At 39.5% G+C, this 57,671-nt stretch carries 46 protein-coding genes and 1 pseudogene (2 of these 47 running past the window's edge); 7 read left to right on the forward strand and 40 right to left on the reverse strand.

What is annotated here, in order from left to right:
- The 3 genes in view from H8S40_RS11530 to H8S40_RS11540 are tightly spaced (at most 43 nt apart) and all read right to left on the reverse strand, a layout consistent with a single transcriptional unit that may run on beyond the window.
- On the reverse strand, positions 1-1,389 hold the 5' portion of the coding sequence (locus tag H8S40_RS11530) for a family 78 glycoside hydrolase catalytic domain (protein ID WP_186865270.1). The gene continues 1,185 nt to the left of window position 1, outside the view; the window shows 1,389 of its 2,574 coding nt (coding positions 1-1,389); it begins with the start codon at positions 1,387-1,389; the stop codon falls past the left edge of the window.
- Positions 1,390-1,432: 43 nt separating this feature from the next.
- Positions 1,433-2,959, reverse strand: coding sequence for a tannase/feruloyl esterase family alpha/beta hydrolase (locus tag H8S40_RS11535; protein WP_117990424.1), 1,527 nt, complete (start codon positions 2,957-2,959; stop codon positions 1,433-1,435).
- A gap of 32 nt (positions 2,960-2,991) precedes the next feature.
- Positions 2,992-3,264 (reverse strand): hypothetical protein, encoded by a 273-nt coding sequence (locus tag H8S40_RS11540; protein WP_117990425.1) that lies wholly within the window; start codon positions 3,262-3,264, stop codon positions 2,992-2,994.
- 193 nt (positions 3,265-3,457) lie between these two features.
- Here H8S40_RS11540 and H8S40_RS11545 point away from each other — a divergent pair, with 193 nt between their 5' ends.
- Positions 3,458-4,423, forward strand: a complete 966-nt coding sequence (locus H8S40_RS11545; RefSeq protein WP_117990426.1) for a helix-turn-helix domain-containing protein — start codon at positions 3,458-3,460, stop codon at positions 4,421-4,423.
- Here the strand turns inward: H8S40_RS11545 and H8S40_RS11550 are convergent.
- Positions 4,412-5,941, reverse strand: a complete 1,530-nt coding sequence (locus H8S40_RS11550) for an MFS transporter (protein ID WP_118724221.1) — start codon at positions 5,939-5,941, stop codon at positions 4,412-4,414. The genes H8S40_RS11545 and H8S40_RS11550 overlap by 12 nt on opposite strands.
- Positions 5,942-6,182: 241 nt before the next feature.
- On the opposite strand from H8S40_RS11550, the gene H8S40_RS11555 reads away from it, so the two are divergent.
- On the forward strand, positions 6,183-7,235 hold the full coding sequence (locus H8S40_RS11555; RefSeq protein WP_118724222.1) for a family 43 glycosylhydrolase: 1,053 nt from the start codon (positions 6,183-6,185) through the stop codon (positions 7,233-7,235).
- An 81-nt stretch (positions 7,236-7,316) separates the two neighbouring features.
- Here H8S40_RS11555 and H8S40_RS11560 read toward each other — a convergent pair whose 3' ends face one another.
- Positions 7,317-9,722 carry a glycoside hydrolase family 2 TIM barrel-domain containing protein gene (locus H8S40_RS11560; protein ID WP_186865271.1) on the reverse strand — a complete coding sequence of 802 codons (2,406 nt, stop codon included), beginning with the start codon at positions 9,720-9,722 and terminating at the stop codon, positions 7,317-7,319.
- A gap of 299 nt (positions 9,723-10,021) precedes the next feature.
- Here H8S40_RS11560 and H8S40_RS11565 point away from each other — a divergent pair, with 299 nt between their 5' ends.
- Entirely contained in the window at positions 10,022-10,963 is a 942-nt protein-coding gene (locus H8S40_RS11565) for a helix-turn-helix domain-containing protein (protein ID WP_186865272.1), read from the forward strand.
- Between the two features lie 192 nt (positions 10,964-11,155).
- Here H8S40_RS11565 and H8S40_RS11570 read toward each other — a convergent pair whose 3' ends face one another.
- The 5 genes from H8S40_RS11570 to H8S40_RS11590 all read right to left on the reverse strand — a co-directional run bounded on the left by H8S40_RS11570 (position 11,156) and on the right by H8S40_RS11590 (position 17,394).
- Positions 11,156-12,070 (reverse strand): alpha/beta hydrolase, encoded by a 915-nt coding sequence (locus H8S40_RS11570; protein ID WP_186865273.1) that lies wholly within the window; start codon positions 12,068-12,070, stop codon positions 11,156-11,158.
- Positions 12,071-12,343: 273 nt separating this feature from the next.
- Complete coding sequence (locus H8S40_RS11575) at positions 12,344-13,309, reverse strand: aldose 1-epimerase family protein (protein WP_117990432.1); 966 nt, start codon at positions 13,307-13,309, stop codon at positions 12,344-12,346.
- A 195-nt stretch (positions 13,310-13,504) separates the two neighbouring features.
- Positions 13,505-14,989, reverse strand: a complete 1,485-nt coding sequence (locus H8S40_RS11580) for an FGGY-family carbohydrate kinase (RefSeq protein ID WP_117990433.1) — start codon at positions 14,987-14,989, stop codon at positions 13,505-13,507.
- Between the two features lie 53 nt (positions 14,990-15,042).
- Positions 15,043-16,455, reverse strand: coding sequence for an L-fucose/L-arabinose isomerase family protein (locus H8S40_RS11585; protein WP_240577659.1), 1,413 nt, complete (start codon positions 16,453-16,455; stop codon positions 15,043-15,045).
- 36 nt (positions 16,456-16,491) lie between these two features.
- The gene (locus H8S40_RS11590; protein WP_436286265.1) at positions 16,492-17,394 is read right to left on the reverse strand and encodes a class II fructose-bisphosphate aldolase; all 903 of its coding nucleotides are present in this window, start codon (positions 17,392-17,394) and stop codon (positions 16,492-16,494) included.
- A gap of 188 nt (positions 17,395-17,582) precedes the next feature.
- On the opposite strand from H8S40_RS11590, the gene H8S40_RS11595 reads away from it, so the two are divergent.
- Positions 17,583-18,419: a PocR ligand-binding domain-containing protein gene (locus tag H8S40_RS11595; RefSeq protein ID WP_117990441.1), complete on the forward strand. Its 837-nt coding sequence runs from the start codon at positions 17,583-17,585 to the stop codon at positions 18,417-18,419.
- 521 nt (positions 18,420-18,940) lie between these two features.
- On the opposite strand, the gene H8S40_RS11600 is transcribed toward H8S40_RS11595, so the two are convergent.
- The 23 genes and pseudogenes from H8S40_RS11600 to pyrE form a co-directional block, all read right to left on the reverse strand.
- Positions 18,941-21,301 carry a glycoside hydrolase family 3 N-terminal domain-containing protein gene (locus tag H8S40_RS11600; protein WP_186865274.1) on the reverse strand — a complete coding sequence of 787 codons (2,361 nt, stop codon included), beginning with the start codon at positions 21,299-21,301 and terminating at the stop codon, positions 18,941-18,943.
- Between the two features lie 100 nt (positions 21,302-21,401).
- Entirely contained in the window at positions 21,402-22,751 is a 1,350-nt protein-coding gene (locus tag H8S40_RS11605) for an MFS transporter (RefSeq protein WP_117990446.1), read from the reverse strand.
- 227 nt (positions 22,752-22,978) lie between these two features.
- Positions 22,979-23,212, reverse strand: a pseudogene (locus tag H8S40_RS11610) (sodium:calcium antiporter); the annotation flags it as partial.
- A gap of 382 nt (positions 23,213-23,594) precedes the next feature.
- On the reverse strand, positions 23,595-25,019 hold the full coding sequence (locus tag H8S40_RS11615) for an ABC transporter permease (RefSeq protein ID WP_186865275.1): 1,425 nt from the start codon (positions 25,017-25,019) through the stop codon (positions 23,595-23,597).
- Positions 24,988-26,568 carry a COG1361 S-layer family protein gene (locus H8S40_RS11620; protein WP_186865276.1) on the reverse strand — a complete coding sequence of 527 codons (1,581 nt, stop codon included), beginning with the start codon at positions 26,566-26,568 and terminating at the stop codon, positions 24,988-24,990. The genes H8S40_RS11615 and H8S40_RS11620 overlap by 32 nt, the downstream gene beginning before the upstream one ends.
- Positions 26,568-27,350 carry an ABC transporter ATP-binding protein gene (locus tag H8S40_RS11625; RefSeq protein WP_186865277.1) on the reverse strand — a complete coding sequence of 261 codons (783 nt, stop codon included), beginning with the start codon at positions 27,348-27,350 and terminating at the stop codon, positions 26,568-26,570. The genes H8S40_RS11620 and H8S40_RS11625 overlap by 1 nt, the downstream gene beginning before the upstream one ends.
- A gap of 136 nt (positions 27,351-27,486) precedes the next feature.
- Positions 27,487-28,155: a uracil-DNA glycosylase gene (locus tag H8S40_RS11630; RefSeq protein WP_117990461.1), complete on the reverse strand. Its 669-nt coding sequence runs from the start codon at positions 28,153-28,155 to the stop codon at positions 27,487-27,489.
- 15 nt (positions 28,156-28,170) lie between these two features.
- Positions 28,171-28,932, reverse strand: a complete 762-nt coding sequence (gene hisF, locus H8S40_RS11635; RefSeq protein ID WP_022076252.1) for an imidazole glycerol phosphate synthase subunit HisF — start codon at positions 28,930-28,932, stop codon at positions 28,171-28,173.
- Positions 28,933-29,547 carry an imidazole glycerol phosphate synthase subunit HisH gene (gene hisH, locus H8S40_RS11640; protein ID WP_117990466.1) on the reverse strand — a complete coding sequence of 205 codons (615 nt, stop codon included), beginning with the start codon at positions 29,545-29,547 and terminating at the stop codon, positions 28,933-28,935. It abuts the gene before it with no gap.
- Complete coding sequence (locus H8S40_RS11645; RefSeq protein ID WP_186865278.1) at positions 29,544-31,046, reverse strand: sensor histidine kinase; 1,503 nt, start codon at positions 31,044-31,046, stop codon at positions 29,544-29,546. The genes hisH and H8S40_RS11645 overlap by 4 nt, the downstream gene beginning before the upstream one ends.
- Complete coding sequence (locus tag H8S40_RS11650; RefSeq protein WP_022076255.1) at positions 31,043-31,723, reverse strand: response regulator transcription factor; 681 nt, start codon at positions 31,721-31,723, stop codon at positions 31,043-31,045. Before H8S40_RS11650 ends, H8S40_RS11645 begins: the two co-directional genes overlap by 4 nt.
- A 20-nt stretch (positions 31,724-31,743) precedes the next feature.
- Positions 31,744-34,305, reverse strand: a complete 2,562-nt coding sequence (locus H8S40_RS11655) for an ABC transporter permease (RefSeq protein ID WP_186865279.1) — start codon at positions 34,303-34,305, stop codon at positions 31,744-31,746.
- A gap of 24 nt (positions 34,306-34,329) precedes the next feature.
- Positions 34,330-35,034, reverse strand: a complete 705-nt coding sequence (locus H8S40_RS11660; protein WP_022076257.1) for an ABC transporter ATP-binding protein — start codon at positions 35,032-35,034, stop codon at positions 34,330-34,332.
- Positions 35,035-35,641: 607 nt separating this feature from the next.
- Positions 35,642-37,315 carry a carbon starvation CstA family protein gene (locus tag H8S40_RS11665; RefSeq protein ID WP_118724231.1) on the reverse strand — a complete coding sequence of 558 codons (1,674 nt, stop codon included), beginning with the start codon at positions 37,313-37,315 and terminating at the stop codon, positions 35,642-35,644.
- Between the two features lie 980 nt (positions 37,316-38,295).
- Positions 38,296-39,567, reverse strand: coding sequence for a phosphoribosylamine--glycine ligase (purD, locus tag H8S40_RS11670; RefSeq protein ID WP_118724232.1), 1,272 nt, complete (start codon positions 39,565-39,567; stop codon positions 38,296-38,298).
- A gap of 9 nt (positions 39,568-39,576) precedes the next feature.
- Positions 39,577-40,203, reverse strand: coding sequence for a phosphoribosylglycinamide formyltransferase (purN, locus tag H8S40_RS11675; RefSeq protein ID WP_022076260.1), 627 nt, complete (start codon positions 40,201-40,203; stop codon positions 39,577-39,579).
- Positions 40,197-41,222 (reverse strand): phosphoribosylformylglycinamidine cyclo-ligase, encoded by a 1,026-nt coding sequence (purM, locus tag H8S40_RS11680; RefSeq protein ID WP_117991829.1) that lies wholly within the window; start codon positions 41,220-41,222, stop codon positions 40,197-40,199. The genes purN and purM overlap by 7 nt, the downstream gene beginning before the upstream one ends.
- Before the next feature lie 14 nt (positions 41,223-41,236).
- Positions 41,237-41,737: a 5-(carboxyamino)imidazole ribonucleotide mutase gene (gene purE, locus H8S40_RS11685; RefSeq protein WP_022076262.1), complete on the reverse strand. Its 501-nt coding sequence runs from the start codon at positions 41,735-41,737 to the stop codon at positions 41,237-41,239.
- A gap of 80 nt (positions 41,738-41,817) precedes the next feature.
- On the reverse strand, positions 41,818-43,902 hold the full coding sequence (locus tag H8S40_RS11690) for an aminopeptidase (RefSeq protein WP_118724234.1): 2,085 nt from the start codon (positions 43,900-43,902) through the stop codon (positions 41,818-41,820).
- Positions 43,903-44,265: a DUF6142 family protein gene (locus H8S40_RS11695; RefSeq protein ID WP_118724235.1), complete on the reverse strand. Its 363-nt coding sequence runs from the start codon at positions 44,263-44,265 to the stop codon at positions 43,903-43,905.
- Positions 44,255-44,716: a VanZ family protein gene (locus H8S40_RS11700; protein ID WP_207723265.1), complete on the reverse strand. Its 462-nt coding sequence runs from the start codon at positions 44,714-44,716 to the stop codon at positions 44,255-44,257. The genes H8S40_RS11695 and H8S40_RS11700 overlap by 11 nt, the downstream gene beginning before the upstream one ends.
- Before the next feature lie 85 nt (positions 44,717-44,801).
- Positions 44,802-44,951, reverse strand: a complete 150-nt coding sequence (locus H8S40_RS11705; RefSeq protein WP_022076266.1) for a hypothetical protein — start codon at positions 44,949-44,951, stop codon at positions 44,802-44,804.
- A 66-nt stretch (positions 44,952-45,017) separates the two neighbouring features.
- A complete protein-coding gene (pyrE, locus tag H8S40_RS11710) occupies positions 45,018-45,698 on the reverse strand; it encodes an orotate phosphoribosyltransferase (RefSeq protein WP_117991834.1) in 681 nt (226 codons plus the stop codon).
- A gap of 348 nt (positions 45,699-46,046) precedes the next feature.
- On the opposite strand from pyrE, the gene H8S40_RS11715 reads away from it, so the two are divergent.
- The gene (locus H8S40_RS11715; RefSeq protein WP_118724236.1) at positions 46,047-47,213 is read left to right on the forward strand and encodes an FprA family A-type flavoprotein; all 1,167 of its coding nucleotides are present in this window, start codon (positions 46,047-46,049) and stop codon (positions 47,211-47,213) included.
- Between the two features lie 745 nt (positions 47,214-47,958).
- On the opposite strand, the gene H8S40_RS11720 is transcribed toward H8S40_RS11715, so the two are convergent.
- Entirely contained in the window at positions 47,959-48,984 is a 1,026-nt protein-coding gene (locus H8S40_RS11720; RefSeq protein WP_022075161.1) for a M42 family metallopeptidase, read from the reverse strand.
- Positions 48,985-49,265: 281 nt separating this feature from the next.
- Positions 49,266-50,303, reverse strand: a complete 1,038-nt coding sequence (locus tag H8S40_RS11725) for a threonine aldolase family protein (protein WP_186865280.1) — start codon at positions 50,301-50,303, stop codon at positions 49,266-49,268.
- A gap of 355 nt (positions 50,304-50,658) precedes the next feature.
- Here H8S40_RS11725 and H8S40_RS11730 point away from each other — a divergent pair, with 355 nt between their 5' ends.
- On the forward strand, positions 50,659-51,519 hold the full coding sequence (locus tag H8S40_RS11730) for a 3-isopropylmalate dehydrogenase (protein ID WP_118725312.1): 861 nt from the start codon (positions 50,659-50,661) through the stop codon (positions 51,517-51,519).
- A 708-nt stretch (positions 51,520-52,227) separates the two neighbouring features.
- Here H8S40_RS11730 and H8S40_RS11735 read toward each other — a convergent pair.
- The 5 genes from H8S40_RS11735 to sdaAB form a co-directional block, all read right to left on the reverse strand.
- Positions 52,228-52,497 carry an acylphosphatase gene (locus H8S40_RS11735; RefSeq protein ID WP_118725314.1) on the reverse strand — a complete coding sequence of 90 codons (270 nt, stop codon included), beginning with the start codon at positions 52,495-52,497 and terminating at the stop codon, positions 52,228-52,230.
- Between the two features lie 40 nt (positions 52,498-52,537).
- Positions 52,538-52,987, reverse strand: a complete 450-nt coding sequence (gene nrdR / locus H8S40_RS11740) for a transcriptional regulator NrdR (RefSeq protein WP_117991853.1) — start codon at positions 52,985-52,987, stop codon at positions 52,538-52,540.
- A gap of 135 nt (positions 52,988-53,122) precedes the next feature.
- The gene (locus tag H8S40_RS11745) at positions 53,123-54,040 is read right to left on the reverse strand and encodes an aldo/keto reductase (protein ID WP_186865281.1); all 918 of its coding nucleotides are present in this window, start codon (positions 54,038-54,040) and stop codon (positions 53,123-53,125) included.
- Positions 54,041-54,066: 26 nt separating this feature from the next.
- Complete coding sequence (gene sdaAA / locus H8S40_RS11750; RefSeq protein ID WP_186865282.1) at positions 54,067-54,936, reverse strand: L-serine ammonia-lyase, iron-sulfur-dependent, subunit alpha; 870 nt, start codon at positions 54,934-54,936, stop codon at positions 54,067-54,069.
- Positions 54,937-54,959: 23 nt separating this feature from the next.
- Entirely contained in the window at positions 54,960-55,628 is a 669-nt protein-coding gene (gene sdaAB, locus H8S40_RS11755; protein ID WP_022075149.1) for an L-serine ammonia-lyase, iron-sulfur-dependent subunit beta, read from the reverse strand.
- A gap of 205 nt (positions 55,629-55,833) precedes the next feature.
- Between sdaAB and feoB the strand changes: the two genes are divergently transcribed.
- Positions 55,834-57,671: the 5' portion of a ferrous iron transport protein B gene (gene feoB / locus H8S40_RS11760; protein WP_186865283.1), read on the forward strand. 499 nt of this gene lie beyond the right edge of the window; the window shows 1,838 of its 2,337 coding nt (coding positions 1-1,838); its start codon is at positions 55,834-55,836; its stop codon lies off the right edge, out of view.

A 57,671-nucleotide genomic window follows, 5' to 3' on the forward strand; every position in this document is an offset into this window, starting at 1 on the left:
CGTCTTAGCATACACGAGAATATCTCCTGTCCATCCTGCTTTCTCACGTGCCGGACAGTCTGTCGGCACAGACATCATATTGTTCCACTGTGACCATCGCACATTCTGATACAGACGATTCACTCTCTCATCGGAACATGTAAAGGAACCATAATCATCCTTTTCCGTTGTCAGAAGTACAGCTGTAAAATTTTCTTTCTTTACTTCTGTCATGCCGGTCACCCGGATATAGCGAAAGCCATGGAATGTAAATTTCACCTCATGTTCCAGCGGTGTTCCATTAGATACAACGATATCCTTCTGTGGGCAGAACATCGTATTAACGTAATTGCCATTTTCATCTAAGATTTCGAAATATTCCAATACAATTTCTGTATCCTTCGGCTCATCGATATGAATACGTGCACGTCCTGCAAGAACCTGTCCGAAATCGACAATCCACTCACCGTTCGGTGACTGGAAAACATCCACAGCCGGAAGTAGTTTGGTTGGCCTAACAGGTGGCATTGGCTGTGCTTCCAACATCTCGTATCCATAATCTTTCACTTCAACCGGATGTTTCTCGTCATAACCGATTCTATAATCCTGTTTTTCCCCCTGGAAAATATCAGAATAGCAGATTGGTCCAAGTGCACATGTTTCATCTCCGTCTGAGATAATCTGCTCTGTTGTTCCATCCTCATATTCTACTTCCAATTGGAATAACACCGATGGTTTCTCATGTTGATTTTCAAAAACAGGGCTTGCCTGCATGCTAAAATACCAACCATCACCAACATACATATCCAGTGTATTCTTTCCCTGTTTCAGAAGCATTGTCACATCATAGGTCTGATAGTATAATACGGTGCTATACGTTGTAAATTCCGGTGCAAATTCACGGTCATCTGCTCTTTTTTTGTTGATCCGAAGCTGATAAACGCCATAGCTGGTTGCATACATTCTCGCCTTTTTCACACGCTTATCCAATGTGAATTCTTTTTCAAAAAATACAGCCGGTGCTGTATTGCCGTATTTATACTCTGTAACCGGAACTCTTGGAATGGTACTTTCTACCCATTTTGCATTCCAAAGAGATTTTTCTAATAATCCAGTCTCAAATTGCGCCTCTGCTTCCGCTGTTTCATTGTAATTATTCCACACAGTCACTTTCCATTTATATTCTGTCCTAGAAGACAATGCAATTCCTTCATACTCCACAAAAGACTGTTTTTCGCTTTCAACTTTTCCTGTATCCCAGAGACATTCTTCATCACAGAGTACCTGAAGCTGATAAGCACACTGAACAGTATCATTTTTGTCGTTTGCAATTTTCCATGAAAAATAAGGATTTTGATCAATCCCAACACACTTTTTCATATGTAATGTTTTTAAATCATATAGTCTCATCTGTTTTCTCTTTTCATTTTGATATATTCTCTCATCTCTCGCACTATGCCCAATCATCAATACAATCTACCGGACGAATCAATGCCTTTTTCAGAATTTCCTTTTTCTTCATGCTAACCTGAACACCTTCGATTTCCTCCGGATAGATTCCATTCTCAACCCAGTCCATCAAAGCTTTCAGTCCATTGCTTTCTGTGATTCCAGGCTGCTCATTCCAGCAGTTTCCGTGTCCGTCTCCAGGCACCAGATACAAGCGGAAGAAGGAATCCACCTTCTCTTTTCCCATACATGCCACAACGTTCTTATAATAATCGATTGTGCCATCTACCGGAATCAGTGGGTCGTTCAATCCATGATCCACGATTAATTTGCCACCATGAGCCTGAAACACAGATAAATCAGCCTGATCCGCACCTGCATCCTTAAATTTTTCGATGCTCTGTTTAAATAGTGCTTCAAATTCCGGAATTGTAATCTTTTCAAATTTCCGCTTTGGCTGTTCTGTCACCCATCTTGCATATAGAGTTGTTAAGAAGAATGGCTTTGGCTGTTTACGGATCAGTGAATAATAGAATCCACCGACTGGAATACCTACATTCCAGAATTTCACACCCGGTCGAAATCCGTACCATAACCGATTTCCATCAGCATCTTTTGGTCCATCCCAGAATGCCTGCATGACTTTCGCATCCTGTTCGGTAATTTTACCACCTTCACTCATTGCTCCAACAAATGTATTTGCATCGAAAACCGGTTTCTTTTCACTTGAAAAATAGATGTCTTTTCCGCCAGATTCTTCCCATACACGCTTCATAAAATACTCAATTTTTGCAGGCTTTAAAATATGATGGTTTGTATTCATAACTGCCAAAAACCACAAACCTTCTAATAGGAATCGATTCCAATGAATCGCCGGACAGGATGCCCAGATTCCATCATAATCCTCCGGATATTCCTGCGCTTCTACCATACACTGGCGTCCACCACCGCTTCCACCATTCATGTAAGCATATTGGACAGGTCGCCCATGAACGATCTCTGCTACCGCTTTTCCCACTACTGTCATGTGATGCGTAGTTCGTGCACGCCAGTTTTCATATAATTCTCGCTTTACTTTTCCCGTCTTTTCATCCAGCATATAGTCGTGAAGTCCGTTGATGTTGCCTGCATTTGCCGTTGCAGCGGTAAAACCTTTCATCACGGCATATGGTACTGTCCATCCTCTTGTAAAATCATCGGGAGCAGTTAAATAGCCCGCTCCCCCTGTCTCTGCGCCACCGCCTACAGTCCCGGCAAATCTGCCATTCCACGTAAGTGGTGACCAGATGATAATCTTTTCTTCGAACTCACCAGTTCGCCATGTAACATTCACTTCACAATATGGCGGAAGATTCTTCACATCCTTACTGACTCCGAAAATCTTATTAAATGAATCTCCTTTTGCCTTACGCTCTCCCGTCATATTGATTTCTGCTGAATCCACCCGAATATCTGCACCTGGAAATCTCGCTTTCAGTTCCTTTTCCAAATATTCCCTTTTGCATCTGTTTTGTATCATATTATTTCCCATCCAGGCATCTTCCTTTTCTTATTTCTATAAATTTATTCTACTGATTCTAACTCATCATTACCAATTGAAACTGGCTCAGCATCTGGTGCTTCTGGTGTCTCAGGTGTTGGCTCCTTAACATCATATGTCACCAGTGGAATTTCACCAAATGTCCCATGAGATACGCTCAAACTTACTGTCATACTTCCACTTGCTGTGTAAGAACCATCTTTGTTCAGTACCATTGTTGCATTTTCACCCTTTTTAATAAAGGATGCTGCCAGGATTCCAACTGCAACAAGAAGTACAGCAAGAACGCCCAACACAATTACTAAAACTCTTTTTTCATAAGCACACCTTCTTTGTTTTACTTGTGACTCCCCACATTTCCATACTTATAGATTACTGTGTTGGATATTTAACTTAAACACTTTATATTGACTTACAATCATAGAATCTTGACATTGCAGTATATATTTCCTATAATAGACTCAGTTTTAAACAAGAGGAGGCATTGTTATGTTTGAGAAAATCCCCTTATCCCATTATGAACCACATAAGCGCTTGACTTCCAAGCAACTAACTGATAAGGAACTTAACGACAAGAAATATGGTGACGGCAATTTACCTAATGCATCCTTTTCTCTTATGGGAAGCGTGGAGAGTTTTCAGATTCCCCCAATTACAGACTATGCGTTGGAGCATCTGTTTCATTTGCAAGCTTTTACACTGTTTCATTATCAGGCACCTTCCTATACCGAACGACAAAATTATCCGTCTTTTCTGATTGCGTTTACATATAGCGGAACTGGTTCTTTGACCTATCGTGGTAAAACATATTCTTTATCGAAAGGAGACTGTTTCTTTATCGATTGTATGGATTATCATTTATATAAGGTGGATAAAGGTAGATGGGATGTTGCTATTTTGCATGTGCAGGGCCCACTATGTAAGGAATTATATGCACAATTCGCAAAAAATGGTTCCTTTGTTTTTCATGAATCGCCGGAAGGTAAGTTCCAGCAATATCTCGAGAAGGTTTTAAGCATCTACAGCAGTGCACAATTATACCGTGATTGGCAGGCTTCTTCTTGTATTGACGTGCTGCTTACATATCTTCTCATTCCAACACGTATTCATACAGAAGAAACGGAGATTCCGCAGAATATCCGTTTCTTGATTAAGTATATGGAGAACAATTACCAGTCTCATATGTCACTTGACTATCTCGCTGAATTCGCATGTATCAACAAGTATTATCTGTCTCGCGAATTCAAAAAATATACGGGCTTTTCTCCAAACGATTATTTAATTTCACTACGTATTAATGCCGCAAAAAACCTGCTGCTTAACACAGCACTTCCGGCATCAAAGATTGCTCACGAAGTTGGCATTCACGACATTAATAATTTTACAACATTATTTAAAAAGAAAGTTGGCATGACTCCAATTCAATTTCGAAATTCCAGCACACTATTTTCCTGATGCTGCGTTTTCTTCCTTGATTGTCTTCCAATCGCGTTTCTTAGTACCGATTCTTCCTGCTGTGATTTCCTTTTCAAGAAATGGCAGCTTTTTATCTAAGTCATAAAACGCAGATAAAAATACACATATCACACAAATGAGTGCCGGAAGCCAAATGTAAAGGAACTTGATTGCACTCAGTGCACTGGCTGGCTGAACCGAAAGTTTCGCGTCAAATTTTCCCAAATCCAATACCCAGCCGAGCACAACAATTCCAAGTGCTGACGATAATTTATTCACGAATGAGAAGACGGCATTTCCCATACCAATGGCAGATACACCACTTCTCCACTGTCCAAATGTCAATGTGTCCTGAAGAAAGCTTCCCGCAGGTGCTGCAATGAATCCAAATCCAATTCCAACAATTGCCATAGCTCCAACAACCGCAGATTTCTGTAAAGTGAGCTGGGGTATAAAGTAACCGATAGCACTGATAATCAGACCAATCCTCATCGTATTTCCTTTTCCAATTTTCATCATAACCGGAAGTGCGGCAACAAGTCCAAACAGTAATACGATGTATAATGTCGATGACAATGTACCCTGAAGATCTAAATCATTCATAATATATTGTGCAAAATATACGGTTGCGCTTGATGCAAAACTCATCAAGAAATAGAAACCGAGGCACATCACGTTACAGAGAATCCAGTACTTGTTCTGAACAAGAGACAACAATGCGACTTTAATTGGGACATCTGCCTCTGCTTTCTCAGCTTCTTTTCTGTGCTTTTCTTCTGCCAGTTTTTCTTCAATGATACCAGAAGGCGCTTCCTCTTCGCTTTCTTTTTCTTCCTCTGTTTCCTGAGCAGGCATCACGTTATTGATACGTTCTCTAGTAAGTAAGAATGCCAGGGAAGCTGACACCGCATACAGAACAATATAACAAATCAGAGTACAAGTAAATCCCTTCTGGGTATACGCATCTCCTCCACCGAAGAAACGACAGATTTTCATAAAAAAGTTCGTTACAAGTATCGTAAACACTGTGTTGGATGCCATACTCATAACCCCAACCATACCTCTTGACTTTGTATTCATTGTCATGAACCCAATCATAGAGGCATGAGCAACGGCATTCGCTGTATAGCATACAGTTGATACCAGGTTGTATGTAACAAAGACATATACATACTGCATCATACCTTTAAATCCCGCCGGCATCCAGAACAATAAGAGAACACATACTGTTGTCGGTATAATCATTCTCGCATACCACGGTCTTGCTTTACCATATTTGCTCTTCGTTTTGTCAATGATGCGTCCCATAATCAAGTCTGACACACCATCGAATACTTTCGAAACAGCCATAACTGTTCCAACTTCCGTCAACCCCAAATACAAAACATTCGAATAGTAGATCAAAAGGAATGCTGACACAATTAGGTTCAGTATATTCGTTCCTGCTCCAAAAAAATAACCTAAATAGTCCAGCCCTGTCAATTTTGCATCCGGTGCCATATCGCGTTTCTTAAACATCTTGCTCTTCCCCTTTGCTTTCAATTTCTTATAGATTTATTTTCTTTATTGTAAAATATCCTCTGTTTGGGTAAATCCTCTTATATTGCCCTTTTATCATATAATCTTGCTACTACACACCTGACATTTACACAAATAATACATTTTCACAAGATACTATGATATTTTATCAAAATAGAATGTTTCTTTCAAAATCTAGGCTTGCTAAAATGCTAAAAAAATTATAGGAGGTTTATTATTTATGTACGATTCTTTTCATCCCGGTCAGATATGGCTTGACCAAGAGGGAAAACGAATTCAGGCCCATGGAGGTTCTGTTTTTTACTTAGACGGTGTTTATTACTGGTATGGAGAAAACAAAGAAAAAACAACAGGTGATAATAACATCTGGCATTGGGGTGTTCGCTGTTACGCATCGACAGATTTATATAATTGGGAGGATAAGGGCATTATCATTCCGCCTGCGCCAGATGATTTGCGCTCATCTCTGCATCCTTCTTCACAGATGGACCGTCCTCATATTATCTATAACAAAGAGACACAGAAATTCGTATGCTGGCTGAAAATCATGCACAAGGATGGTTCGCAGACTGTGACTGTTCTCACAGCTGAACACATTCTCGGACCATATGAGAAGGTCAGAGAAAACTTAAGACCACTGAACATGAATGCCGGCGATTTTGATTTAGTCGTTGCAGATGACGGGAAGGCTTATTATTATTTTGAACGTGTACATAGTGAGACCATTTGTGCAGATTTAACAGCAGATTACACAGATGTAACCGGGTATTACAGTACACATTTTCCACACCCATATCCACCTTATGTAAGGGAAGCAACCGCTCATTTTTACAGAAACGGAAAGCATTATCTTGCAACATCCGGCACTACCGGATATCTGCCGAACCCTTCGGAAATTGCAGTCGCAGATACCTGGCACGGTCCATATCGGGTACTTGGAAATCTACATCCGGCGGACAACAGTGATACCTCTTATCATTCCCAGATTTCCTCTATTTTTAAAGTAGAAGGTAAGAAAGATCTGTATATTGCCGTGGCTGACCGTTGGATGCCGAAGCACATGGCTTTGGACTATAATAAGTACAGCAAAATCTTTGAAAATCGATTCAATCCGAACGCCACAGAACAGATTGAGGTAGATGATACTCTTCTGAAGTGCATTCTGGATAAAAACACTTCCGTTGCAGATTATGTATGGCTTCCAATCTTGTTCAATGGAGAGCGACCTTATATCGACTGGAAGGAATCTTGGAAGATTGAAGATTACGAATAATTTTTTATTCCTTTTATTCACATGAATATTGGCATAAAAAAGAGAGAGAATTCTCTCTTTTTTATGCACTACAACTTGTTTCTATTCGCCTGTTACTTGAATCTCCACTGCAACGGATTCCAGACCATCGCTGCTTGCTGTCACTTTGATAGTTCCACTTTTTTCTGTACTCTGTACCACTGCCAATACTCTTCCATGATAAGAAGTGTAAGCACCTTCATGGAAATATTCTTCCGTCTCCGGATTTCCACTTCCAACTGCGAGAAGCTTTCCTTCACCCTCTACCGTCACATTTATCTTCTTCTCTGTTGTCATTTTTAATATTCCATCTTTATCAATGAGATGAATTGGAATATAGACAATATCTTCTCCATCCGCTTTGATTTTCGTCTTTTCCGGAAGAATCTGAAGTTTTGTGTCATTGCCTGCAGTTGCCAGGGTTTCTCTTGCAAGTTCGTTTCCGTCACGGTCAAAACTAATCGCCTCGAGCACTCCAGGCTCATAAGCTGTCTTGAACATGCAGCGACATGATGTTAATGTCTCCTTACCGACCAGTTCACCATTTTTGTATAATTCTACTGCTTCACCAACACTATAGATTTCAATCTCAGCTTCTTTTCCTTCCTGTCCCGGCCAGTTCCAACAATGAATGCTGTCTGTTAGTCTCCAGCGTCCCAGTGTATACTCTTCACCACTATGATTAACAGGTCGAACACCGATATATGGTTTCTGATATGCTCCCCACAACACAGCTGAATAGTATGCCTGACTTTCCGGGAATCCTGTCAAATCCACCGATCCACATCCTGCTGACAGACATGGATATTCTTTCGAAAACGGTGCCTGTGTTGTTCCATAAACAGGAACTCCCACGCCAGCTTCTCCCAGATAATCCCATGCAGTCCACATAAAATCACCAATTACATAATCATGCGCCATGACCATATCCCAGTTGCTGTCCATTCTGCTCGGAAATGTTTCAGAACTGAGAATTACTCTCTCAGGTGCAAGTTTATGGGTTCCTTCGTACAGATTCTGTCCGTAATTATATCCGACTATATCCACATGACTGATGCACTCGCCAATCAATGCTTCTAAGCTTTCCGGTGTAATGGATGCCATAATTTTAGGAAGCAATGTAATAATGTCATTGACTTCTGCACTTCCTGCCATTTTCTCTTTTTTTACTTCTGTTTCTCCTTTGGCTGCTCGTTCTTTTGCAGCTTTTTCTTCAGCAGCTTTCTTCTCCGCCTGCTTTGCCGCGAGAACTGACAGCATGCTATTGATTGCAATAGTGATCGGACGTGTCTGATCCATCGCATGAAATGCATTACTTAACATCTTTGAAATGGTTGCTCCAAATGGTAATCCGGTATCTGTGATTTCATTACCGATACAGTACATAATGACACATGGATGGTTGTAATCTTTGGATACCAGTGCCTTCACATCTTGCTGCCACTCACTATCAAAATAGCATGCATAATCGTAGGTAGACTGTGGGATTTTCCACTGGTCAAAGCTTTCATCCAGAACATACATTCCAAGTTCATCGCATGCATCCAGAAAGTTTTTGCCTGCAGGATTGTGCGAATAGCGGATTGCGTTGTAACCTAATTCTTTTAACTTTTTCACTCTGCGATATTCCGCTTCATCATATGCACATGCACCAAGAATACCGTGATCATGATGAACACAACCGCCACGCAGTTTTATTGTTTTACCGTTGACCTGCAATCCATCCTCTGCACTCCATGCAAGATTTCGGATTCCGAATCGTTCTGTCGAACAGTCTATCATTTTTCCATCTTTCTCTAAGATTGTACGGATTGTATAGAGATTAGGCTCTTCTGCCGTCCACAGTTTTCCATTCGGGATTTCGATTCTAACTGTATCACCTCCTCCGGTTGCGACCACCTTGTCATTCTCTAAAATTTCATATCTGATGCACATATTTTCGGCATTCACTGTATTTGTCTTTACGTCAATCAAAGCTGGTGCAGTGCTGACTGTTGTCACTTGCACACCTTCTGGAAGAATATGGCTTTTTTCTCCACTCCAGAGATTGACACTGCGGTAGATTCCACTTCCTGAATACCAGCGCGAGTTCGGTGCTTTTGAATTGTCAACCACAACTTTCAATGTGTTTTTTTCTCCAATTTTCAACTGTTCTGTGATGTCTACATAGAAATTTGAGTACCCGTATACACGGCCACCTACCTCTGTATCATTCAGATATACTTTTGAATTCATATATATGCCTTCAAATTCAATCATCACACATTTGTCACGATAACATTCCGCACCCATGATATTTTTCTGATAGAGATAAGTTCCACCAGGGAAAAATCCTCCTGCATTCCCATTTGGAGATGCAGCATCTCTCTTTTCCATAATCATCGCGTCATGCGGCAATGTAATCTTCTCCCACGCATCTGCACCTTCTTTTTGAAACATCCAGTCTCGATTGATTCTTTGCTTCAACATCGTTCTACATCCTCCTTCACGTTGCACTTACATCTTTCCTTTATTTTACTTTTTTGTATCCTTGGGAACAATATCTCTGTTCGTCTTTGAAATATTCTTTTGTATCATATTTCGTGATTTCATATTTCTTGTTCAGACGAAATATGTTATAATATCAGCAAAAGAAACCAAGGAGGTTCATGATGTCTATATTCATCGATTCCACTGTCAAAAAAGGAAATCAAATGCTCGAAAATCTTGTCTCTTTTCGTGAAAACAAGGACTCATTCTCATTTCATCAGGAGGTGAATGTACCATTTATGATTACACTGATGTCAATTCATCCAGATGCTTTAGATACAAGTGCACTATCTGTATTTACACCGGAATCTCAGTTCAACATACCGCTTCACGGAATCAAGGGACGCAGCAAAAACAGCATGCATCAACACAACTCTTTTGAATTCACTTACGTCCTTAGAGGCAATATGTATCAGATTGTAGAAGGTAGACGATACCTCTACACGCCCGGCAGCTGTTGTCTGATGAACCGTGACACATTACATACAGAGGAGACGTCCACTGATTTTATATGTATTTTTTTCTCTGTATCCTCCAATTTTATTAAGATGCTAACAAATTATGGGAATCCAATGCTATTTCCACAGGAACAACAGCGTTTCGATAACTTGATTTTTCATTTTTTAGAACAGAATACGCAGGAGCAACATCGCAACACAAAAGATTTTATCGATTTTGTTCCACGCATTTCTGCAAAAGAACAGAAAATCCTTGTCCACGATATTTTTGAGCAGATGATTTCCACACTACTTTATCCTTATTATGGAGCAACGTATCATCTGCAGGATTTATTTTTTCAGTTGATTGATATTCTATGTGACGAGCAGTACTATCAGGCAATCCATGTAACTGCAAAGAAGAATATGGAATCATTGCTCTTTGCACGTATTGAACTACTTCTGGATGAATACCACGGTCGCATTAGCAACAGTGAACTTGCTCATCTTCTGAATTATGATGGCACTTATCTGGGTAAAATTGTAAAAAAACAGACCGGTCAGAGTCTGTTTGATTACAGCATGAATTTCACAATGAAGACAGCAGCAGACATGTTAAAAAACACGAAAAAAAGTGTGTCCGATATAGCCTCTGAACTTCAGTTCAATAATCGAACACACTTCTATAAACTATTTAAAAATTATTTTGGAGTGACACCACGGGAATATCGGGAACAATTATGATAATTCAAGTTTAGCAAGAATCATTGTAATAGATACACCAAACTGTGCACCGAACAATATCATCGTTCGTCATACTTCTTTTCGCGTGTATCATATTTCGTCATTTACATTTTAATTATTTCAGTTCCATATCTATTTTCTTTTTACATAAAAAAAGAGAGACAATCGCTCTCTTTCCTCTTTTTTCCGCACCTATTTTTTTAAATAATATTCGCAATATTTTAAAGTCTTATCCATAAATTCTTGTGTTTTATCTAAATCGTTATACATGCCATGATTTGATTTTGGAAACGCTATGTATTCATATGGCACATCATATTTTTCAAATTCATCCATAAGCAGGTGTTTCTGATTTTGAGGCACACAGTGATCAATCAAACCATAACCAATCAATGTTGGCACCGGATTCTTTCCTTCGAGTGATGCTGGTGAAATTTGATTAATTGCATCTTTACACTCTTCTGTCGTAATGTCCCCCTTGTAACCTGTCATCATTTCAACAAATTCTTCTTTTGTTTTCAGATGATCCACCTTCATAAGTAATCCCCAATCTTTTGGATCAAAATACGTCGGTCCCGACATTTGGAATACAAATTTTACAGGAATAGCAGAACGACCATTATACGCCAGATTCATTGCTAATGTTCCACCGGCTGACACACCACTTGTTGCCATTGCATTCACCTGATATCCTAGTTCTTTTAGCTTGTCTTTCATGGCTGCTGTCGCTTGTTCAATTTCACAATTAATCAATTGAATTGTTGCCTCTTCACCGTGAGTTTGCAGTGTATAATCAATCGTTGCGGTAATATAACCTTTCGTTGCAAAGTACTTACACCAACCATCACCATCTTCTTTTTTACCTGAATTAAAGCTACCACCATGAATGTAGACAATCAGAAACTGTTCTTCACTTTTATTCAATCCCGAAGGAATGTACAAATCATACTTGTGATTATGCTCATTCTCATAATTTAAATCCGAATAAATGGTTCCCATAGATTCATCCCAATCTACAGCAAGCAGTTTTGCAGGTGCACCACCTAAAAATTGAATTCTAATAAATGCACTCACTAAAAATGTTACGATAAATACGATAATATACATCGCTATTTCCCACTTCCTTTTTATCATATGATATTGTCCAAAAAAATCTTACCACAAATCGCACCAGATATAGCTGCTACAACTATTACAATCAAAAATTTCATAACTCTATTCCTCATTTCTGTTCTGCTACCTATTCTATAACGTTTATGTATTCTATTATAATAATTTTTTGTATGTGAATGAACATTGCATCTTGCTTTTCAATCATATAATATTGTCATTACATAAGAAAAGTGAAACCATATAATGATAGTTTCACTTTTCTTTCTTCTATTTCTCAAAGCATTTTATCTTTACCTGATATTGCTTCGTTTCACCTGATTTCAAGAACTTTAACATCCCGGTCTTACGCATGACATCGCGTCCGTCTGGATAACAATTGCCACATTCTAGACCTAATACATAATCACGAACTCCCATCATCTTCCACTCCACGAAGCCGTCTAATTCTTTCGCATCATATTCCATAGCAAGTCCAATGTTTTTCTTCGGCTGATAAATGGATGCATATCCTCTTTCCTGCATTTTGTGATAATAGCAGCGCTCCTCATACCCTGGTGTCGGTTTTTCCATATTCATCCAATTCTTGATATCTTCTGCCGCATGCTTGTTTCTTGGTGTCACTTCTTCCGACTCAATTTTCACTACACTATCCTCATCCAAAAGCGGATAGCCCATGTTCATATGATACAGAATTTCAAACGGTTCTTTTTTGTCTCCTGTATTCTTAATCGTATCCGAAAATGTAAACTCATTCTTTCCGATTGGGAATGTATACGTTCTGCAAAGGCACAATTTTCTTCCAAAGATCGTTTCATCAGATGTTCTTGCCTTCACGATCAGGCATCCATCCTCTTCATACCAAAAGCTATACTCTGTCGGTGTGTTTGCAATGGAACCATGCAACGGAAGCTCTTCCCCTTCATCTGTACACGGACTTCCCACTGCCTGTAATCCACATGTGGTAAGAAAACCGGCTGTAAAAGATTTTAACCAGTCTGCTCCCTTTGATTCATAATAAGCCGGAGCCACATATCCACATGGCGAGAAATAACTCATATTCATTCCTTTATAACGAAGTCTGGAAATATCAGCATTTCTATCCAAAGAAATAGTCGCTTCCAGTCCGCTTCCGTTATTAATAACCAGTAGGCGCATCCCATCACCTTTGCCACCAACCAGACGATGCTCTTCTATTCCATAACATTGCGAATAATGTCCAATATATTGATTCATATCTCAAGTCTCCTCTTTTGAATTAATGTGAGCATGCTAATATTCATTTCCATAGCATCATTGATTTTTTCCAATAGATATTTGTGTGTAAGAAGTTTTTCTGGAACGCTACTCATGTTCACGTCCTCTCGTTCTTTTATTATGACCGTTCACTGCAGCATTGCATCTTCTCTGCCTGAACTGTTATCATCACATTTACATTAACCCTCGAACTGCACGATAAACCTGTTCGTACCGCTCATAGATTTCCATATACTTTTCGTGCATTTCTTTTCTTGGTTTATAAGTGGATACTTCATGCACCATTACCTGTGCCGCCTGCTTTAAATCATCAAAGATTCCTACGGCAATTCCTGTCAGCATTGCACTTCCCACAGTTCCTGCATCAACAGTCTCAAGCGATGTAATTTCCATATCCAGCATATCCGCCTTCATTTGCATCCACTCTTTGGAATGAGCTCCACCTCCAGTCGCATTGAGTCTATGGAAATGTATTCCTGACTCTTTCAGCCACTGTAGATTCAGCACCATCTCATAGACAACCCCTTCCATGCAGCCCCGGTAAATATCTGCCGCAGTTGTGGCAGTCGTCAGTCCTAAGACTGCCCCTTTCGAACCGGTATCCATGTATGGAGTTGCCGCTCCTGCGAAATGTGGAAGCACCAGCAGTCCTGTCGGACTCACAGACTGTCTCTCCAGCAATTCATTGACAGAGATTCCTTCTGCTTTTGCCTCTTCCTTTTCCTTCTTTGCAATTGTTTCCGTACACCACTGCATCAAAGCACCTCCGGTGTAGGAAAATGCATAGCATACATATTTCCCGGGTATAACATATGGTACAACCGCATAATTTCCCTTTGTCATAACCTGCATGTCCGGTATCTCATCATAGATTGGGGTGATACATTCGACCGTTCCGGCTCCGTCAACAGCTGTGTCAGAGTCAAATACGCCTGCTCCGACTGCCGCCGCAATCTGGTCATGACTGATACACACAATCTTGGTCTCTGTGGTAAGCCCTGTCTTTTCTGCGATCTCTTTTGTCACCGTTCCTGCAACGGTTCCTGTCGGAACAGTCTCTGACATCAGATTCACATCAATCCCCGCTGTTTCAAAGATTTCTTTGCTCCACTCCATCTTCCGGATATCAAATCCCATCGTTCTTGTCGCGAGGGAATAATCGATCTTCGTCTGTCCGGTCAGATGATAAACAACGAAATCTTCCATGAGGAACACATGCTCAGCTTTAACATATAATTCCGGCTCATTTTCCTTCAGCCACATCAGCTTTGGCAGGCTATACATTTCATGAGGTTTCATGCCAGATATCTCAGCGATTCTGTCCTCACTCATTTTATTGCAGAGCTGCATGCATTGCTCTTTTCCTCTCGGATCTGTGTAGAGCATTGCTGCATGCAATGGCATTCCGTCTGCGTCTGTCATCACGCATGTTTCTCCGAAGCTTGTAATCCCGATTCCTGCGATATCTTTGTACTGCTTTGTCGTATCCGTGATTACCTTCCATACTCCTGCAAGAATCGCATTGGCATCTACTTCGTGAGCACTCGCCATGCGTTTTACCGGATAATCACTGTAGGACTTATGCACTTGTTTTCCGTTTTCATCAAAAACTGTCAGTTTACAGCCTGTTGTTCCGATGTCAAGTCCTCCGATATACATATCATTTCACTTCCTTACAAATTATTTTTGAAGTAAGGTGTTTACAACACTTTTTATTCTTTGTCAATATCCACCCAGTCATATCCAAGATATGTAGTGAATGCCTCTTTTAATACATCTTTCATGTGACCAACACCGATGCATGTGTGATGTTTGAAACCGCCTCTTGCCAGGCGAATCATTTTATCTTCCATATTCGGCATCTCGCATACACCTGCACATCCGAAGTATGCTTCCTCGATCGGATCAGCTGTGAATTCTGCTTCACTCGCATAAATCTTAATCTTACCATCTACAGTCAGACAGTTAGAAATTGTTGTTTTCATCGGACGAATTCTTCCTTCATTCGTTCCCCATCCACTTCCCGGATCACCTTTGTCGAACATCTTATGAGATGTAACTGTTCCTTTCTGTGTCATCAGGCTCTGTGCTGTAGAACCGCAGTGGAACAGGATTACTTTGTTTTCCTCATCACCATAGTTGTTGTTCCAGTCAAGAACTGCTGTAGGCTCTTCACTTGCAAGTGCCATTGCACGCATTGATACAGCAGATGTCAAATCGATTTCGCAGCTTGTCACGATACCTCTGTCATTTAACTCAGACAAGAGTACACATGGGCAAATTCTTAGAATCTGTTCCATCTCATTCCAGCAACGGATTGCGAGCGAATCCAAGTGGTACTCTTCTACATACTCATCAATGACTACCGACACTTTTGCAAGCATCACTTTCTTTTCCTGTGGAACCTTTGTAAAATCAGAATAGTTCATCAAAGTTTCCATCTTTGCAAGCACAGCTGCATCATCGTCTGCCTTCGCATTGACTTTGAAGATTAATTCAGATAAGTCAAACGACTCGACAGTAATTCCATTTTTCTGTAATCCAACTTCATCAAATCTAGTTGTTTTAAACGCTGTTGTTCTTGCACCGATGCATCCGATTGTGAATCGCTTCATACCATTTACGACACGGCAGATTGCTGCAAAGTCTCTTAAGTTCTCCGCAAACTTCTCTGACAATGGATGTACCACGTGTGGTTTTAATACCGTAAATGGAACCTGATACTGTGTAAATACATCTGTAACTGAGAATTTACCACAGAAGGCATCCCTTCTGTGTGCGAAATCCATTTTACCAATCTCATCCGGATATGCCTGCATCAGAATCGGAACTCCTGCATCCTGTAGAGCTGTAATTGCACCGTTCTCATCAGCGAAAATCGGCATAGAGAAAATGACTCCATCGTATTCTCCATCATGTTCTTTGAGCCATTTCGCATACAGCATACCTTCATCTCTTGTCTCGATTCCGCCGTAACGTGTCAGATCTGCATCCATTGCAATATAATCATATCCTGCATCTGTGACTGCTTTGATCATATCTTCTCTTGCACCGTAGATAAGTTCTCCCGGCATGAATCCTCTGTTGCAAAATGCTAATGCAAATGTCATCTTTTTCTTTGTCATGTTTTCAATCTCCTTTTCTTATTTTTTCAGATGTTTCTATTCATCTAACAAAGCAAATGTTCTCATTGCTTCTTTTACATTTTCTTTCATTGCTTCTGTTGCTGCCAGTACAACTGATGAGTAAAATTTCGGTTCATTTTCCTTTAAGCTATTCACATACTCTGCCGCAGCATTTCCACCTGATTTATCCATATATGTAAAGTAGTTTACTTTGCGAACTCCGGCTTTGATTCCTGTATGGAAATCTTCTTTACTCACACCGGAACCCCCATGCATAACAACCGGAATGTTTCCTGTCTGCGCTCTTACATTTTTTACAACATCGAAATCTAACTGTGGTTTTGCAAGATAGATACCGTGTGTTGTTCCGAACGAACATGCGAGAGCGTCAATCTTTGTCTCTTCTACAAACTGTTTTGCCTGAACAGGATCTGTGTAAATCTTTGTGTCGTCCTCTTCCCCGCTTCCGTCACCGGCTCCTGACTCACGTTTTCCCATAGAACCTAACTCTGCCTCTACGCTGCAGTTATATTTTGCAGCCATTTCCACTGCTCTTTTTGTATTTGCAAGATTCTCTTCATAGCTTAATACAGAGCCATCATACATGATTCCTGTAAATCCGATTTCCAATGCCTGCTGTAGATATTCCAATGTCTCACCGTGGTCAAGATGCACACATACCGGAACACTCGCCTTCTTCGCATGTTCAACCATAATCGGTCCAATTACTGATACCGGAATCCACGGTTCATGACACTGGGCAAACTGGATGATCACCGGCACATCCAACTCTTCTGCCGCACTGATAATTGCAATCAGACTCTCCAGATTTGGCGTATTAAATGATCCGACTGCAATATTTTTTTCTTCTGCCATCTGTAAGATTTCCTTCAAGTTGACTAACATAATTTTCCTCACTTTCATTGCACACTGATACATTGATTTTTGCTGTACCAACTTCAAATTACTTAACTTCATGTACTGACATCAGCATATACAAAACAAAAGGAAAAATATAGTAAAATGCGTTTTAAAAACTGTAAATTTTTCCGTTATCATATGTTTTTTTACATTTTTATGTTACAATGAAAATCACAAAATGATGTGAAATAGGGAGATTTTTACCGATGAACTTGGAATATAATGAAATGGAACTTCACGAACTAATGAAAGACTTTTACGTTCTGACCGGAATTCGGATTGTATTGTTTGATCTTGACTACAACGAGCTGCTCTCTTATCCGGAACATAACTGTGCCTTTTGCAGTCAGATGAAATCTCAGGAACACACACTGGCTCTCTGTAGTCAGAGTGACCACACTTCATTTCAGAAATGCAAGGAAACGAACCGCCTGGTCATCTTCCACTGTCATGCCGGATTAATTGAAGCTACCGCCCCACTAATTGAGAACAATACAGTGATCGGTTATATGATGTTCGGACAGATCTCTGATGAACAAAATGTGGAAATGCTTGCTTCTATGTTAGCCCAGTACTTTTCTCTTTCCCCAAACGTAACAGAGGACATCCTCCGATATACGGAAGACATCCCCCTGAAAACACGTGAACAGATTCAGGCTGCTGCAAAAATCATGGAAGCATGTGCTTTCTATGCAATTTTAAAGAATACAATCACGGTTCAACGCAATAACTTCATCCGCAATATGGATGCATACCTGCTGGCAAATCTGTCCGAAGACTTATCCATTGACGCACTATCTTCTGCTTTTGGTATCAGTAAGACAAAACTCTGCCAGTCTGCCACGCATTACTATGGATGTGGCATTGCAGAACACATCCGCCATCTGCGTATCGAAAAGGCGAAGACACTGTTAAAAGAAACTGACAAGCCAATCACTAGAATTTCCGACCTCGTCGGGTTTGCAGATTATAACTATTTCTGCCGGGTATTTAAAAGGGAAGTCGGACTACCGGCAAAAAAATACAGGAAAAGTATACAGTGAATCTCACTTTTACTTACTCATTATACTCATGTGGAACATTATATTCCGTCAATTTTTTATCTAACCTGACTGATTCCTCATAAAGCTGGAACTTATCGTGCATTCCATATGCCGTTACCGTAGGAGCTGTGTTCTCGTTTACAATGTATTTTTCATTTTATTTTGCAGCTAATGGGCAAAATATGTCGTCGGTTCCATATTCAAATCTATATCTTTTATAACGGTCCCTACCTGTTCATTCCATTCCGTGTTCCAAGGTCTTTGGAAAATCCTCTGCACACTCCGTTTAACATTGCGCCTTCTGCAATCACTCCTGCCGAACCACCATTTCCTGTTCCGAGAAACCTACCGTTCCAATCCTTCTCTTTTTTCTTACGTTATCTTTACTGTATCTTAACAAGATTCACCGGTCCTTGTCTCTTTTCATACACTATACTCTGGCTGATGTGCTCCCCACCAGTACAGCACTGTAAAACATAAGTAAACAGGAAACTGTAGTTCATAGGAATCTGACCCCTTTTTCAAATTTCTATTTTGTCAAACTCTTCCTGAAGCTGAGCACGCATCTCATCACTCTGCTCTTTTGTAATGCCATTATCTGTAAAGAATTTCTGCATTGCATTTCCGTTCCACACATTTCCAAACGGTGTATCCGGTCCAAATTCAATTGCTACATGTGCGATATCTGCGAGGTCGCCTCCAATGATCTGATTCACGGCATTCAATGCTCTCGGATCTTTTGCAATGGCCCCGATTGCAGTGAGGTCAGAATAACCGTATGGATTTTTACAACGCACTTTGACACATGCAGTAAGCGGAAGGTCTTCGGAGGATGTACCGACAAGGAGATCAAACTCTCCCGGCTCTGTAATCCACTGCTTCAATTCCAGACTATAGCCTGCAAAGCTGTCTTTCTGCAATACAAAAGTAACATCTTTTTCCTCTCCCGGCTGCAAATATACCTTTTGGAATCCCTTGAGCTGTTTGTATGGCTTGTCGATCTTTGATACACGATCATGTACATATAACTGCACGACTTCACTTCCGGCAACCTTACCGGTATTCTTTACCTTTACGCCGACTGTAAAGTCTTCCTTATCTACATTGACTGACTCCGGCACCTCAAGTCCGGAAATCTCGAATGTTGTATAGCTCAGACCATATCCGAATGGGTATGCAACCGGAATCTGTCTTGCGTCGTACCAGCGGTAACCGACATACATGCCTTCGCCATACCATACCTCTTTGTTTTCACCGGGATAATTTTTATATGCCGGTGCATCACAATAACGTCTCGGCCATGTAAGCGGCAGTTTACCGGATGGATTGTACAATCCAAACAATGCGTCTGCAGCTGCTTTACCTCCCTGCATGCCTGCAAAGAACGGACATAAAATTGCATCCACATCCTTTTCGTAGCAAGTCAGATCAATTGGTCCGGTTGCATTAATAATTACGATGACTTTTCCATTCGCCGCTTTTGCTTCCCGAATGGCTTTTTCCATTGCCAGCTGTTCGTCTTCGTCCATGGACAGTGTATCACGATCAGATCCTTCATGTCCGTTTGCCCCGACAACAACAATCCAGTATTTTGTATCTGCTTTCACCTCTTCAAAAGAAACATGCTCCGAACCAAGAAGCTCAACTGCACGGTCATACGGGTTGGTAGAAAGGCTTGTCATAACCTTGCTGGAGCCTTCCGGACAGAATACGAATGCTTTGCTTCGTTTTCCGTAAAATACAACATCCATATCTACCGGAATTGGCAGTACACCATCATTTTTCAGAAGAATCATTGCTTCTCTTGCTGCCTCTTCCGCTGCCTGAATCGTTTCGTCCATGTTTAACTTCGGATGGTTTCCGGTCATAGCTGTAGACTTCACAAGAATACGCAGGAAATTCCGCACACAGTTGTCCAGTTTTTCCACCGGAAGTCGTCCGTCTTCCACTGCCGCTTCGATACATTTCGTACTACGTGGTCCTGGCATAGTCAAATCTGTACCTGCCGCAGCCGCCATGACCTGATCATAAGATGCGCCCCAGTCTGAGACAACAAAGCCTTCAAATCCCCACTCATCTCTGAGGATATTTGTCAGCAGATCGTCATTCATCGCACTTGGCTTGCCGTTCAGCTTGTTATAAGCAGACATCAGTGAACCAACCCCTGCATCAACACATGCTTTGAACGCCGGCAGATAGATTTCTCGAAGTGCACGCTCCGGCACATGTTCTTCCACTCCCAAACGGTCCTTTTCCTGATTATTTGCTGCAAAATGCTTCGCGCAGGCAATCAGTCCTTCTTCCTGTATACCATCTACCTGAGCAACTGCGATCTTTGACACAAGATACGGATCCTCGGAAATACTCTCTGCCAGTCTTCCGCAAAGCGGGTCTCTGTGAATGTTGATATTCGGACCAAGCACCATATCAATTCCATAGCTTCCCATTTCCTTTGCCATCGCCATACTGCATTTTTTTACGACCTCTGGATTCCATGTAGATCCATATGAGATTCCCGGTGGATAATTACCGAATTTCAACGGTTCTTCCGGCGCACCGGAAGCTTTCTTTGCTGCCATCTCCTTCTGTAATGTAGCAAATGCAAGCAGAAGTCCTCCCATGAATCCGTTCTGCTCACGGTCAAGAGGCTCCCCTGCCTGTTCCGCTGCCTCTGCAGTCTTAAAATATGCCTTTTCTGCTACATACTCTCTTGCATTCAGACCATTACAGCTATCCAGCATATACATGGCTGGAATCCCGTATTTCTCCATCTTTTCTGAATGAAACGGTGATCCACCGGTGATCATACGTGCTTTCTCCTCTACACTCATTTCGTTTAGAATCTGTTCAATTGAAACTTCATCCTTTAACTGTGTAGCCATATTCTTTCCCCTTCCTAATATTGAAATTTTTAAATAGTCATACGTTCTCGATGAACTTATAGTAAACGACCTGCCATTTCTGGCAAGCCGTTTTTTGACTTTATTTATGTTCTGCATCCCAGTTTTTGTTTGCTTCTTCAACCTTCAATGCTTTCACAAGCAGTTTCATGAAAACAACTACTGCAAATGGAACAACTGCATAAGATACTTTGATCATATTCACTGCACTTGCTGCCTGAACAGCTGCCTGTCCGTCGAATCCACCGGCTGCCAGAAGCCATCCTGCTGCCGCAGTTCCGATTCCGCCGCCCACTTTAATTCCAAAGGAAGAACAGCTGAACATCATTCCGTCCAGTCTTTGTTTCTGTGTGCGATATGTATAGTCGCTTGATTCTGAGATCAATGCGTTTAAACTTCCGACAAGTGGTCCTGTACAGAATCCATTGAGCAATAATGTAATAAGCATGAGTGCTTTATTTGCCATAAATGCAAATACCATAAACAGTCCACGGAAGAGAATTGCTCCGTCATATCCCAGATTGATAATCTTGTACATTCCCTTCTTCTTAACCAGTGCCGGTGTCACTGCAAGTACAATGATCATTGGAAGCAGTGTTGCCAATGTAAATGTTCCCAGAAGTGACGGTTGTTCAAACACATATGTCATATAGTAGATTCCAACCGTCTGTGTCACACCCATCATTCCATAATACAGAACGTAGATTGCAAGAATCATCAGATAATACTTGTTTTTTACGATCACTTTGATTCCTGCTGCAAGAGATACTTTTTCCTGAATCTTCTTTTCGCCAAGCAGTTCCTCTTCCGGAAGTTCTTTGATGCTGAATACACTGATTGTATTAATGATCAATGCTGCAACGGAGAAGATGATCGCAACTGTCTTCCATCCTTTTGCACCACCACCGAAAGCTTCTACCAGACCGACTGTAGCAGTTGCTACAACTAGGTTCGTAAGCAGCGAAAAAATGAAACGGATAGAGCCAAGCTGAACTCGTTCGTTTGAGTTCTTTGTTGTCAGTGATGTCAATGATGAATATGCGATATTACTTGCTGTATAGAAAATTACATTCATCAGTGTGTAGACGATGAAGAAATACACATACTGCATATTTGCTCCCATATCCGGAATTGCAAACAACATAATCATTGTAATCGATACACCGAACTGTGCCCCAAACATCCAAGGTCTCGCCTTACCCATTTTGGTCTTTGTACGGTCAATAATCATTCCGAAAATAATATCAGAAATGCCGTCCAGCAATTTTGATGCCATAATCAATGTTCCGACAATTCCCGCATTCAATCCAACAGTATTCGTCAGATAAATCAACACAAAACTTGTGACCAGTCCGTAGGAACAGTTGGCTGCTACATCACCGATTCCATATCCCACTTTGTTATACCACTTCAGGTATTTTCTTTCTTCCATATTTTAGAACCCTCCTCTTTTATTGTTTACATAGATTATAAAATACTACTTTTTTTTATCACAATATCACCATTCGGCATTCACACTCTGATTATGTATCATATTTCGTTTTTTCATCTAAATCGCATTGAAAACAGTAAAACAGGATTTTCTATCCGATGAAATCAGACTGCTTATGCTACAGAACTATACGCGTAAACATTCTTTTCAATAGTAATTTTATCTCATATCAGGAAAATATTGAATATATTGGATCCGACCACATTCCCCAGCGCAATGTCACTTTCACCTTTTTGAGCTGCCACAATGGAAGTCACAAGTTCCGGAAGTGAGGTTCCCAACGCAACAATCGTCAGACCAATCAATGCTTCACTGAGTCCGAATGCTCTTGCGATTTCTTTTGCTGCATTGACGGTCAGATCACCACCCAATACAATTCCGGCAAGACCTACAATGGATACAAAAATACTCATTCCCATCGTATATTTCACTTCAATCTCCTCACCGGCATCGAGACTTTCCTGTCTACCTTTCACTCCCTCCTGTATGGTAAGATACATGAAAAATGCTTATCATTTGTATTACCTTCCTATTTCAATTTCTACATACAGTGAATCTTTTCCTGCTGCCATTTTCGGCCTAATCAGATTTCCATTAATTGTCTTGCCGTCAATCTGCATACTCATCACTCCATGTTGGAGTTTATTTGGATTCTTCACATGAATCTGAATATTGCAGCCTCTATAAATTCTAGTATGATTTCATTTCCTTTGGAAAAATTTTACCATAAATAAAAGAGTACGTGGCAATCCAACTCACGATTACCACGTACTTACAAATGTTTTATTCATTTCTAATCGCCGCCAGCGGACTTAATTTCATCGCTCTAAGTGCCGGAAAATATCCCGCCACCATTCCTATCAGCACCGCAAATGCCATGGAAGCAATAACCAGCCAGGGCGGTATATAGGAAATATTTCCATCTAATCCCATTGCACTTCCGTTTCCGGTAAGTATATTGATAATAAATGACATCAAAAAACTCAACAGATTTCCTACCACGCCTCCGATAAAGCCAATAAATGCTGCCTCAAGTAAAAACATTTGCTTTATATTCTTCAAGCTGCATCCGAGTACTTTTATTACTCCGATTTCTTTTGTTCGCTCATAAATTGACATCATCATTGTATTCATGATTCCAATTGCTGCCACAAATAAGGATACCGCTCCGATGCCTCCCAGCACAGCCTGAATCATTGCGAACTGTTTTTGCATGCTTTTTACATATTCTGCGTTTGTTGTTACTTTATAGCCCAGATTCTGGATTTCAGATGCTACAACATCTACATTATCAATGTCATCTACCTGTACCATTGCATTTGTGTACGCAAAAAATTTGTATGGTTTTCCGCTTTTTGTAGTAGGCTGTCCGGGTATTGCACGACCTGCATATTCTTTTTTCAACATATTTTTTAAGGTTGTAATATCACAATATACATTGTAAGAATGTGCATTATATGTATTTTCATCGCCTGTAACACGACCACTTGCGTGTACTACATATTTTTTAGGAGCCTTTGTAGGAGTTGTTCCTCCTGTACTTGCAGAAGAGGAATTCTCCGTTGATATTGCTGCGCCTCCTGTATTATTCAGTGAATTATAATACGCATCAGAATCTAATACAAGAAACATCTGCGCTTTCATGACATCGACATCAGGCCTCACTCCTGTTTCCCAATATCCTTTGTCAGTTCCCTTTTCCATTAGATTTTCTGTTGCAAGGTTTCCGAATACCAGCTCTAATTCCGAACTGTCTGCTTTTGGTAATGTACCTCCTTCTACAAGGCTTATATTTTGCTCTTTTAATGCTTCCGGAGTCATCCCTGTCAACTGAATGTTACCGTAATATTTTCCTGTCATTATAATTGAGTTCATTAATAAAACCGGCGATGCACTCTTTACGTGCTCTAATTTTGACAGCTTTTCTATTGTTTCATCTGTCACATATTTTGATGCTTCCTGATCTGATCCACTGTCGGAATAATAATACATCTGACTGCCCACATCTTTTCCTGTCACAGTCACTGCAGTCATACCGCCAGACTGCTCAATCTCACGATACAAGGATTGCTGCATCCCAAGACCAAGAGAAATCATTACAACAATTGAAGCGGTTCCGATCACTACACCAAGAATCGTAAGAATGCTTCGCAGTTTTCTTCGTCGGAGATTACTGCTACTCATCCTCAGTAAATCGATCCACCTCATCTGCTAAATCCTCCTCTTCCAAAGCCAATTGTTTTTTCTTCTTTTTACGAACAACAAGCACTGCTATCACTACTGCTGCCACGATTACCACAACTACGATTGGGATGATCGGCGTGCTTTTTTCTTCTTCCTCCACTGCTCCTACCATCGTTGTATCATCGTCATCCATCACAGGAGTAACTTCCATTTCAAATTCTTTTTCTGCAGTAAATGATTTTCCTGATTCATCTTCATATGTCATTGTCATTTTACACTTGCTTCCCGCCGGCACTTCTGATTCTCCCATTAACATACCGTCGATTGTTCCTGTTGCACCAGAATCAACATTTCCTACAAATACATCTTTCCCGCTGATTCCGTCTCCTGAAAATTTGATTTTAACATTATAAAGCTTGATTCGTCCTGTATTATAAATATTGCATGTTAAATTTGCTTCTTCTCCTACCTGAATGCTGTCCGGTGACAATTCAATATCACTGAATTCAAATCTTGCAGCCTGTTTGACCGGAATTGCAAGACTTGAAGAAGCTTCGTACTGTGCTGCATTGCCATCCTCGTATTTCATGGACATTGCAATACTGTATGGCTTTTGCACCAAATCTGCTCTTGCATTCAAATCAATTGAAATATCTCTTGTTTCTCCTGCCGGAATAGATTCCAGATAAATCGTGCTGGAACCAGATGACGGAAGAAATGCAGGTGCTTCTGCGGCTGCGTCCGTTCCGGCCGATGGAGCCTGCATATCAAACAATAAATTGGAAACTGCTGTTGTCTTTGATGTGTTCTTTACATGTACTGTCAATTTAAAATCGCTTCCGGCATTCACATTTTCCGGATTCGTTGAAAATCCAGTCACGATCACACGTGGCACACTCTGGCTTTTATCTGAACCTCCTGTTGCAATCGGGTCACTGTTTGAGATTCCACCTGCATCATAAATTGCCTGACCTGCATCGCCGGATACGTTCTGCGTTGTATCCGGAGTCGGTGTCGGATCAGCTTTTGGTGCATCAGCAGTTTTCTTTGCCGTTGTATTCACATAAATGTATTTATTTGTTTCGTAAATATTTGTCCCATCATCGTATGTAATCTGAAATGGTGTTTTATAAGATTTTGTCTCTACATCAGCTCTGACTGAAAAACTCCATGTTGCTTCCGCAGACTCTCCCGCCTTAATCTGTTCAATTGTCTTTTCCTCATTCATATTTTCAATTTTGAAAGGGAAATCAGATGCATTATCGATTACCGGAGAAATTTTCACATTATTTGCATCACAGCTTCCTTCATTTACTATTTTTACTGTTAATTCTACCTTCTGCTCTGCATTATAATTTGGTGTAGACTGTCCTTTGCCTACCGACAGACGAATTTTGGGAATTGGTGTCTCACTTGAGCTTCTGGATATGGCTGACGGATTCTCGTTTCCACTTTCTCCTGCCACATTTACATTTGAAGCTGCTTTGTTATCCTGCGCGAAGCTTATTGGTGCCATTGCTGTCAGCATTGCCAGACTCAATATCACCCCTGTTGCTTTTTTCCAATGTCTCATTACCTGTTATCCTCCCCTGATTGTTTTCCTGCCATCTCTTCTTTTATTTTTTCACTTTCTTTTTCATCCTGACTTAAGTTATTCACATTTTTGTTTCGATTATCTTCTATTTTCACAATTTTTCCATCTATAATATGAAATACTCGGTCAGCATATGTCGCAAGATGATTGTCATGCGTTACCATAACCAGTGTTTTCTTCTGTTTACGGACTACATTCTGCATCAATGCCATAACTTCTTCCGAAGTATGTGAATCCAGGTTTCCTGTCGGCTCATCTGCAAAAATAATTTCCGGGTCTACGACCAATGCTCTTGCAACGCCAACTCTCTGCTGCTGTCCTCCGGACATCTGATTCGGCATATGTTTCTTTTGTTTTTTCAAATTAACCAAATCCAACATCTTATCCGCCTTTTTTAATCTCTCTTTTTTCGGAACGCCCCGAAAGCTGAGTGGCAAAGCTACATTTTCCACCGCATTCATTGTACTGATAAGATGAAAGGACTGAAAAATAAATCCGACATGATCACGTCTGAAACTGACCAGACCATCTTCGTTTAATTTTTCTATATGCCGTCCGGCAATGATTACTTCACCTTTTGTCGGCTTTTCTAATCCAGCCAGCATATTTAATAATGTTGATTTACCTGAGCCGGATGTTCCGACGATTGCACAAAATTCACCTTCGTAAATGTCAAAATCCACACCATTTAATGCTCGGACTATCGAATCACCGACCCGGTACAATTTATATAAATTTTTTACTTCTATAACCTTTTTCACCAAATGCCCTCCCTTCTGCATACGTATTATTATACTATATCTGTTCTCTTTTTTTGTTTATTTTTTCTTTAATTTTTTCTTAAAAAAAGAGACTATACCAACTCACAGCATAGTCTCTTTCTTCTTATTGTATTTTCTAATCAATCTGCCAGTCAATCGGTTCAATCCCATGTGCTTTCAAAAATTCATTTGTCTGACTAAATGGTCTGCTTCCGAAAAATCCTCTATATGCAGCTAATGGGCTTGGATGTGGTGCTTTCAGAATCAAATGCTGCGGATTTGTCAACATCTTCTCCTTTCTCTGTGCCGGCGCACCCCAAAGAATAAACACAATTGGTCTGTCCTGGTTATTTAATGCCATAATTGCCGCATCTGTAAATTCCTCCCAGCCAATTCCACGATGTGAATTAGCCTGATGTGCACGAACCGTCAACACTGTATTCAACATCAATACACCTTGTTTTGCCCATTTTTCCAGACACCCATGATTTGGAATTGTGCATCCAAGATCGTCATGTAATTCTTTATAAATATTTACCAGTGAAGGTGGAATATCTACCCCTTTCTGCACAGAAAAACTCAGCCCATGTGCCTGTCCATCGTTATGATATGGGTCTTGTCCCAAAATTACCACCTTTACATCTTTTAATGGTGTCAGGTGAAATGCATTGAAAATATCCTGTGCAGGTGGAAATATTTTTCTTGTGTGATATTCTGCATTTACTGTATCAAATAATTTTTTGTAATAAGGTTTTTTGAACTCTTCTTTAAGAGCCTCATACCAGTCTCCATTAATTCCCGACATGTACTTTCCTCTTTCCTATAATCGAACCGATACACCTTCATGCTGTAAATAGTTCTTTACTTCTTTTATTTCTAATTCTTTATAATGGAACAATGATGCTGCCAATGCTGCATCAGCCCCGCCTTCTGTCAAAGCTTCTTTAAAATGCTCCAGCGTTCCCGCTCCTCCGGATGCAATGACCGGAATAGAAACACTGTCTGCAATTGCTCTCGTCAGTTCCAGATCGTACCCAGCTTTTGTTCCGTCACAATCCATACTAGTCAAAAGAATTTCTCCCGCTCCAAGCTTTTCCACTTTCTTTGCCCACTCTATAGCATCGATTCCAACATCGACTCTTCCGCCATTCTTATAAATATTCCATCCACTTCCGTCTGCCCTTTTTTTTGCATCGATAGCCACAACAACACACTGACTTCCAAACTTCTCTGCTGCATCTGCGATCAGCTGTGGGTTATTGATTGCAGATGAGTTGATAGAAATCTTATCTGCACCTTCGCGAAGCAATACTTTGAAGTCCTCTACTGTGCGGATGCCTCCGCCAACTGTAAATGGAATAAATACGCACTCTGCAACTTTACGCACCATATCAACGACCGTATTTCTTCCGTCAGAAGATGCTGTAATATCCAAAAACACAAGTTCATCTGCACCTGCCTGATCGTAGGCTTTTGCAATTTCTACCGGGTCTCCGGCATCTTTTAAATCTACAAAATTAACACCTTTTACAACTCGGCCTGCATGTACATCCAAACATGGAATAATTCTTTTTGTAAACATCTATCTTTCCTCCAATTCCACGAAATTCTTCAGTATCTGTAATCCAACCTCACTGCTCTTTTCCGGATGGAACTGGCATGCAAAAATATTTCCTTTTTCTACAGAAGCATGGATGTGTACACCATATTCTGTTGATGCCTTAACAATATTCTCATCTTTCGCTTTCAGATAGTAGGAATGAACGAAATAAACATAGGCCTGTTCATCAACATTTTTAAATAAACGACCATTATGTTCAAGATGTAGCGAATTCCATCCCATATGTGGAATCTTTAAACCTTCACAAGCCGGGATTCTACAAATCTCTCCTTCTAAAATCCCAAGTCCTTCCACGCCCTTGGCTTCATCGCTTCGTTCAAACAAAAGCTGGAGTCCAAGACAAATGCCTAAAAACGGAGTCCCTTTTTCTGTGACTTTACGAATTACATCATCCAAATGTCGTTCTTTCAACTTCTCCATTGCATCTCCAAATGCACCGACTCCCGGAAGTATCACTTTATCTGCGCTTAAAATTTCAGATGGAGCACTTGTGATCTTCACTTCCTGTCCCAGATACAATAATGCCTTCTCTACGCTTTTGATATTACCTGCATCATAATCAATAATCGCTATCATGTCTCTTCTCCCTGTACCTTACTATCACATTTTGATGTTTTCGAATCAAGCTCAAACCAGAATTCAACTCCGTTATCATAGTTCTTCACACCATATTGCTGGTGGAATGACTCCATAATTGCTTTCACAATCGACAAGCCGATTCCATTTCCACCATATTCTCTTGTATGCGCCTTGTCTACTTTATAGAATTTATCCCATAATTTTGCAATATCTTCCTCCGGTATCGGCTTTCCACTATTAAATACGGTAACTTTTACTGTATCTCCCTGCGGTATGATACGAATCTCGATTCTCTTCTCATTGTCTACGTGATGAATAGCATTTGTCAAGTAATTTCTAAATACCTGCTCTGTTTTGAACTCATCTGCCCAAACATAAACTTCCTCTTCCGTCACGCAATCGACTTCTGCTTCTGCTTGTTGAAGCAAAATCTCACAGCTTGCCAGAACACCGCGAATCAACCCTACAAGATTAAATCGTGTGATTTCCAAATCTTCATCACCAAATTCCAATTGATTTAAAGTCAACAGATTTTTTACCATCTGATTCATCTTGTTAGCCTCGTCTATAATAACATCGCAATAGAATTCCATACTTTCCGGATCTTCTGTAATTCCATCCCGCAATCCTTCCGCATAACCTTGGATCAATGCAATCGGAGTTTTTAATTCATGAGAAACATTTCCAAGAAATTCATTTCTCATATCTTCAATCTTTTCTTTTTGTTCAATATCTTTTTGTAATTGATTATTTGCCCGCTTCAATTCTGTGATCGTTTCTTCCAGACGTTTCGACATCAGGTTAAAGTTTCCGCCTAGAATTCCGATTTCATTTTCACCGCCACTTGTATACTTTGCATTAAAATCCAGATTTGCCATGCGCTGTGACAGTTCAGCAAGCTCCATGATTGGCTTTGTAATCTTTTGTGAAAAAAACCATACAAAGAGCAGCCCACATAATACCGTAACACCACCACCACAGATCAGAAACTTATTCGTCGAGTTTACGGTATCGTAAATACTTCCATAAGGACTTCGGATAATAAAAATAGACTCGTCAGCCAACTGTCCGACCATATCCATATATTCTTCTCCTCGTCCCTGATCCTGGACCTTGTATATTTTGTAGGAATCCCTTTCTTCCAGGACCCGTCCGATATCTTTTCCTACGATATATCCGATCAAACGCGTAAACAGACGCCCTTTCCTTTCCTGCTCTGTGTTAAATGTAATATCTGAGCCTGAATTGATCACAAGTACTGCACAATTCTTTCTCTCACACTGCCTCTGAAGCTCTTCCTGTATCTCAACCGAATTGATATCATCCTTCTTTGCTGTTTTATCTAAGGTTTCGTAAAGCTCGACCATCTCGATTTTTTTATTTTGTATAAAAAATCTCTCCATGAAGCTGGAATTGATGATAAACATCATCACAATAACAAGTGCTACTGCTCCTGTGAACAATGCTAACATCTGACGTTTAATTGAGTATTTCATTTTTCTACCTCGAATTTATATCCCATTCCCCAGATTGTTTTAATATACTCTCCCTTATCACCAAGCTTACTTCTCAGCTTCTTAACATGTGTGTCAATCGTACGTGCATCCCCAAAATAATCATAATTCCAAACATTATTTAATATTTTTTCTCTAGAAAGTGCAATCCCCTGATTTTCCACAAAATAAGTTAGAAGCTCAAATTCCTTATAGCTTAAATCTATCGGTTTATCATCAATCATAACACTGTGCGCCGCCTTGTCAATCTTAATTCCGCCTGCGTCAAGAATGTCTGACATGTCTGTACCATTTATTCTTCTTAAGATTGCTCCGACTCTCGCTACTAAGATTTTCGGACTAAATGGCTTTGAAATGTATTCATCTACTCCCAGTTCAAATCCTTGAAGCTCATCTCTCTCTTCCGACCGGGCTGTCAACATAATGATTGGAACTTTTGAATGCTCGCGGACTTCCCGGCATACCTGCCATCCGTCCATCTTTGGCATCATAACGTCCAGAATGATCAGGGCAATATCTTTATCTTCGTAAAATAAATCCATTGCTTCCATACCATCTCCTGCTTCTAATACTTGATAACCTGCTCTTGTCAGGAAATCTTTTACCAGCTTTCTCATTCTGCTTTCATCATCTACTACAAGAATCTTCATTTTTTCCATTATTGCTATCTCCTTTGAACTTACTCAACACTCTTGAGTGATTCTACCATATCTATCTTTTTCAACTTAAAATACATTACACCATTTACAAACATTGAAAAACCAATTGTGATTAAAAATCCGAATATATAACTGCTCAGATCAATATTTCTTCCAAACATTGCTGAATCCACCTCCACTGTTTCAATAATAAAACGATGCAGTATTTTCCCAAGTCCACACCCGACGACAGAACCCAGTATTGTTAACAGAATGTTCTCACGATAAACGTATTCTGCAACTTCTTTTGGATAGAAGCCCAGCACTTTCAAAGTTGCAAGTTCTCGCTTACGTTCTGTAATGTTGATATTATTCAGATTATACAATACAACAAATGCCAACAATCCCGCTGAAATCACAAGAACTACAATAACCATATTCAGACTTCCCAGCATATCCTCTATCTGTGCTTCAAAATCCTTTGTATAGCTGACACTTAATGCGCCATCTTTTTTCAGTGCTTCCTCACCGATTTCTTCTGCTACTTCTATCTGCCCGTCATTGACTGTATAGAAAATAGAATTATAGCTTACATCCTTACCATACAGCTGTTCATAAAGCCCTGACGTCATATACATATAATGCCGCATATAATTCTCACATATTGCTGATACCGTCACTGTCACATCTTCTTCGCCTGACTTTTCAATTGTAAATGAATCACCTTGTTTTACTCCCAGCTTATCTGCGATTTTTTCTGTCAGGATCACACCATCATCTGTTAATTTATATTGCTCTTTTGTCACACGATTCTGATAGACAAACAGCGAATCATTCTCTTCTCCCGGCTCAAACACTGTAAGATATACTTCCTTTTCTGTATCATCCTTCTTAATTGTTACTTGTTGCTGCAAAGCCTGTGTAATATGTTTGATCCGGTCATCACTTTTCAGACTGTCTGTAATCTCTTGCTTTGCGGTATCTGTCGCTTCTTCATTCAAAATTAGATCGGCATCAAACAGTTGCAGATCCTCGTACTGCAATATTCCGATATTTACAATCGAATCATGCAGACCAAATCCAAACAATAGAAGTGCCATGCAGCCTCCGATTCCAAACAATGTCATAAAAAATCTCTTCTTATAACGAACCAGATTCCGGACCGTTGATTTCCAAGTAAAACTTAAACGCTTCCATATAAATGGGATTCTTTCTAACAGAACCCTCTTTCCCTGTTTTGGAGCCGGAGGACGCATCAATTGTGCTGCCTGCTCTCGTAGCTCTTTATAACAGGATGTAACTGTTGCAAAAAGTACACAAAATACGGCTGCAGCTGATGCAACTCCTGCATAATACAAATTGTACGGAACTTCAATATTCGGAACATGCGTATATATAATTCCATACGCTTTGATAATAATATACGGAAATACTTTTTCTCCAAACAATGCCCCAAAAACACATCCAAGGATTGTTGCAAGCGATGCATATCCAATATATTTTCCCGCTATGGAAGCTTTCGAATAGCCCAGTGCTTTCATCGTTCCGATTAACGTCCGCTGTTCTTCTACCATACGTGTCATCGTTGTCAGACTGATAAGTGCTGCCATCAAAAAGAACAGTACCGGAAATACCTTTCCGATAGCCCGCATACGGTCTGCATTTTCTCCATAACCGCTGTATTCTACCAGATGCTCTCTGTCATAAATATACCATTTAGCCTTCGGAATCTGACTCATCTCATCGTCCAGACTTTTCAATCCATCCTGACCATTCATAAATACCTGATATGTCTGTGCCATCATCAGCTGCATTCTTGTTTCTGCCTCATCTAACACTTCTTCATATCTTGCATCTTCTCTTTCTGTCTTAATCTTCTCAATTCGCTTCTCAACTTCATCTACACGATTATCATATTCTTTTGTAAATGCTGTTAACTTCTTAGCTCCCTCCACAGTTGCATAAATTTCTGAATATGCATCCATATTAAAGCTCTCTTCCAATACACAGGCAAATCCATTGATTGTTCCTGTTCCAATTGTCGTATTCCCACGACCAAAAGACACATATGTCGGACTGCTTACTGTTCCAACAATTTTATATGTGTCATATTTTAATGAATCGGTAATCGCATCTTTTGTTCCTGAAGAAAATGTAATCTCATCCCCGATTTTGTATCCATTTGCTTCATAATAATCAATATCCAGAACACATTCGTTTGTATCCTTTGGCAATCTGCCTTCCTCAACAGTAACCTGATTCATTGTTGGAAGCAGTGACATGATATGCACAACCTTCTGGCTGTCTCCCGACTTGCAAAGTACGTCCGTTGAGTATCCGGCTTCTACGTCTTTTATACCCTTCACCTGGCGGATGGCATCCACATCATCCTTAGTAAGCCCCAGGGTACTGATTATTTGCAGATCCATAAGATTTTTCTCATCAAAATATGCATCCCCTGACAATCGCATATCCGGCTCCGAAGATCGGATTCCTGAGAAAAATGCAACTCCGATTGCGACGATAAAGAAAATCGACAGAAATCGTCCCATACTTTTTCGGATTTCCATATAAAAATCTTTTCTAAGTGCTTTTTTACTCATCCTTGTTCTCCATCTTCTATTGTTTTACCATTCGATCTCATCAATTGAAACTGGATTCTCATTCGTTATCATAGAAGAGACTTTTCCATTTTTAATTTTGATCAGACGATCTGCCATCGGCGCCAGTGCAGAGTTGTGTGTAATAACGATCACTGTCATTCCTTTCTCTCTGCACATATCCTGCAGTAATTTTAAAATTGCCTTACCTGTATTATAATCCAAAGCTCCCGTCGGCTCGTCGCATAATAATAATTTCGGATTCTTCGCCAGTGCTCTTGCAATTGATACCCTCTGCTGTTCTCCGCCGGAAAGCTGCGCCGGGAAATTATCCAGTCTGTCTCCCAGACCAACTTCGCATAATACCTGTTTTGCATCCAGTGGATCCTTACAAATCTGAAGTGCAAGCTCTACATTCTCCTTTGCAGTCAGATTCGGAACCAGATTATAAAACTGAAATACAAATCCAATATCATCTCTTCGATATGAAGTGAGCTGACGCTCATTATACCCTGTAATATTCGCTCCATCTACCAAAATCCGTCCACTAGATGCCGTATCCATTCCCCCAAGAATATTCAAGACAGTTGTCTTACCGGCTCCACTTGGTCCCACGATTACTACAAATTCTCCCTTTTCAATTTCAAATGAGATACCATCCACTGCACGTATCTCCACTTCGCCCATCTTATATACTTTTGTAATGTCTTTTAACTGCACAAAACCTGCCATACAATTGTTTCCTTTCTGTGTATTATCATTCAAAAATATTACAATACGAACATATTTTTCAAGAATGCCTCTGCATTCTTGCTGCGAGATGCGCGTCATGCAATGCATGACATACTTCTTCTGCGCATCTCTGCAATCCTGCCGGAGGCTATATCAGATGGGGGATTGACTCCCACCACTGATACTGATTTATTACTCGCCACCTACAGAGGTGGGAGTCATCTCACTTCTGATATATATTCGTATTGTATCATATTTTTGTTGAGCAAAGCATATGTTCACATTTTTTTTATACTTCCGAGATGTTTTTTATATATTAGGAAAGCACTTTTCTATTTCAAGTCGAGAAGCCGCGAGACTTGGCGCGTGATTCTGGTCAGCGTAAGCTGACACATTCTTTGCAGAATCACTGCGCATCCTCGCGGAGCGTTTATCTCAGTCGAGAAGACTCCCACCTCTTTCAGATGGTGAGTCTTCTCGACTGAGATAAAAAAATAGATAATCGAACTTCTTAATCATATAAGTTAAATTAAGAAGTCAATTATCTATTCCTTTAGAACGATTTTATAAATCGCTATTTTATTTTTCTAGCATTTTTAATCCAAATTTATTTCTCTGTCAATTTCTTAATACCCTGGATTGTTACAATCACACCAAGCAATAAGAGCAATACTGCAAAGATTAACTGCAATGTGTTTCCAAGACTAAGTCCTGTTGCAACAAACTGTCCACTTAATTTGTAGATTGTCATTCCAAGTGCTGTAAATGTTACTGCCATCATAAATACCATTGGAATCCAAAGCATAGCACCCTGGCGTTTTGTCTTTTTCAAAAATACTGCACAAGCTATTAATGCAAGTACTGATAACAACTGGTTTGCAGAACCAAACAATGGCCAAATCTCTGCATAACCAACTTTTGCAAGCAAATATGCAAGTACCAGTGTAATAATTGTTGAGAAGTATTTATTTGTTACCACTTTCATAAATGGTGAAAGATTCTTCATATCTGTATCGTCATCGATGAAGAATTCCTGGAACGAAAGTCTTCCGATACGTGCAACTGAATCAAGAGATGTCAGTGCAAAAGCTGATACAGAAAGGTTGATCAATGTAAATACCAGACTATGTGGTAATCCAATCACATCAAGGAAGTTTGCAATCGCACCTGCAAAAATCTGTGGCTGTGTTGTAAGTCCCTGTGCTGCTGCCTCTCCATCTGCGAAAGATGCAACTGCGATCAATGCGATTACAGCCAGCATACTTTCCATAAGCATAGCACCATAAGATACAGGAAGCATATTTTTCTCATTTTTAATCTGTTTTGAAGCAGTTCCTGAAGATACCAGTGAATGGAATCCAGATACAGCTCCACATGCAATTGTTACAAATAAAATTGGGAACATATAGCTTCCATCTACATTGAAGCTTGTGAAAGCTTTCAGGTTACATGATGGATTTGCTACAAATACACCTACAATTGCTGCCAGAATCATAAATATCAACAAATAACTGTTCAGGTAATCACGTGGCTGAAGCAACATTGTTACCGGGGCAACGCTGGCAATCAAAATGTAAATGAAAATCAAAATATGCCAAGTCTCTCTTGTCAGATACATTGGGAAATTCAGTCCAAGAGCAACTGCTGCGACAAGCATAATAATTGCGATTGCTGTATTAACCCATTTGTTCAATTTACCATATTTCAAAATAAATCCAAGAGCAACTGCTTCTAAAATAAAAATCATGGATGTTGTTGCTACTGCACCATTTGCTGCAACTTTAGTTATAGTGCCTGCTTCGTCTGCTACAAACCCGTTAAATGTTCCTGCAACTACATCTGCAAAAGCTGCAACTACAAGGATACAGAATAACCAGCAGAATAATAAGAACAGTTTCTTTCCTGTTTTACCAATATATTCTTCAATAATAAAACCAATTGTACGTCCTTTATTCTTTACAGATGCATACATTGATGCAAAATCCTGTACTGCACCAAAAAATACACCACCGATCAGTACCCATAAAAGTACTGGAAGCCATCCAAACATTGCTGCCTGAATTGGTCCGTTAATTGGACCTGCACCTGCGATTGAAGCGAATTGATGACCAAATACAATATTTGTATCTGCTGGCACATAATCTACTCCATCTTCCATCTCATAAGCAGGAGTTTTCGCATTCGGGTCAATTCCCCATTTTCTCTCGAGGTACTTTCCATAGAAAAGATACCCTCCTCCTAATACAACAATGGCGATAACCATCATTATAATTCCATTCATAGTCTCTCCTTCTTCCTATCTAAATTCTATTTTTAATAGTGTTTATTTTACCGATTTACCTCGGTAGAGTCAAGAAGCGTTTTATATAAAATTTATAAAGTTTATACTTTTGAAATAATCATATTGCACAATCACTATTTAGTTCACAACAGCCCCAAGCAAGAAAAAGACTATGCACTCCTGCTCAGCTTCATCGGGCAAGCCTGACTCCAATTCGCTGGATTGCATAGTCCTTTTCTTGCTTTTTGGCGTATCGTGGTTGAAAGAGGTGGAACGATGAGAAGATTTACTTTTCTGGTGTCTGATGTATCTATATCATGAGGTTATTTGCTTGTACAGATGTCTTTGTGGCAACTGATGTATCTGCAAGACCTTAATATTTTCTGTTACAGATGCTCTTTTCTTGACCAATGTATCTGCAACTTGCTTTTCTTCGAACTTGCAGATACTTTTAAGCCTGCCTGTCATGTACAATTACATCTGCATCTTGCCTTTTCTGGGATTTAAAGATACTCCCCTTGCAAATTTTGCATCTACATCCCGCATTTTCGATAACGTGAAGATGCTCCCCAGTAAAATTACGCATCTTCAACTTGCTCTTTTAATGCTTTGCGGATGCTCCCCATCAAAATTCTGCATCTTCAATTCCCCTAAAATCCACTATCGCAGATATCTTTCCCCATATCCTTTGTTGCTATTTAGTTCACAACTTGAGCCAATACATTACTTACAAAAAAATTGATATAAAAATTCGAGCGAATATGGAGTGAGCGTTGGAGACACTTAGAGCGTAAATTTTTGCATTAATGAATTTGAACGAACATGTTTAAAGCTGCGTAGCAGCAAGTTTGAGTTCAAATTCATTTGCTTTTAGCAAAAATTTACGCTCTTATGTGTCACCCGCTCATGGAATCTGAGCAAGAATTTTTATATCAATTTTTTGTAAGGAACGTATTGCCACCCAGTGAACTAAACAGCAATCACGCCTCATCAATTGCCTTTCCAATATCATGCCGCATATACTTATTCTTAAACTGCACCCATTCTGTTGCAGCATAAGCATTTGCTCTTGCCTCTTTGAGATCTTTTCCTTTTGCTGTCACACCAAGGACACGTCCTCCATTTGTGACAATATGATCCCCATCAAATTTTGTTCCGGCATGGAAGCAATAATATCCTTCATGTTTGTTGAATTCATCCAGACCACTGATTGGGAATCCTTTTTCATATGAAACAGGATAGCCTTCTGATGCAAGCACTACACAGACAGCAGCATTATCTTCAAACTTTAGATCTACCTGATCTAAAGTTCCATCAATACAAGCTTCTGCCACTTCAATCAAATCATTTTTCATTCTTGGCAGTACAACCTGTGCTTCCGGGTCTCCAAAACGTGCATTGTATTCCAGCACCTTTGGACCATTCTCTGTCAGCATCAATCCAAAGAAAATAATTCCTTTAAATTCTCTTCCTTCTGCCGCCATCGCATCTACTGTCTTCTGGTAAATATATTTATTACAGAATTCTTCTACCTCTTTTGTATAGAACGGACTTGGCGAGAATGTTCCCATTCCGCCTGTATTTAATCCTGTATCTCCGTCTCCGGCACGTTTGTGATCCTGTGCTGAAGTCATTGTCTTAATTGTTTTACCATCGACAAATGAAAGTACAGATACTTCACGACCTGTCATAAATTCCTCGATAACCATCTCATTTCCCGCTGTACCAAATTTTTTGTCCAGCATAATGGTCTTCACGCCTTCTTTTGCCTCTTCAAGATTCTGACAGATCAAAACACCTTTACCAAGTGCAAGCCCATCTGCTTTCAATACGATTGGAAATTTTGCTGTTTCCAGATAAGCAATTGCAGCTTCTGGATCTGTAAAATTTTCATATCCTGCTGTAGGGATATCATATTTCTTCATAAGATCTTTTGAAAATGCTTTTGAACCTTCCAAAATTGCTGCATTCTTACGAGGGCCGAATGTACGAATTCCAGCTGCTTCTAACTCGTCTACAAGACCTCCAACCAATGGATCATCCATTCCGACGATTACCAGATCGATTTCTTTTTCTTTTGCAAATGCAACTAATTTATCAAATTCCATCGCACCGATTGCAACGCACTCTGCATATTCTGCAATACCTGCATTTCCCGGTGCACAATACATTTTATCTACTTTTGAGCTCTTTGCAGCGCTCATAGCAATTGCATGTTCTCTTCCGCCGCTTCCTACTATTAATACTTTCATTGTTTCCTCCTAATCACAAATCACAGTTCTTCCATCTTCTACTGTGACTTTTCCATTTGCAATAAGGTCAATTGCCTCTGGCATAATCTTCCATTCCGCCTGTTCCATCACACGCTTCTGCAATATCTCCGGAGTATCGCCGTTTTGCACTTCAACCGCTTTTTGTAAAATAATCGGACCTGTATCTGTTCCCTCATCTACAAAATGAACTGTCGCACCAACCACCTTCACTCCTCGTTTCAATGCAGCCTCATGTACTTTCAATCCATAATATCCTGTTCCGCAAAATGCCGGGATCAAAGATGGGTGAATATTGATCATACGATTGCGGTATTCTGCGATCATCTCTGGTGGGATTACCACAAGAAAACCTGCAAGCACGATCAAATCCGGTTTGTATGCATTTACACGCTCCAAAAATTGTTTATTAAATATATCTCTGCTTTCATAATCTTTCGGCGAAATACATTCTGCCGAAATTCCATGCTTTTTAGCACGTTCAAGTGCAAATGCATTTTTATTATTGCTGATCACGCCTACAATTTCTGTATTTGTAATTGTTCCTGCTTCCACTCCATCTATAATTGCCTGCAGATTTGTGCCACCACCGGAAACACATACTAATACTCTTAGCATAATGTTACTCCTTTTTCGCCTGCTTCAATATGACCAACTACATATGGCTGATCTCCTGCTGCTTTGATTGCTTCCATTGTCTTATCAACATCAGCCGGATCTACAGCTACGATCATACCAAGTCCCATATTAAATGTGTTATACATCATCTGCTCGTCAATTTCTCCCTCTTTTGCCATCAAGCCAAAGATTGGAGGTACTGGATAACTATTTTTCTCAACTACTGCATGAACTCCATCGATCAGCATACGAGGAATGTTTTCATAGAAACCGCCTCCTGTGATGTGGCTGCATGCTTTTACTGTTACACCTGCTTTTTTAATGCTCTTTAATGCCTGTACATAAATTCTTGTTGGAGCAAGAAGTGCCTCTCCAAGAGTTTTTCCAAGCTCATCATAATATGTATCAAGTGATTCTTTTGTCATATCAAATACTTTACGAACAAGTGAAAATCCATTGCTATGTACACCAGATGAAGCCATACCGATCAGTACATCTCCGTCTTTCAGATTTTCTCCTGTAATCATATCCTTACGGTCGCAGACACCTACAGAAAATCCTGCAAGATCATACTCATCTTCCGGCATAAGTCCTGGGTGTTCCGCTGTCTCTCCTCCGATCAATGCTGCATCTGACTGTACACATCCTTCTGCAACCCCGCTTACGATTGCTGCAATCTTTTCCGGATAGTTTTTTCCACATGCAATGTAATCCAGGAAGAATAATGGTTCTCCTCCTGCACACGCAATATCATTGACACACATAGCAACTGCATCAATTCCGATTGTATCATGCTTATCCATGATCATGGCAAGTTTTACTTTTGTTCCACATCCGTCAGTTCCTGACAATAAAACAGGATCTTCCATTTCTTTAATCTTTTTCAATGAAAATGCTCCTGAAAAACCGCCGAGTCCACCGAGAACCTCTTCTCTCATTGTTCTCTTTACATGCTCTTTCATCAACTCTACTGATTTATAACCTGCTTCGATATCTACGCCTGCCTTCTTGTAATCCATAACCATTCTCCTTTTTAATATGCTTCGTATCCAACTTCATCCAGTCTTGCTGCTTTTGCCTGTACTGCCTCTTTCATCTCAACTGTATATGCTTTTAATTTTTCAAGTAATTCTGCATCTGAAACTGCCAGAATCTTTGCTGCCATGATTGCAGCATTCATTCCACCATCAATTGCAACCGTCGCAACCGGTACTCCCGGTGGCATCTGCATAATAGAAAACACAGCATCCATTCCGTCAAGCTTGCTGCCTGAGAGAGGTACTCCGACAACCGGCATCGGGAATAATGCTGCGCACATTCCTGGTAGATGTGCTGCCATGCCTGCTCCTGCAATGATTACTTTCACGCCCCTGTCTTCTGCGCCTTTTGCCCACTCGAAAAATACATCTGGCTCTCTGTGTGCAGAGATGATCGTCATCTCATAATCAATTCCAAATTTCTCTAATGTTTTTGCAGCTTTGCTCATCACTTTAAGATCCGAGTCACTACCCATTACGATTCCTACTTTTGGCATGTTACATCCACCTTCCTTATTTAAAGTATTGTATCCATTTTGTACAATTTTTTGGTTTCCTTGGACAACTTCACTTGTTTTTATTGTCCGTTATACTCGTCCAAAGGTTTATTAAGCACTTCCGTTCCCGGTAATACAAACCTTCCGTCCTTCAATAGTATAATATTTTTCCCATCTTTTGTTAATACACTAATTTCTTCTAACTCTTCATAAGGTATGGTTATATCTGTATGACATTGATAATATGCTTTCTCTATATCTTCCTTTCTTAATATGGATACGGAATTGTCTCTTGCAACAATTTCTTTTCCATTTGGATTATATACTTTAATATCTTCACTCCAACTATAGCAGGTATCTCCCACTGCGAAATGAGGTCCTGTTTTCTCTGCAATCAAAATTGGCATCTTGTCCTCAATGTTATATTTTTTACCGGCTACATACGCTGTCGTATTCGTTCCGATTGCAAATTCACCGATTGGCAGTGTTGGATGATTGTGTAAAATATTATCGTAAATATATTTTTTATTCTCTTCTTCGTCTTCAAAATTACTGCAGGTATAAGATTCAATCATTCCATCTTTAAACTGTATCTCTAGATTACAGTACTGAAGACCTTCTAAAAATACTTTGCTTACATGCAAAGTTCCATTTGTTCCTTCCAAAACCGGCGAAGTAAACACTTCTCCTACCGGAATGTTGACATCTGCAACACAATTTTCAAAAATAGTTTCTTTCTCAGGATCGTTTAATTTGTACAATTGTACTGTCAGGTCTGTCTTGTTCTCACCTTTTCCAAGAATACGCACAGCTTCTCCCTGATCCAGTGCATCGATCATTGTCTGCTGTACTTTCTCGTATAAGTTTGCATCCAATGTATTGATCTTGATCACTTCATCAAAAATTTCTTTGTACTGTTCTCCAATCTCCGGAATTGGATATGCAACAATTGTAAAGCTTCTTTCTTCGCCCTTAATATACTGATTTGTCAACTGGCCTGACTTACTTGTATATAATAAAGTAAGCTCTCTTTGTGCCTCATCATATGTCAGGTTTTCCTGTTTACTATCCGGTGAAAATGGTTTTTCTCCAAATATCTCCATCACAGCCGGGCCACCCATCAAAGCTGCCTGATCCTTATTTTTCTCATAAGTGTTTTTCAATATATCAAGTTTTCTTTCAACATAACGCTTATCCATAAACAAAGCCTGATCTGAACGATGGTCATAATCATACTGTGGGTTTGCAATTGCACCATAGTATCCAATCTTAAATTGCTCTTTTCTCGTGATAACACTAGAAGCTGCACGATATATTGCCGGCTCTAATCCCATTTTTCTAAAATTCTCTATTGCAATTTTAACTACACGTTCAAAACCAAGACAATAGCGGAGATCTACTACTGCCTTCTTAGATAAATCTTTTCCAGTATTTATAAAACCAATGCGATATCCTTCTGTGTAAACATCTGCCATCTTTTGAAGCACTTCATCTGAAAGATTTGCCAAATGTCTTGCTGTTCCAATCTCATTTTCCGTAATATATTCTCCAAAACGATAGAGATATCTCTCGTCATCAAGGTCTGCTTCCATAATCCATTCTGTTGCAATAGAAAGTTCCGGAATAAGCTGTTCCTCAATACGGTCAGCAAGAAATACATCACAATAATCACTTGCATACCAGTATATTATTTCTTTTACTGTTTTAAACTCCGGCACTTCCTCTTCAAAGCAAGTATATACTTCTATCAGAAGTTCGTTCAGTATTGTAAGATAATCTTTTCTGTTTTCAAATGCATATGCAATTCCACTTCTAAGCTCTGCATATAACATACTAAGCAACTGTCCGAATGTCTCTCCTAACTCCTGTACTGCAAAGGCCGGATTTGCATAACTTTTCTCATATTTTACAGGCAATACGTCCGAATACAAAAGTGTATTCAGTTCCTTCATCTCCTGCAATTCCAGATTATCCCATGAACCATCCGCAATCTTTATCCTCACTGCTTCTAATTCTAAAAGAAATGCTGCCATCTCCTGAAAATATACCACATACGGCTTGGCAATGCCTTCTTCTATCATTATCTGATTTAAACGTTCTACAGAAAGTTCATGGCGCTCTGCACACATCTTATTTCTTTCTGTCTGCCACATCATCTCTGACATCTATCGTATACCTCCTACAAATATCACAATTAAAAAAATTAATATTAAAATATTACATCCAATTCCAACTCTGCACGTAATATACTTACGATCTCTTTCTTTAAGCCCTTTCGAACCTGCCTGTATTCCAAAAATAGATAATCCGACTGCCAGAATCCCTATTCCTCCTACATAGCCTGCTGACTCTCCATGCTTTAAATAAGCAAGCAGTATTGCTACGAAAATTACAATTACTGCCCCCAGTGCGTATGCACAGGACCAAATCCCCATATGAGAATGTTTAATCTGCATTTGTCCATATTTTCCATAATTCTTCAATTCTTTTTCCATCTTGCGCTTTTGTTGTTTTTTATTACTGCCCATCGTGCTTTCTCCTAATTCCATTACATATCACAAACAAAATATATCCCACCGCACATCCTACAGTATTCAAAAACAGATCATCCACATCGAAGCTGCCGACTTTTGTAAAAAGCTGGAATACTTCAACGCCCAGACTCAGCAGACATCCTGAACAAACTGTCTTAAAAAAGCCTCGAAATCTGCTTGCCACTGCAATAAAAAAACCATATGGAACAAATATCAACACATTTCCACATAAATTTGTAAATACTGCAAAAAATCCTAATTCTTTTCGATACTCCCAAAATCGTTTTATCTCTTTAAATAATTGAAAATTATACTGGTATTCCTCTGCGATACCAGTCCTTCCATACCAATCTGAGAAAAGCAAAAAATATATCAGAAATAAAACATACAATATAAATAAAACTTTTCCTAAAGCACGGATTCTTGTTGCCTTTCTTTTTTTCAAAATACTGCACCCTTACTTTATTATTTTTCGGAAAAAAGCGGATTATACAATCCGCTTCTCTCCACTCACCCATATAAAATCTTACTTAGAATATAATCCGTTTTCTGTCTTTAAGCAATCTTGCTCCATTCACGATTGCCACAACTCCTGTTGCAATCCCTGTTACCAATACAACAATACCAAGAGCAACACTTCCTGCTCCTGTTGTTGTCATAGTCTTATATATTCTTTCCATGAAATCCTCCAAAAAAGTTATCCACATATATCCTTGAATATCAGAAATATATCAACAAAACATTGATTATTTTACACCATATTGTTCATAATATGCGTCAATCGCTGCTTTTATTGTATCATCAATCACAACTCTTCCGTTTACTTCTTTATTGTATAAGCACTCGACAACTTCAGCCATATCTACAATTGCTGCTGTCTCAAATCCGTATAAGTCTTTAATTTCATCTAATGCACATTTTTCTCCACCTTTTCCAACTTCCATACGGTTCAAAGACACGATCAGTCCAACGATTGTAACATCAGCTGCACCTTTTACCTTTGGTACAGTCTCTTCCATAGACTTACCTGATGTTGTAACATCTTCGATCATAATGACACGGTCCCCGTCTTTTAGCTTGCTTCCCAGAAAGCTTCCCTTATCTGCACCGTGATCCTTTTCCTCTTTACGGTCAGAACAATAACGAACTTCTTTTCCGTATAATTCACTGTAAGCGATTGCTGTTACTACTCCAAGCGGAATTCCTTTATAAGCTGGTCCGAATAATACGTCAAAATCATCTCCATATTTGTCATGGATTGCTTTTGCATAATACTCTCCAAGTCTCTTTAACTGTGAACCTGTCACATATGCTCCCGCATTCATGAAAAATGGTGATTTTCTTCCGCTTTTTAATGTGAAATCGCCAAATTTTAATACATCACTTTCTACCATAAAATTAATAAATTCGCTCTTATATGCTTCCATTTTTATTTTCCTCCTCGTTTTATACATACGTTATTATATTTTTTATTTCTATCAGAATCACTACGCATCCTCGCGGAGCGTTTATCTCAGTCGGAGATTGGACTCCCACTGAGACAAATTTACTATTACTCGCCACTTTAAAAGGTGGGAGTCTTCTCGACTAAGATAAAATTCTCTTCGATTTTATCATATTTTCAGGTCATTTTCAATCGTGAACGACTTGATTTTTCGAATCTGCATATGAAGCTAGACTCTCATTCTTACAATTCTTACTTATGGTTTACCCTTGCTACCGAATATGTTATACTGATGTAGTATTTAAGAATTCATTTTAGGAGGAAATCAATCATGAGTATTGTTACAATTTCAGATTCTATTAAATATATCGGAGTAGATGATACAACTCTTGACTTATTTGAAAGTCAGTACATCATCCCTAACGGCGTTTCTTATAATTCTTATATCATCCTTGATGATAAAATTGCAGTTATGGATACTGTCGATGCAAGAAAAACAACAGAATGGTTTGAAAATCTCGATAGAGAGCTTGCTGGACGCACACCTGATTATCTTGTAGTTTCTCATCTGGAGCCTGACCACTCTTCTAATATTCAGTTGTTTGCCGAAAAATATCCAGCAACTAAACTGGTTCTCAGTGCCAAAGCTAAAGCTATGCTTCCTCAGTTCTTTGACATTGCAAAATTAGATGAGCGCTGTGTTGTTGTAAAAGAAGGTGAGACATTAGAACTAGGTGCTCACAAATTACAGTTCTTTATGGCACCAATGGTTCACTGGCCTGAAGTTATGGTAGGATATGAAGCTACTGAGAAAGTTCTCTTCTCTGCTGATGCATTTGGTAAATTTGGTGCTCTTTCAGCTGATGAAGACTGGACATGTGAGGCAAGAAGATATTACTTTAATATCGTTGGAAAATACGGAGCACCTGTTCAGACTTTACTTAAAAAAGCTGCAACACTTGATATCGAGACAATCTGTCCATTGCATGGACCAATTCTTAAAGAAGATCTCGGTTACTATCTGGATAAATATAATACATGGAGCAGTTATAAAGCTGAAGATGACGGAGTACTTATAGCATGTGCTTCTATCCATGGCAATACAAAGAAAGCTGCTGAAAAGATGGTTGAGATTTTAAAAGCAAAAGGTGCTAAAAAAGTTGCTTTTACTGATTTGACAAGAGACGATATGGCTGAAGCAATTGAAGATGCATTCCGTTATGACAAGCTGATTCTTGCTGCTTCATCTTATGATGCAGGTGTTTTCCCTCCTATGGAAGACTTCTTAAATCGCCTGTCACACAAAACATATCAGAATCGTAAGGTCGGAATCATTGAGAACGGTTCTTGGGCACCATCTGCTGCCAAAACAATGAAAGGTATTGTTGAGACATTTAAAAATGTAGCTATCTGCGAGCAAACTGTTACAATTAAATCTACTATGAAAGATGCTGATGTTGAAGCAATGGAAAAACTGGCAGAGGAAATTCTTGCTTAATTGCTATTTAATTCACGACGGCCTCTAAGCAAGAAAAAGACTATGCACTCCTGCTCAGCTTCATCGGGCAAGCCCGACTCCAATTCGCTGGATTGCATAGTCTTTTCTTGCTTGGAGGTGTACCGTGATTGAAATAGGTGGAATGATGAAGGATTTACTTTTCTGGGATCTGATGTATCTACATCCTGAGTTTATTTACTGTCGCAGATGCTTTTTGGACAACTGATGTATCTGCACTGCCTTGATATTCATTGTTGCAGATGCTCTTTTGGGAATCAATATATCTGCAACTTGCTTTTCTTCGAACTTGCAGATACTTTTAAGCCTGCCTGTCATGTACAATTACATCTACATCTTGCTTTTTCTAAAACTTGCGGATACTCCCTATCAAAATTTTGCATCTTCAATTCCCCAAAATCCATTATCTCAGATATCTTTCCCGATATCCTTTGCGTTCTATTTACTTCACAACTTGAGCCAATACATTACCTACAAAAAATTGATATAAGAAATTCGAGCGAATATGGAGTGAGCGTTGGTGACACTTAGAGCGTAAATTTTTGTGTTAATGAATTTGAACGAACATGTTTGAAGCTGCGTAGCAGCAAGTTTAAGTTCAAATTCATTTGCTTTTAGCAAAAATTTACGCTCTTATGTGTCTCCCGCTCATGGAATCTGAGCAAGAATTCTTATATCAATTTTTTGTGAGGAATGTATCCCCCCAGTAAACTAAATAGCACTCCCTCTATCTCGTCAAATATTTTTCAAGCAACTTGTAGGAATTCATAACTCCATCCATATGAGAACGCTCATAATTATGTGAAGCGTATACTCCCGGTCCGATAAGACCATGACGGATATCGTATCCTCCTGCAAGTGCAGCCTCTACATCTGAACCATAGTGTGGATAAACATCGATTGCATAATCCAGTCCTTCTTCTTTTGCAATTTCTGATAATGTAGTGACCAGATCGTAGTTATAAGGACCACGTGAATCTTTTGCACAGATTGATACCATACGCTCTGTACATTCAAGGTCTGCCCCAACACATCCCATATCTACAGAAATCATCTCTTCTGTATCAGCCGGAATAAAGCTTCCGCCGTGTCCTACTTCTTCATATACTGTGAAAAGCAATGAGACCTTGCGGTTTAATTTCCATCCCTCTTCTTTTATTGCACGTGCAATTCCAAGAAGTATTGCTACGGAAAGCTTATCATCCAGGAAACGGCTTTTTATATAACCACTTTCTGTAATAACTGTACGTGGATCCATCGCAATAATATCCCCAACCTGGATTCCAAGAGCTTTTACTCCTGCTTTATCATTCACATTTTCATCCAGAAGAATCTCCATATTTTCTTCTTTTCTTTCAATATTTTCATCTGCAACATGTGCTGATGGCTCTGTATTTAAGACAACACCTGTATACATTTTCCCATCACGCGTAAATACCATACAGTTTTCACCGTCTGCTGTGTTCCACTGATGTCCTCCAAGTGTAGTTGGACGGAGACGACCGTTCTCCTTGATTGAACGAACCATTGCTCCAAGCGTATCTAAGTGTGCTGTCAAAACCAGAGGACTTCCTTCGCCTCCAAGTACTACATTTATATTTCCTTTATTAGATAATTCTGGCTCATACCCCATCTTCTGAAACTGTTCGCAAAGATATTCTGTTGCTTTTTTTGTAAATCCTGTCGGACTGGCAATTGCTGTAAGTGATTTTAGCTGCTCCCCGATATATGCTAAATTTTTCTCTAATGACATAATCTTTTCTCCATTTCTTAATTCGTAAAAGATGCTGGGACACCCCAAACATAATTTCTTTAAAAAGTATAACACAAAATTTTCCGAATGATAAGATTTAAGTCGAGCAGCCTCGAGACTTGGCGCGTGATTCTGGTCAGCGTAAGCTGACACATTCTTTACAGAATCACTGCGCATCCTCGCGGAGCGTTTATCTCAGTCGGAGATTGGACTCCCACTGAAACAAATTTGCTGTTACTCACCACCTGAAAGAGGTAGGAGTCTTCTCGACTGAGATAAAGCTAAATCATTGTATTTAGCTCATCTACCAATATATTTATATCTTCCTCTGTCGTACTCCAGCTTGTACAAAAACGCACGCACACATGATTTTCATCTACATCATGACTGAACTCAAACACAAATTTTTCAGCCAGCTTCTCCACCTGTGCCTTTGTCAAAATCACAAACTGCTGATTTGTACCACTCTCAATATAAAATGACATTCCAGCCTTTTCAAAAGCCGCTTTCATCATCATTGCAAATTTATTTGCCTTCTTTGTAATTTCAAAATATAAACCATCTTTAAATAATTCATAAAACTGAAGACCTAAAAGCCATCCTTTTGCTAAAACTCCACCGCTTTGCTTCATATATGTCTTAAAGTGATCTCTCAATTTAGGATTTATAATTACAAGTGCCTCTCCTAACAAAGCACCACATTTTGTTCCTCCTATGTAAAACAAGTCTGCCAAATCGGCCAAATCGGCAAGTGTCACATCACATTCATCAGAAGTAAGCCAATATCCCATTCTTGCTCCGTCAACATACATATACATTCCGTATTTATCGCACACTTTACGGATTTCCATCAATTCTTCTTTCTTATATGTAGTTCCAAACTCTGATGGGGATGAAAGAAATACCATCTTCGGCTGAGTCAAATATTCAGCCTCTCCATGCTCATAGTATTTTGCCGCCTCATCTGCGATTGATTTTGCTGTTAATTTTCCATTTTCAGCCGGAACAATAAGCACTTTGTGTCCTGTATGCTCTATAGAACCTGCCTCGTGGTTATTTATATGTCCGCAATCTGCACTAATCACACTCTGGTACGGACGAAGTGCTGCTGTAATAACCGTATAATTCACCTGCGTTCCGCCAATCATGAAATAAATTTCATTGTCTGTTTCTCCTAGATATTTACGGATTTCTTTTCTTGCCGCTTCACACCACTCATCTTCACCATAACCGGCATAGGAAGTCTGATTCGTCTGCTGAAGTGCTGATAAAATTGCAGGATGTGCTCCCTGATTATAGTCATTATTAAATCGTATCATTTGATTTTTGCTCCTTTTAATTGTAATTTTTCTTATAATTTCACATCTCAATATATCTACTATACGCATTCTGCAAATGGTTTGTCAAATTTTATATTTTTTCTTTACACTCCTTTTCATTCATGGTATAGTAAATGCACATCTTCAGAGAATTTCTTTTCTCTGGATATTTCTAAGCCAATAGGCTCTTATCTCGGGTTTCAATTTCCGAAACATAATCCGATTTGAAAAACTAATGTTATAATGACATCTTAATCGTTGCCAGTCACACGAAGTACAAAAAGTAATCTTGCTAAAATTTCAAATTATTTTTATTGTCTCTTTGTCATTGCATTAGTTAATTGAAAACTCTATAATGAAAGGAAGTACGAAAGATATCATTCAATGGCACCCTGCATTTCATGCATCTATTCAAATTGAATTTAAAGATGAAGCAGAAAAACTGACTTTTGATTCCGAACATCTACTGTCAAAAAAGCCAATGCAAATGGATGAGCTAATTATTAAAGTAACAGGAAACGAAGTTATCCATAAGAATATTGGAAGGATTTTCAGGCGCTATAACATTGTTGAATACAAAAGTCCGGATGATTATTTGACTATCAATGATTTTTACAAAGTATATGGTTATTGCTGCTTTTACCAATCTGATACAGAAGAAGTGTATAAAATTCCGCCTGAGGAATTAACAATCACATTTATTTGCAACCATTATCCCAGAAAGATGATTCAACATTTAAAAGACTTTCGTAAATTAGATACAGTTCGCATAGAACCCGGCATCTACCATATAACAGGTGATCCATTTCCCATTCAATTGTTAGTAACCAAAGAATTAAATCCAAATGAAAACCGCTGGCTCCAAAGTTTACGTAATGATGTAAGTAAACCTGAAGAAATCACAACGCTTTTAAAAGAATATGAAAAGAATAAATCTTCAAAATTATATCAAGCTGCAATGAATGTAATAACAAGAGCTAATTGGAATGCAGTAAAGGAGGTAAAGGAAAGTATGTGCGAAGCATTAAGAGAATTGATGGCCGATGAATTTAAAGAACAGGAAGAACGAGTAACCGAGCAAGTAACCGAGCAAGTAACCGAGCAAATTACAACACAGATTATTAAAAATTTATATGATACTATCAAGGATGTCGAAAAAATTGCCTCTCTTTTGAAGATGCCAGTTGAGCAGGTGGAGCGGGCGATTAAGAAGTAAGTTGCTATTTATTTCACGACAGCCCCAGGCAAGAAAAAGACTATGCAATCCAGCGAATTGGAGTCGGGCAAGCCCGACTCCAATTCGCTGGATTGCATAGTCTTTTTCTTGCTTTGTGGTGTATCGTGATTGAAATAGGTGGAATGATGAAGGATTTACTTTTCTGGAATCTGATGTATCTATATCCTCGGTTTATTCGCTGCCGCAGATGCTTTTTGACAACTGATGTATCTGCACTGCCTTGATATTCATTGTTGCAGATGCTCTTTTTTAGACCGATAGTATCTGCAACTTGCTCTTCTTTGGACTTGCAGATGTTTTTCAGTCTGCCTGGCATGTATAATTGCATCTACATCTTGCTTTTTCTGGGATTTGAGGATACTTCTTTCGCAAATTTTACATCTGCATCTCACATTTTTTATGACCTGCGGATGCTTCTCATTGAAATTCTGCATCCCCAACCTGCACTTTCTAGACCTTGCGGATATTTCCAAGTAAAGTTTTGCTTTTTTGTTCATTTGATTTACGATAACGTACTGAGAAAAAATATTGGATATGTATTTCCCGATGACGGAGTCTGAACAGAAATTCATATCCAATATTTTTCTCAGGGACGCTTATCCCATTTAATGAACTAAATATAAACTCCATCCAACTTCCTTCACAGCAGAGTATCTTATCTAATGCTTCATTTTGACGCATATCCTTCTACCTCACACGAAAACCAGATTCTTTTTCCAATGGAATCTCTTTCGCATCCATCCATTCGATTTCAATATAGCGCCCATGATTTAATCCGACCAGCAATTTATTGATAAGATTTTCTCGTCCCTGTACTTCCATTGTAACAGTTTCGTCCCATTCATTCTGTACCCATCCGACTAAGCCAAGAGACTGGGCCATATACTTTGCAGTATATCTAAATCCAACACCTTGTACCCGACCTTGAAATACAATATGTTTTCTTACTTCACCCATAATATCACTGCTCCTTCCTGATGTGTCTGTCTCAATTGAATTACTCTAAGAACGTCTTAAGCTCATCCATAAATGTATTAACATCTTTAAACTGACGATACACAGATGCGAATCTTACGTATGCAACCGGATCGAGATCTTTTAATTTTTCCATTACGATCTCGCCAATCTCCTGACTTGGTATCTCTTTTTCTTCTCGCTTGAAGATTGCCAGCTCGATTGCATCTACCGTCTCTTTAATTCGTTCTGCCGGCACCGGACGTTTATAGCATGCATGAAGTATACCATTTTCAATTTTAGTACGATTATACTGTTCACGGTTATTGTCTTTCTTGATTACAATTAATGGAATCGTCTCTACTTTCTCATAAGTTGTAAATCTTTTTCCACAGACATCGCAAGCTCTCCTTCTTCGAATTGCATTATTTTCTTCTGCCGGTCTGGAATCTATTACCTTTGTATCCGGATGACCACAATATGGACATTTCATCTCTTTACTCCGCCTTCCTGTTATTTCTTTTTTCTATTTTTTATAATGTAAATTCTTATAACGAAAGTCTAACATAAGTCATAGGATTTTACTATATTTTTCAATCATGAAAGCGCAAAATTCTCTCTTTTAGATTTACGGCAATTTATTTCCTGCTGCCATGTACAATGCATACCATTCTTCTCTTGTAAGACGTATCTCTGAAGCTTTACTGATCTGTGCGATTCTGTCTTTGTTTGTAGTCCCGACAATTGTCTGGATTCCTGCCGGATGACGCAATATCCATGCAACAGCGATTGCACTGTTTGTCACATTATACTTCTCTGCAAGATTATCAATTACCTTGTTTAATTCTGCAAATTTTTCATTTCCTAAAAAGATTCCTTCAAACATACCATATTGGAACGGAGACCAGGCCTGGATCGTAATATCTTTTAAACGGCAATATTCTAAAACTCCTCCATCACGATTGATTCCACTATCATTATACATATTTGCATTGATCCCGGAATTAATCATCGGACAGTGTGCGATACTAAGCTGCAGCTGGTTGATAAGTAACGGCTCATCACAATATTTACTAAGAAGCTCCATCTGCATTGGTGTCTGATTGCTCACTCCGAAATGACGTACTTTTCCACTTTCTTTTAATATACGAAATGCATCTGCAACTTCTTCTGGTTCCATCAAAGCATCTGGACGATGTAATAATAAGATATCAAGATACTCCGTATTTAAACGTTTTAAAATGCCATCTACGGAATTTAAAATATGTTCTTTCGAAAAATCAAATGCTATTCCCGGTCGGATAGAACATTTTGACTGAAGGATTATTTTTTCTCTCAACGATGATGTCAGTACCTGTCCAAATAATTCTTCACATCTTCCTTTCCCATAAATATCTGCATGATCAAAAAAGTTTATCCCATGTTCTAATGCAGTATTTACCCAGCCTTTCACTGCATCTGCATTTTCTAATTCTACAATTCGCATACATCCCATGCCTATTTCAGGAATGCTTAAGTTTGTGTTGTTCAAAGTTATTGTTTTCATGTTAATTCCTCCTTGTATTTGAATAATTAATGGCATAAATGACATGCTTCGCATGCTGATGGTGTTGCAGCACAACCACCCAAAGCCGTTTCCCTTAGTTCTGCCGGAAGCCGTTTTCCAACCTTATACATTGCCTCGAGCATCTCATCGAAAGGAATGAGCTGTGGTACACCTGCAAGGGTCATTTCTGTAGCAATAAGTGCATTGGCAACCCCTGCTGCATTACGGTTCTGACATGGATATTCTACAAGTCCTCCGACAGGATCACAGACCAGACCTAACATATTCATAAGAACAGTAGATGCTGCGTCCAGACATTGTTTTGGTGTCCCATCCATTAATTCAACTGCTGCTGAAGCAGCCATAGCTGATGCAATTCCGACTTCTGCCTGACAGCCGCCGACAGCACCTGCAACCGTTGCATTTCGCATAGCAAGGTAACCGACGGCACCTGCATTAAACAAAGCCTGACGAATTGCTTCGTCTGATATTTCATATACTTTTTGAAATGCCAGAAGAAGTCCCGGAACAATACCTGCGGATCCGGCAGTAGGGGATGCAACGATCAGACCCATAGACGCATTTGTCTCCAATGTTGCCATGGCATAGATCATCGCTTTTTCCAATAGTTCTCCACAAAGGCCTCCCCCACTTGCAAAGTGTTCTGAGAGTTTTTTTGATTCTCCTCCGATAAGACCTCCCATTGATCTGATTGGGTGTTGTATAGGAGAACATGCTGCCTCCTTCATAATCTCAAGGACACGAGCCATTTTTTTATCTGTTTCCGCAGCATCACGTTCTCCAACCTGAATTTCCCTTTGACGCATAATCTCGGAGATTGGTAAATTTTGTTCTTCGCATAATCTAAGAAGCTCTTTTGCATTTTTAAAGTCCATACTTTTATTCTCCTTGATTTATATTACATCTGTACAACCATAACGTCTTGTACATGTTTATTCTGCCGGATCGTATCTGCAATATCTTCCGGAAGTATACCGTCTGATTCCACAATCGTATATGCGGTATGACCTTTAGACTCACGGAAAAGTCTCATAAAAGCAATATTCACCTGTCTGTCACTGAGACATTTTGTAATATAAGCAACTACTCCCGGAACATCCTTCTGGATAACAATAGCTGCACTGTACTCACCTGTGAAATCTACATCGACTTGATTAATTTGGGAAATGCGGACTTTCCCGCCGCCGAGTGATTCGCCTCGGATTGTCATTTGCTGACCTGCCTGATTCAACATAATGATATCCACTGTATTTGGGTAAATATCGGTTTCTTCTTCGTTAGGTGTAAATACATATTCCAATCCTTTTTCTGTTGCTATTTCAAACGAATTGCGGATACGCATATCATCGGTAGAAAATCCCATAATCCCTCCGAGAAGTGCACGATCCGTACCATGTCCTTGATAAGTTTTTGCAAATGATCCATAAAGGATAAATTCAATACGCTTTAAGGGACCTGTTATCATTTTTTGAGCAAGAAATGCAATACGTGCAGCACCTGCTGTATGTGAACTGGAAGGTCCGATCATATTTGGCCCCATAACATCAAACACGCTGATAAAAGACATCTTTATGCCTCCTGTAAAATTTTTATTTATAAAAAATTTTACCATAAATATGATTTAAAACAAGGTCGTTCTAATAAGTAAAAAATAAAATATAAGAATATAAATGAGAAAAATTATCAAAAATCAGTTCACTTTTAGAAAAAAGATGATATAATTGAGAAAAAGTTAACAACAACTAACTAAAATAAAAGGATGAACATAAGACATGACATTAAAAGAACTAGAAATTGGTAAGAGCGCAGTCATTAACAATGTCGGCGGCGAGGGTGCGCTTCGTCAGCATTTCCTCGATATGGGAATGATTCCTGGAGCTGAAGTAACCGTAGTAAAGCTGGCTCCGATGGGAGACCCGATGGAACTTCAGATTCATGGCTATGAGCTGACACTTCGACTTGCAGAGGCGGCTCAAATAGAAATTGAAGAAATCAAAGAAAGAAGTCAGAAGCATAAACGAATTGAAAGTGTTAAAGATTCAGCACATCCCGGACTTGGCGAAGAAGGAAAATACCATTCCAAAGAAGATGAAAATCCATTACCCGACGGCACAATGCTGACTTATGCATTAGTTGGAAATCAGAATTGTGGAAAGACAACACTGTTTAATCAACTGACCGGTTCTAACCAGCATGTAGGAAACTTCCCAGGGGTAACAGTAGATCGAAAGTCCGGCTCAATAAAAGGATATCCAAATACAGAAGTTACCGATTTACCTGGAATTTATTCCATGTCCCCATACAGCAGTGAAGAAATTGTTTCCCGCAATTTTGTATTGGATGAAAAACCGAAGGCAATTATTAATATTTTGGATGCCACAAATATTGAACGAAATTTATATCTAACAATGCAGTTGCTTGAAATGGATATTCCTATGGTTGTCGCATTAAATATGATGGATGAAGTAATCGGAAATCAAGGTGCGATCGATGTCAATGGAATGGAAGCCTTATTAGGTGTCCCTGTAGTTCCTATTTCAGCCGCCAAAAATGAGGGTGTAAATGAGTTGATAAAGCATGCGATCCATATTGCAAAATATCAGGAGCATCCGCTTAGACAGGATTTCTGTGATAAGACAGACCATGATGGCTCTGTGCATCGATGTATTCATGCAGTCATTCATTTGATTGAAGATCATGCCGAAGCCGCAAATATTCCTGTACGTTTTGCGGCAACAAAAGCAATCGAGGGTGATCCTCTGATTTTGGAAAAGTTAAAATTAGACCAAAACGAAACTGAAATGTTGGAACATATCGTTCAACAAATGGAAACTGAGCGTGAAGTAGACAGATGTGCAGCGATTGCTGATATGCGATTTGACTTTATTGAGCGTTTGTGCGAACAGACTGTTATAAAACCTAAAGAAAGCAAAGAACGTATCCGAAGTGAAAAAATTGACCGTATCCTAACTGGAAAATATACAGCGATTCCTTGTTTTATCGGAATCATGGTACTTGTATTTTACTTGACATTTAACGTAATCGGTGCATGGCTGCAAGGGATATTGGAGCTTGGTATTAACAAAATTTCAGCTCTTGTAGATGCAGCATTAACTGCAGGCCATGTCAATAATGCAATCCACAGCCTTGTAATCGATGGAATCTTTACAGGTGTTGGAAGCGTACTAAGTTTCCTTCCGATCATTGTAACCTTGTTCTTCTTCCTTTCTTTAATGGAAGACAGTGGCTATATAGCACGTGTTGCATTTGTAATGGACAAATTATTGCGTAAAATCGGACTTTCTGGACGAAGCATTGTACCAATGCTTATCGGCTTTGGCTGTACAGTTCCGGCAGTTATGGCAACTCGTACATTAACAAGTGAGCGTGATCGTAAAATGACGATTTTGCTGACTCCTTTCATGAGCTGTACTGCGAAATTGCCAATTTATTCCTTTTTTGTAAGCGTATTTTTCCCAGGAAAAGGTGGATTTATCATGGCCGGCTTATATCTGTTAGGCATTGTAGTCGGAATCCTGATAGCACTTTTATACAATGGAACATTATTTAAAGGAGAACCGGTTCCGTTTGTAATGGAGCTGCCAAATTA

Origin of the sequence: Ruminococcus hominis, from assembly GCF_014287355.1 — a bacterium.
GTDB classification, from domain to species: Bacteria; Bacillota; Clostridia; order Lachnospirales; family Lachnospiraceae; genus Schaedlerella; species Schaedlerella hominis.

Bases quoted from the DNA above. Each gene is read 5' to 3' on its own strand.
- H8S40_RS11570 (WP_186865273.1), bottom strand. From the start codon at position 12,070: ATGTATATTATCGTATTTATCGTAACATTTTTAGTGAGTGCATTTATT.
- H8S40_RS11705 (WP_022076266.1), bottom strand. From the start codon at position 44,951: ATGGAAAGAATATATAAGACTATGACAACAACAGGAGCAGGAAGTGTT.
- H8S40_RS11620 (WP_186865276.1), bottom strand. From the start codon at position 26,568: ATGAGACATTGGAAAAAAGCAACAGGGGTGATATTGAGTCTGGCAATG.
- H8S40_RS11580 (WP_117990433.1), bottom strand. From the start codon at position 14,989: ATGTATATCGGAGGACTTGACATCGGAACAACAGGCTGTAAACTGACA.
- H8S40_RS11605 (WP_117990446.1), bottom strand. From the start codon at position 22,751: ATGGAAGAAAGAAAATACCTGAAGTGGTATAACAAAGTGGGATATGGA.
- purD (WP_118724232.1), bottom strand. From the start codon at position 39,567: ATGAAAGTATTAATAGTAGGAAGCGGCGGAAGAGAACATGCAATTGCT.
- H8S40_RS11720 (WP_022075161.1), bottom strand. From the start codon at position 48,984: ATGTCATTAGAGAAAAATTTAGCATATATCGGGGAGCAGCTAAAATCA.
- purE (WP_022076262.1), bottom strand. From the start codon at position 41,737: ATGCCAAAAGTAGGAATCGTAATGGGTAGTGACTCGGATCTTAAAGTG.
- H8S40_RS11660 (WP_022076257.1), bottom strand. From the start codon at position 35,034: ATGGCAGGTTTTGTGCAGTTAAAAGACATTACAAAAGTATATAAGATG.
- H8S40_RS11555 (WP_118724222.1), top strand. From the start codon at position 6,183: ATGTACGATTCTTTTCATCCCGGTCAGATATGGCTTGACCAAGAGGGA.
- H8S40_RS11655 (WP_186865279.1), bottom strand. From the start codon at position 34,305: ATGAGTAAAAAAGCACTTAGAAAAGATTTTTATATGGAAATCCGAAAA.
- H8S40_RS11695 (WP_118724235.1), bottom strand. From the start codon at position 44,265: ATGGGCAGTAATAAAAAACAACAAAAGCGCAAGATGGAAAAAGAATTG.
- H8S40_RS11665 (WP_118724231.1), bottom strand. From the start codon at position 37,315: ATGAATGGAATTATAATGATGGTTATCGCCATTGTTGTATTAGGAGGA.
- nrdR (WP_117991853.1), bottom strand. From the start codon at position 52,987: ATGAAATGTCCATATTGTGGTCATCCGGATACAAAGGTAATAGATTCC.
- H8S40_RS11715 (WP_118724236.1), top strand. From the start codon at position 46,047: ATGAGTATTGTTACAATTTCAGATTCTATTAAATATATCGGAGTAGAT.
- purM (WP_117991829.1), bottom strand. From the start codon at position 41,222: ATGGATTACAAGAAGGCAGGCGTAGATATCGAAGCAGGTTATAAATCA.
- purN (WP_022076260.1), bottom strand. From the start codon at position 40,203: ATGCTAAGAGTATTAGTATGTGTTTCCGGTGGTGGCACAAATCTGCAG.
- H8S40_RS11615 (WP_186865275.1), bottom strand. From the start codon at position 25,019: ATGAGGTGGATCGATTTACTGAGGATGAGTAGCAGTAATCTCCGACGA.
- H8S40_RS11585 (WP_240577659.1), bottom strand. From the start codon at position 16,455: ATGACAAAGAAAAAGATGACATTTGCATTAGCATTTTGCAACAGAGGA.
- H8S40_RS11745 (WP_186865281.1), bottom strand. From the start codon at position 54,040: ATGAAAACAATAACTTTGAACAACACAAACTTAAGCATTCCTGAAATA.
- H8S40_RS11735 (WP_118725314.1), bottom strand. From the start codon at position 52,497: ATGGGTGAAGTAAGAAAACATATTGTATTTCAAGGTCGGGTACAAGGT.
- H8S40_RS11590 (WP_436286265.1), bottom strand. From the start codon at position 17,394: ATGTATCAGTGTGCAATGAAAGTGAGGAAAATTATGTTAGTCAACTTG.
- H8S40_RS11545 (WP_117990426.1), top strand. From the start codon at position 3,458: ATGTTTGAGAAAATCCCCTTATCCCATTATGAACCACATAAGCGCTTG.
- H8S40_RS11725 (WP_186865280.1), bottom strand. From the start codon at position 50,303: ATGATACGATTTAATAATGACTATAATCAGGGAGCACATCCTGCAATT.
- H8S40_RS11560 (WP_186865271.1), bottom strand. From the start codon at position 9,722: ATGTTGAAGCAAAGAATCAATCGAGACTGGATGTTTCAAAAAGAAGGT.
- H8S40_RS11535 (WP_117990424.1), bottom strand. From the start codon at position 2,959: ATGGGAAATAATATGATACAAAACAGATGCAAAAGGGAATATTTGGAA.
- H8S40_RS11565 (WP_186865272.1), top strand. From the start codon at position 10,022: ATGATTACACTGATGTCAATTCATCCAGATGCTTTAGATACAAGTGCA.
- pyrE (WP_117991834.1), bottom strand. From the start codon at position 45,698: ATGGAAGCATATAAGAGCGAATTTATTAATTTTATGGTAGAAAGTGAT.
- H8S40_RS11595 (WP_117990441.1), top strand. From the start codon at position 17,583: ATGAACTTGGAATATAATGAAATGGAACTTCACGAACTAATGAAAGAC.
- H8S40_RS11575 (WP_117990432.1), bottom strand. From the start codon at position 13,309: ATGAATCAATATATTGGACATTATTCGCAATGTTATGGAATAGAAGAG.
- H8S40_RS11630 (WP_117990461.1), bottom strand. From the start codon at position 28,155: ATGTCGGGAATTAATGGAGACTGGTATGAGGCTCTTAAAGAAGAGTTC.
- H8S40_RS11690 (WP_118724234.1), bottom strand. From the start codon at position 43,902: ATGTCAGAGATGATGTGGCAGACAGAAAGAAATAAGATGTGTGCAGAG.
- sdaAB (WP_022075149.1), bottom strand. From the start codon at position 55,628: ATGTCTTTTATCAGCGTGTTTGATGTTATGGGGCCAAATATGATCGGA.
- sdaAA (WP_186865282.1), bottom strand. From the start codon at position 54,936: ATGGACTTTAAAAATGCAAAAGAGCTTCTTAGATTATGCGAAGAACAA.
- hisH (WP_117990466.1), bottom strand. From the start codon at position 29,547: ATGATAGCGATTATTGATTATGATGCAGGTAATATCAAAAGCGTAGAG.
- H8S40_RS11600 (WP_186865274.1), bottom strand. From the start codon at position 21,301: ATGGCTACACAGTTAAAGGATGAAGTTTCAATTGAACAGATTCTAAAC.
- H8S40_RS11645 (WP_186865278.1), bottom strand. From the start codon at position 31,046: ATGAAATACTCAATTAAACGTCAGATGTTAGCATTGTTCACAGGAGCA.
- H8S40_RS11730 (WP_118725312.1), top strand. From the start codon at position 50,659: ATGAAAGGAAGTACGAAAGATATCATTCAATGGCACCCTGCATTTCAT.
- H8S40_RS11650 (WP_022076255.1), bottom strand. From the start codon at position 31,723: ATGGAAAAAATGAAGATTCTTGTAGTAGATGATGAAAGCAGAATGAGA.
- H8S40_RS11550 (WP_118724221.1), bottom strand. From the start codon at position 5,941: ATGTTTAAGAAACGCGATATGGCACCGGATGCAAAATTGACAGGGCTG.
- hisF (WP_022076252.1), bottom strand. From the start codon at position 28,932: ATGTTTACAAAAAGAATTATTCCATGTTTGGATGTACATGCAGGCCGA.